This is a genomic window from Actinomadura sp. 1N219 (assembly GCF_044326405.1).
In the GTDB taxonomy this organism is placed as follows: domain Bacteria; phylum Actinomycetota; class Actinomycetes; order Streptosporangiales; family Streptosporangiaceae; genus Spirillospora.
Genome location: NZ_JBIRAY010000006.1, coordinates 1 through 57,671, shown reverse-complemented (window position 1 = coordinate 57,671; position 57,671 = coordinate 1). Strand labels below are relative to the sequence as shown.

Here is a 57,671-nt window from a genome sequence, read left to right as displayed (position 1 = left end):
CTGGACGAGGAGATCGCCGCCTACCGCCAGGACGGCATCGACCACGGCGACCTGATGTCGATGTTCACCACGTCCCTCGAAGGCGACCGGCTCACCGACAAAGAAGTGCGCGACACGGCGATGACCGTGCTGCTCGGTGGAATCACCGCAACGGCCGTCGGGCATGCCTGGGCTCTGCATCAGCTCTCCCAGGACGCCGCGCTGGACGCCGACGTCGCCCACGAGGCACAAGCCGCAGCCGAAACCGACGACGACTGTACGGCCGCCGAGATGATGGACCGGCTGCCCCTCACCCGAAACGTGGTCGCCGAGGTTCTGCGGCGCCGCGCCCCCAGCTGGATCTTCCCGCGGGTGACCGTCACCGACACCACCATCGGCTCCCTGCGCATCCCGTCCGGGGCGCAGGTGCTGCTCAGCCCCTACGTGCTGCACCACCGGCCCGACCTGTTCCCCACCCCGGAGAACTTCGATCCGCACAGGTGGGACGGACGCGACCCGCACCGGACCAGGGGCTTCCTGCCGTTCGGGGCCGGCGAGTCCCAATGCATCGCCTACGAGCTCGCCTTCATGGACCTGACGCTGTCGCTCGCCCACGTCACTCGGTCCTGGCGCCTGCAGCCCTGCCCGACTCCGGTACGCCCACGGCCCCGGCTGCATATGGAGCCGCACGGGCTCGCACTTCGCCTGACCGAACGGGACCCGCGCTGATCCGCCGGTCGGTGGGCCCCGCTGTTGGACTGAGCCGGATCGAGCCGCCGGGCCGCCTCGAACGGAGCCTTGGCGCCGCGCGGTGGCGGTTGACGTGGACGTCCGTCTCCCCGGACGGTTCCCGCTTCGTTGTCCTTACATAACCGTTCGCCACTTTTAGTTACTTTCCCGACACTAGTAGTAATGATGTCGGCTTTCTACGGTCGCAGTAGGAAGGCGGTAGTACGCACGATTCCAGGCGCGCTCCACGTTGCCCTCGCAGGTCTGGCGGAGCTCGTGCTGTGTGAAGCCTCGGACGCGCCGCACCGTGTCCCTTCAGCACACGCCTGAAGGGACACCGGCGATGCCCAGGTCCATGACGCGTTCCGCGAGGACGGGCGGCGACGGGCCGTTGTGGGCCTCGGCCGGATCTCGGATCGACGGGGCTGGCGCACGGCGGCCTCGTCGTCCCGGAGTGGGCGTTCACCGCGCAGCGAGGGAGGAGAAGATGTCGGGGAACCGGGTTCCGCTGGCGCTGCGGCGGCCCTGGCACGTGCTGGTCGCGGCGGCCGTGGTGGCGGTCGTCGCGGCGGTGTTCGGCGTCGGGGTGTTCGACCGGTTGTCGGTGGGCGGCACCGAGGCGCCGCGCAGCGAGGCGACCAGGGCGGCCGACGCGCTGCGCTCGGAGCTCGGCCGCGAGCCGGGCAATCTGGTCCTGCTGGTCACCGCGAAGGAGGGCGTGGACGACCCGGGCGCCGCGCGGGCGGGAACGGCGCTGACCCGGCGGCTGGCCGCGGAACCCGGCCTGAGCGAGGTGGCCTCGTACTGGACGCTGGGACGCCCGCAGGCGCTGCGCAGCACCGACGGCGACAAGGCACTGGTGACGGCACGGATCACCGGTGGCGAGAGCGAGGCCGATCACCGGGTGCACAGCCTGATCCCGCGCTACTCCGGAGAGCGGGACGGGCTGAGGGTCAGCGTGGGCGGTCCGGTCGCGGTCCTCAACCAGTTCAACGAGACCACCGAACACGACGCCAAGATCGCCGAGGGGATCACCCTCCCGTTCGTCCTGCTGGTCCTGGTTCTGGTGTTCGGGAGCGTCGTGGCGGCCCTGCTGCCGCTGTCGGTCAGCATCGTCGTGCTGCTGACCGGGCTGCTGACGCTCTGGTCGCTGTCACACCTCACCGACGTGTCGGCCCCCGCGGTCAACGTGGTCTCCATGCTGAGCCTCGGCCTGGCGATCGACTACAACCTGCTCATCGTCAGCCGCTACCGCGAGGAGCTGAAGCGCGGGACCGACCGCGACCAGGCTCTGCGCACCACGATCCAGACGGCGGGCCGGACGGTCGTCTTCTCGGCCCTGACGGTGGCGCTGGCGATCGGGGTCCTGACGGTGTTCCCCTTCCAGCTGCTGCGGTCGATCGCGGTGGCCAGCGTGGCGACCGCGGTTTCGGCGGCCGCCGTCTCGGTGCTGGTCACGCCCGCGCTGCTTCGGTTGCTCGGCCCCCGGATCGAGCGCTGGCGGCTGATCCGGCCGCGCCGGGAACGCGAGGTCGAGCTGGGCCGCTGGCACGGCCTGGCGCTGCTGGTCATGCGGCACCCGGTGGCCGTGGCCGCCGTCACGATCCCGGCACTGCTGGCGTTGGGGCTTCCGTTCACCGGTGCCCGGCTCGGCATGATGGACGAAGCCGCGCTCCCCGCCGACACCTCCGCGGCCCAGGTGGCGCAGACGATCCGGCACGAATTCGGCGCGCTCGAACAAGACGCACTGCAGGTGGTTTCGCAGAACACCGGCGGCCGGGCCGCCGCGCTCCCCGCCTACGCCACGACCCTGTCGCGCCTCCCCACCGTCGCCCGGGTGGACGCGGTCACCGGCACCTACTCCAAGGGGGCTCTGGCCGCACCGCCCACTCCGGCTTCGACGGGATTCGTGCGGGGTGACGCCGCCTACGTGACGGTCACTCCCGCCGCCGGAACCGACTCCGCCCAGGCCAGAGACCTGGTCCGGCAGATCAGGTCAACGCCGGCGCCGTTCCCGGTCATGGTCGGCGGCGCCCCTGCCGAGGCGGTCGACACGCTCGACGCGCTGAGCGACACCCTGCCACTGGCCGCGGCCCTGCTGGCCATCGTGCTGTTCGTCCTGCTGTTCCTGCTGACCGGCAGCGTCGTCATGCCGCTGGTCGGCCTGGTCCTGACCGCCCTCAGCCTGACCGCGACCTTCGGCGCGCTGGTCTGGATCTTCCAGGACGGGCACCTGCGCGAACTCCTGGGCGGCTTCGTCGTCACCGGCGAGATCGCCTGGACCATCCCGCTGCTGATGTTCGCCATGGCGTTCGGGCTCGCCATGGACTACCAGGTCTTCCTGCTCTCCCGGATCAAAGAGGAATACGAGCGGACCGGACGCACCACCGACGCCGCCGCGATCGGGCTTGAACGGGTCGGCCGCGTGGTCACCGCCGCCGCGCTGCTCATGGCCATCGTGTTCTTCGCCTTCATGACCGCCGGAAGCGCCTTCGCCAAGGCGATGGGATTCGGCCTGGGGCTCGCCGTCCTGATCGACGCCACCGTCGTCCGCGGGCTGCTCCTCCCGGCGATCGTGCGCCTCGGCCGCCGGTCGCTGTGGTGGGCGCCCGGCCCTCTGCGCACCCTGCACGCGGCGATCGGCATCCGCGAGGGCGGCCCGCCCCACCCCCCGCTGGAGGCCCCGACGACGGCGGCGCCCCAGCCCCGCACGGCGTCCACCGCTCCCCGGGAGAAGATCGCTGCCACCTTCGCCCTCTACGACCTCGACGACAGCGGCACCATCACCCGTCGGGACTTCAAACTGCTCTCCCAGCGCATCGAGGACGCGCTTTTCCGGCCGGACGGCCGCAAAGCCCCCCGCCTCCTCACCGAGGCGATCGCCCTGTGGTGGCACCGCCTGCGCGTGGCCGCCGACTTCGACGAGGACCAGCGCGTCACCCCCGAGGAGTACACCGACGCGATGCTCACCGGCGTGCTCGACCACCCCGCCCACTACCAGGAGACCGTCGACGCGGTCCTCGCCCAGATCCTCCAGGCGATCGCCCCCTCGGGCGCGCTCACCGGCGCGCAGTGCGACCGCGTCCTGGACGTGCTCAACCTCGCCCCCGGCCAGGGACGGCAATTCCTGGCCGGCGAACCGGACCCGATCGACCACGACCGGTTCCGCGCGCTCTTCGCCGCGAACCTCTTCGGCATGCCCACCCCACGACCACCCCAGAAAGGAACGGCGATGGAACCGACGATCCAAGAAAAGAACATCGCCACGATGTTCGGCCTCTTCGACACCGACGGCAACGGCGTCATCGAACGGCGCGACTTCGAGCTCCTGGGCGAAGGGGCCTGCGACGCCTTCGCCCTCGACCCCGAATCGCCCAAGGCGAACGACCTCAACAACGGCTTCATGGCCTGGTGGGACCAGCTCCGCGTGGCCGCCGACGCCGACGGCGACGGCCGTATCACCCGTGCCGAGTTCACCGCGGCGATCGTCGAGGGCGCGCTGGCCGACCCCCACTACCTCGACGCCGTCATCACCGCCCTCGCGCGCGCATTCGTCCGCGCCGTCGACACCGGCGACGAGGGGCGCATCGACCGCGACGCCTTCACCCGGATGTACCAGTCCTGCGGCCTGTCCGCCGAGATCGCCCACACGGCGTTCGACACGATCAACGTCAACGGCACCGTCGACGAGGACACCTTCGCCGCGTCCGTCCGGGACGTGTTCGGCAGCACCGACATCAACGCGCCCGGCACCGCCATCTTCGGGCAGCGATGAAGGAACGGGCCGGAGTCCGTGCGGCGCGGCACGGGCTCCGGCGCCTGACCGGCCGCCGACATCGAGCATCCGCAACCTCGCAGGCCTGAAACCCTCCCGCTCATACGCCGCCCCGCCTGCGCCAATCACTTCCGATAACGGTCGGAAGGAATGGTGAATAGTGAGAAAGAGCGTCGCAGTCATCGGTTCCGGGGTGTCGGGCATGACCGCGGCGTATCTGTTGCGCGACCATTTCGACGTCACCGTTTTCGAGGCGGATTCCCGCCTGGGCGGTCATGTCGACTCCAGGCGTCCCGAAGCCGGCTCGCCCGCGGAGATGGCGTTCGGGGTCTTCGACGCCGCGCACTGCCCGAACTTCACCAGGCTGCTGAGGGAACTGCGGGTCACGACCCGGCCGACGGACGTGTCGACAGAGGTGGTGTGCGTCGACTGCCGTTTCTCCCACCCCAGCGACGACCCTTTCGAGTTGTGCGGGCTTCCGGAGCGTCCGCCCGGCGTCAGCGAGCGCGTGTGGAACCGGTGCGCCGAGGACGCCGAGCGGCTCGTCCCGCAACTGCGGGACGCGAGCCGCAACAGGCCGGACACGACGATCGAGCGGTTCCTGCTGCAGGAAAGGTTCTCCAGCTACTTCGCCGGGCATTTCGTGTACGCGCGGCTCTGGGGATGGCTCTTCTGCGACATCAGGAACGTTCCGATCGGGCTCCTGTCCAGCGTGCTGGACCGGTACGGGCTGCTGGGCGGCCCCGATTCGTTCCGGTCCTGGCAGGTGGTGTCCGAGGGCAGCGCGATCTACATCGAGCGCATCGCCGCCGGCCTGACCGCCGTGAAGACCTCGACACCGGTGCGGGCCGTCAGCCGCACCGCCGGCGGGGTCGCCGTCCGGGACGCGGCCGGGGACCTCCACCACTTCGACAAGGCGGTGATCGCGGTGCACGCGCCACAGGCGCTGGCGATGCTCACCGACCCCACCGCGGAGCAGGAGTCCGTCCTTGGCGCGTTCGAGTACACGCCGACGGAGGCGGTGCTGCACGCCGATGAAGGCATGCTGCCGAACAAGCCATGCCGCACCGCGCTGACCATCCAGGTGTCGTGCGCCAACCCGCACCTGCCATCTGTCAGCGCACACCTGAACATGAACAAGCTGCGCCGCCAGACCTCGTCCAGGTCGTACTGGGTGACCTACACCCCCGTCATCGGGGTGAGCTCGGCTCGCGCGCTGGCCCGGGAGGTCTACCACCATCCGGCCATCACCACTCGGTTCGCCGCGGCCCAAGGCCGGCTACCCGCCCTGTCGGACGACGTGCTCGCCTTCGCGGGCGCCTACCACGGTGACGGTTTCCACGAGTCCGGCTGCACCTCCGGGATCTCCGCCGCGGCGGCGCTCGCGGGCAACGATGCCGCGGCACTGCTCAGGGAACGCTTCGAGGGCGTTGACGCCGTCATGGGCTGGGCGTCGCCCCCGTCCAAGCCGAAGCCGCGTGGCGTCGCCGAGTCCGTCGCCGAGTCCGCCGCGAATCTCCCGCCGTTGGACGAGCTGCGCGTCCCGGACCTGTGGTGCCCGATCGCGCCCGCCGTCCATCCGCGGGCCGCGGAGGTCGAGGAGCACGCCATCGACTGGATGACCCGCTTCGGGTTCATCACCGGTCCCGGCGAGGCAGGCGACGCTCGCGCCCGCCGATTCGGCGCGCTGAGCTCCCGTGTCTACCCGCGCGGCCCGCTCGACTTCGTCACCTTCGGCTGCGACCTGATCATCTGCTTGCGCCTGATCGACGAGGAGTACACCGGACGCGCCGCCGTGCCGCACCGGCAGATCGACTACGCCCGCGCCATCACCAGGTCCAGCCGGATCCTGCGTGATCCCCGCGAACTGCCCCCAGGCATCCCCGCGGACGAGATCAAGTACCACGCGGCGCTGCGGGACCTGGCCCTGCGGTGGGCCTGGCTGGTCCCCGCCGAACAGGTACTGCGATTGCGCGCGGGCATCGAGGAGTACTTCATGGCCCTCGGCTGCGAAGCGATCTACCGCAGCCACAACGTCATGCCATCGGTGGACGAGTTGATCTCCCTCCGCGAGTCATCGATATTGCGGCGTTCCGCTTGCTTCGTCGTCACCGAGATGACCGGCCTCAGCCCGTTGCCCGGCAATCTGTTCAGCGACCCCCAGTTGCAACGCATCGCCGGCACGGCCGGCCGCGTGATCGCGTGGACCGAAGACATCCTGTCCGGCCCACGCGAACTGTCCGGCCCACGCGAACTGCGCCGACCCGGTGCCGTCAACCTCATCTCCGTGCTGGCCGAGGAACGCGGGATCAGCGACCAGCAAGCACTCGACCTGGCCGCTGAGATGCACACCCGGGAGACCCGGACGTTCCTTGAACTGTCCCAGCGCGAACTACGCCGCGACTGCGACCCTCGCGTCGCCCAGTACATCACCGGACTCGGCCAATACATCCGCGGCAACCTGGACTGGACCAAGACGACCAGCCGTCACAGCACCGAGCCCGACAACTCGAAACCACAAACCCTCGCTGACTAACACCTCCAGCCAGCTCCCTGAACGTCCGATCAAGGCGAGACGGGGACGCGCCACCGTCATCGGGACGGTTCTGTCGCGACCGGGCTACACAATCGCTCAATTGCGCGAATTTTTGAAAGAATGGCCATGGGCATTTGATGCCCGGACGATTCGGAACGGCGGCACGAGGGGCAGGCATGGCACAGGAGCGCGGATTCGCGGTAGATGGATTCGCGATTCCGGTCGGTGCCGGGTGATCCTCGATGAGCAAGGGTGATCGAGTGAGGCGGGCCACCGGCCCACGAGTCAGGTGGCGCGACCGGCTCCAGTACTGGTTCGACACCACGATGTCGCGGGGCACGCCGGCGCTGATCGGCTGGCTGGGGCTGGCCTCCGCGGCGCTGGTCCTGGTCGTCGCCTCGCTGACGATCTTGATTGCGCCGCGCGACGCCGACGACAACGGGCACTGGCCGGGCGTGCTGTGGCGCAGCCTGCTGCGCACGCTCGACGCCGGGGGCATGGACGAGGAGGGCGGCGGTCCCTACCTCGCGCTGATGTTCACGTCCACGATCGGCGGGATCTTCATCGTCAGCACGCTGATCGGCGTGCTCACCACCGGGCTGGAGAACCGGATCACCGAGCTGCGCAAGGGCCGGTCCCGCATCGTCGAACACGACCACACCGTCCTGCTCGGCTGGTCGGAACAGGTCTTCACCGTGATCGCCGAACTCGCCGAGGCCAACCAGAGCGAGCGCCGCTCCTGCGTGGCGATCCTGGCCGACCGCGACAAGGTCGAGATGGAGGACGCCATCCGCGCCCGCGTCGGCGACACCGGCCGCACCCGCGTGGTCTGCCGCCGCGGCAACCCGCTCAAAGTCGCCGACCTGAGCCTGGTCGGTCCGGACACGGCCCGCTCCATCATGGTGATCTCGCCACCGGTCGACGACCCGGACACCCATGTGATCAAGGTCCTGCTGGCGCTCGGCGCCCGCTCCTGGGGCGACCGCCGCCCGCACGTGGTCGGCGCGGTGCACAACACCGCCAGCCTGCCCGCGGCGCGGCTGGCCGGCGGCCCGCTCGCCCGCGTCATCGACGCCGACGACGTCGCCATCCGGCTCATCGTCCAGTCGCACCGCCAGTCCGGCCTGTCCACCGTCTACACCGACCTGCTGGACTTCGAAGGCCACGAGTTCTACATCCGCCCCGAACCGTCCCTGACCGGCACCACCTACGGCCAGGCCCTGGACGCCTACGACCTGGGCATCCCGGTCGGCCTCTGGCACGCCGACGGCACCGTGTCGATGAACCCGCCCATGGACACCGTCATCACCGCCGACGACGAGATCGTCATCCTCGCCGAGGACGACCTGCTCATCCGCCTGGCCCGAGGCGCCCGGCCGTCCATCGTCGACGGGGCGATCACCACCGCCGCGCCGCGGCCGCGCCGTCCCGAACGGACGCTGCTCATCGGCTGGAACCACCGCGCCCCCAAGATCATCCACCTGCTGGACGACTACGTCGAACCCGGCTCCGTCCTCGACATAGCCGCCCTGAGCGAGGACCCGCGCGACGCCCTCCCGCCCCTGACCAACCTCACCATCGGTCACACCACCTGCGACAGCACCGACCGCACCCAGCTGGAAGCCCTAGACGTCGGCTCCTACAAGCACGTCATCGTCCTGGCAGACCAGGACCAGGACCCCGAGCACGCCGACGCTCGCACCCTCGTCGCCCTGCTGCACCTGCGCGACATGGAAGACGAGCTCGGCGACCCCTACTCGATCGTCAGTGAGATCAACGACGACGCCAACCGCGAGATCGCGCAGGTCACCAAGACCGATGACTTCGTGGTCAGCGACAAGCTGATCAGCTTGATGCTCACCCAGCTCAGCGAGAACCGGCACCTGTTCCACGTCTTCGCCGACCTGCTCGACCCCAGTGGCTCGGAGATCTACCTCAAGCCCGCGTCCGACTACCTGCGGCCCGGCGCCGCCGCCAACTTCGCCACCGTCACCGAGGCCGCCCGCCGCCGCGGCGAGACCGCGCTCGGCTACCGGCTCCGGACCTCGTTCCACACCCCGCCCGCCTACGGCGTAGTCCTCAACCCCGACAAGGCCGCACCGCTGACCCTCTCCGCCGAAGACCGCGTCATCGTCCTCGCCGAAAAATGACCCGTCTCCGCGGCGAACAGGCCGCCCTCCTGGAAACCAACGCGCACCATCACCGCCTCACCCCGCCCGCCCGGTAAGCCAGGCCGAGGCATCGCACCTGTATCAGAGCGGTCCACACCCAGTTGGGGCGTCCACGGCAGCGGGGCCTTCGCTCAGTCCGCACTCGCCCTCCAGCGTCCTCTGTGATCTGGGCGCTGAAGACGGCATGACTCGAACGCCTCGGCGGGTCGCCTGGGTGGTGCGGCGCGCGGCGCCGTGGATCGGGGAGGTATGCGCCGCCCGGACGATCGGCGTCGCTGTCCAAAGGCAGATCAGGCCGGCCCCAGCAACCGGTCGACCAGCCCGGCGATGTAGTCCGGGGTGAGCGGGCCCGCGCCGAACAGGACGCGGATGTACATCGGGGCCATGACGTGGTCGAGCACGTCCAGCACGTCGGGTGGACGCTCGCCGCGTTCGCCGGCGCGGTCGAGCATGGCCTGCACGAACCGGGTGCGTTCAGCGAGAAAGTCGTCGCGCGCCCGCAGGCCCCGTTCGCCCCTGTTCGACAGGGCGACGGTCAGGCGCAGCACGGCCAGGCCGTCGGGTCCCGTGATCTCGCGCGCCACCTGGGCCGCGTAGGCGTGCAGGTCACCGGCCAGGCTTCCGGTGTCGGGCATTGGCGACTGCGCGTTCAGGCGCGTGAGTGCCACATCGGTGAGCAGGGCCTCCAGGGTGCCCCACCGGCGGTAGACGCTGGTATCGGCCACGCCCGCGCGGGCCGCGACGTCACCGACCGTGAATTCGCCGTAGCCGCGCTCGCCGATCAGGTCCGTGACGGCCTGGTGCACCGCCGCCCGGACGCGGGCGCTGCGCCCACCGGGCCGCCGGACCGGTACTCGCTCCTCCATGACCCCACCTTAGTGCAGGCCGCAGTTGCGTTTACGGGGCTTGCTGTGTAGCTTCCTAAAGCAGTATCAAACTGCTTTTAGGGGGAACGATGAAGGCTGCACCGCCGGTGGCCGTGCCGAACCGGGCGGCGTTGCTCACGGTGACCTGCCTGGGGCAGTTCATGGTGCTGCTCGACAACACGATCGTCAGTGCGGCACTGCCCGACATGCAGGAGCGGCTGCACACCCAGTTGACCGGGCTGCAATGGATCGTCAACGCCTATGTGCTGCTGGTCGCCATGCTGTTGCTGTCCGGCGGCGTCTTCGCCGACCGCTTCGGCCGCAAGAAAATGTTCCTGGTCGGCGTCGTGGTGTTCACCGCCGCGTCCGTCCTGTGCTCCGCCGCGCCCTCGATCGGCTGGCTGATCGTCGGGCGGATGCTGCAGGGCATCGGGGCCGCGGCGCTGAGCCCCGCCTCGCTGACCCTGCTCGCCGCCGCGTATCCGGTTCCGCAGGAGCGGGTCAGGGCGATCGGGCTGTGGGCCGGATTCAGCGGAATCGGCCTGGCCGCCGGACCAGTGGCCGGCGGCGTGCTGGTGGAGGCCTTCGGCTGGCCCGCCATCTTCCTCGTCAACGTGCCCATCGGCGCGGTCCTGCTGGTCGCCGGCCTGCGCGTTCTGGACGAGTCCCGCAACCCGAGCGCGCCGGCGATCGACGTCCCGGGAACGGTCCTGTCCGTCCTGGGTGTGGGGGCGCTCACCTACGGGCTGATCGAGGGCGGCTCCCGTGGCTGGACCTCGCCTTTGATCCTGAGCAGCTTCGCCGCCGCGGCCGTGATCCTCGCCGTCTTCGTGGTCATCGAAAAGCGGGTTCCGGCACCGATGCTGCCGTTGCGGCTCTTTCGGCAACGGCTGTTCACGGTCTCCAACACGGCGATGATCGTGGTCGGTTTCGCGCTCATGGGCTCGTCGTTCTTCTTCTCCCAGTTCTTCGTCCACGTCCAGGGCAGCTCGATCCTGCGAGCCGGGATGCAGACCTTGCCCGCCACGTTCGCGATGCTCGTCATCAGCCCGTTCGCGGGCGGATTCGCCGCCCGGTACGGCTTCCGGATCATGGTCACCATCGGCCTGACGCTGGCCGGGCTGGGACTGCTGGCCCTGGGTTTCGTGCACGCCGACACCGGCTATGCGAACGTGTTGTGGCGGCTGGCCGTCGCCGGCATCGGTTTCGCCCTGGCCATCTCCCCGCTGACCGGCGCCGCCATCCAGTCGGTCAGCCCGCAGGAGGGCGGCCTGGCGTCGGGCGTCAGCAGCACCACCCGGCAGATCGGCGCGGTCCTCGGCGTGGCGGTGCTCGGAGCCGTCGTCCGCACCCGGGAGTCCGGTGGCGCCTCCTTCGAGGAGGGGCTCAACAGCGCCTTCGTCGTGGCCGGCGCCGTCACCGTGGCCACAGCCGTGTTCACGGGCCTGTGGCTGGTCAGGAGCACCGAGCCGGCGCGACCGGCGAGCCCGGCCCCGCGCGTTCATGAGAACACCACGAGCCACTGACGCGGCCAGGGTCGGAGCAGGCTGAACAGCTGATGCGCGCGTCCGGGAGTGGACGTAGGAGAGTGTCCGGTTCCCGGGGTTACCTGTTGGACGGGTTCAGGCGGTTGGGCGCGGGGGCGGAGGGGAGGCGGCGTACCTCGACGAGTTCGAGACCCAGGGACTCGATCGTCTCCAGGACGCCGTACAGGGCGCCCTGGTCGAGTTCGGGGCTCCAGACGACTGTCTCGACGGGGTTCACGCGGACGTTGAGGTCCTCGAACGCGTGCTGGAACGTGTCGCTGACGCGTCCCCTGATCCGGATCTCGTAGCCGGGGCTGGTCGGTGGATCGGTCATCGGTTCGCGCTCGCTTCTCGGTTGCCGGCGTGCCAGATCCACAGGGCCAGGGCCGTGGTCACCAGCCCCCAGGTGATGAGCCACAAGCCGGCGATCCAGGTGAGCGCGGTCAGGGTGATCCCGGGCCAGAGCAGCAGCAGGAGTCCCGCGAATATGGCCAGGCCCGCCAGGAGGGCCGTCCCGCCGCGTCCCCGCGGAGCCGGTTCCGTCAGCGCGGTGACGAGTCCGATCGTGCCGGTGACCAGCCAGAACAGGCCGAAGAGGAGGGCCAGGATCTCAACGGTCTGGAGCGGGTCGCGCATGACGAGCACGCCGACGGCCAGCGACAGCACGCCCAGCAGGGTGAACAGGACGCGGGCGGCCCCGCCCGCCTCGTCCGCGGCGATGGCCTGCACGATCTGGTACACGCCGTGGAGCACCAGGTTGAGGCCGAAGAGGAAGGCCACGACGCGGATGGTGGCGTCCGGCCAGGTCACGATGGCCAGGCCGAGCAGTGCCGCGAGAATCCCGGCGGCTGCGCCGACGCCCCAGGCGCCGGTCGCCAGCCGCATCGTGACCCCGCCGCCCGATGTCCGCGGGCTTGCCGGCCCGAACGCTCCCGATGGCGCTGAGGTCATGACGTCCCCCTTTGCTCGCCGGCTCCGCACCTGAACTTGATGGAGCCGGGTGTGGTCCTTGGTACGAGCACACCGCGCCGGCACGGGAACCCGCATCATCCCTGGCGGGTGAACGTCGGGCCGACCGGGGACGGCTGGTGATCGCCGCGCGAGGGCACCGCGGTGTGAACTCATCCGCCGGGGGTGATCTGGACGCCGCCGCCCTGCCGGACGATGAGGCGCATCTGCACCTTCGAACCGGGGGAGGGTCGACATGACCCAGAGAGCGCATCCGCAGGTCGACGCGGGCCGCGGGCCGGTGAGCGGCTGGGCGGTCGGGTTGGCCGTCTTCGCCGGCTGCATGATGATCATGGCCGGGCTGTTCGGCGCGATCACGGGGATCGCCGCGATCGTCGATGACGACCTGTACGTGATCCGCGGCGACTACGTCTTCGAATGGGACGTGACGGCCTGGGGCTGGATCCACCTGGTGCTCGGGATCATCGTGATCGCGGCCGGGATCGCCGTGTTCACCGGGCGGGCCTGGGCGCGTGTCGTCGGCATCGCGCTGGCGGTGCTGAGCGCCGTCGCCAACTTCATGTTCCTGCCGTACTACCCGGTGTGGTCCATCGTGATCATCGCTCTGGACGTCGCGGTGATCTGGGCCTTGGCGAGGTATTCAAGGCAGGCCGCAGCCGAGACTTGGGGCTGAGCCGGTTCCGGGACCGGTTCGGGTGACGAGCCGGTCCCGGCTCCGTCCCCGGTGGCCGGCTGCTCGCCACGGGGGCACGGCGGCGCGGTCACAGGATGAGCAGAATGAAGATCACGTAGGCGGCGATGTTGACCACCCAGCTGTGGGTGTTCATCCATTCCCGGACTATCGGCATGGCCCGGTTCATGCGCTTGCGGAAGAGCAGCAGCGTCAGGAGCGGCAACGCCGCGATCAGGACGGTGGCGGCGATGAACGGCAGGGCCGCGGCCAGGTCCAGATCCCGCTGCTCCAGATGAGCCCCCACCGTCAGCATGACCATGATGTCCGAGGGCATCAGCAGGATCATCAGAGCGCCGATCGTGAACGCCTTGCGCGGGCTCGCCTCCATCAGCGTCCCGAGCCACTTGGGCGGCTTGGCCGTCTCCCGCTTGGCGTAGCTCTTCACCGCGGCGGCGAGCAGAAGCGCGACGAGCACGACCTGGATGATGGTCCCCGCCGATCCCCTGCTGGACGGATCGCCCAGCGATACGTGGTTCCCCAGCAGGGCGAAGACGCCGCGGCTGACGCACACCCCGGCTGTCGCGGCGGCGGTCACGCCCACGAGGAAGGCCAGGGAAGCCCGTACGGCATGCCCGGCGGTCACCAGAATGATGGCGGACATGATCTGGGGTCCCACCATCATGGTGACGGCCAGCGGAAGTATTTGGAGGTCCAAGTTTCGCTCCGATCAACGCTGTGCTTCTCCAGCGCGGACCACGGCCATCGGCAGCGGTGCCAGAGAGCGATGCCTCCTACAGATGCTGTGCCGTGCCGTGGCCGGACGGCATCACCTGAACAAGGTGAGGCGGGCCGGCGACAATTGCCGCGCCCACCCTGCCTGATCATGAATCTACGCACGGGCGACGGGGACGCCGTCGCCGTCGCGCAATGTTCCGGCAATGCGACGACAAAGGTTCGCACACACTGCAATGGCTCCCGGACCTGCTCATCGGGGCAGTGCGGTCCTCAGCCGATGGCAGCCGTCCTGGTCACGACGCCCACCGACGCCGCCAACCCCCGGTGAACGGCACTTTCAGAGCGGGCGCAATGCGCGGCTGCCCGGTGCCCGGTGCAGTTCTGACGATGAAATGGAGGGTAAGGGAGATATGGGGGGATTTTTCCGGGACGGGTGTCGCGGAAACAGCGCGATGCTGCCCCCTGTCGGGGGATGAGCCAAATGAGTGCGACGGGGACTTCTGCGAAAGCATCACCAAAGGATTCGAAAGCGCCGCCCAAGGGGCCGGCGCCGGCGAGGCCGTCGCCGGAGGCGACGGCGAAGGGGCCCGAACCTGCCGGCTCTTTGCCGCATCTGCCCGGCTGGGCCGTTGCGCGCCCCCGGCTGTCCGAGCGGTTGAGCGAGGCGGTCGGGGAGCCGCTGACCTTGATCACCGGGCCGCCGGGGGCGGGCAAGACCATCACGGCGCTGGCGTGGGCGGCGACCGCATCGGGAGCCGCAGCCGGGACGGGAGCCGCGGCCGGGACAGGAGAGGCGCGGCCGGACGCCTGCTGGGTCGCCTGCGATGACTCGACGGCGACCGTCCGCGGGTTCTGCCTCGCCCTGGGCGACAGCCTGACCCGGGCCGGAATCGACGTCGCCTCCATCGGACGAGAGTCGGCCCGCGCCGACGTCCGCGACGAGGAGATGCTCGAGGCGATCACGGCGGCCCTGCTGAACGCCGCCGCTCCCATCGCGGTCGTGGTGGACGATTTCCCGGCGAGGCCCGGCTCGGCGCCCGCGAATGTGGTGAGCCACCTGCTGCGGCACGCGGGTCCGTGGTTCCGGGCGGTCGTCCTCTCCCGCAGCGATTCGCCGCTGCCGCTGCACCGCCACCGGCTCGCAGGCCAACTTACCGAGATCCGCGCCGACGACCTGGCCTTCGCCGACGACGAGATCGCCGAGGTCCTGGCCCAGCACGGCGTCCGGCTGACACCCGCGTCCCAGCGGGCGCTCCGCGCGCGGACGGGCGGCTGGCCGGCGGCTATCAGGCTCGCCGCGATGTCGATGGAGCGCCACCCCGATCCCGAGGAGTTCGCCGCGCGGTTCGCCGGCGACGACCAGGCCATCGTCGGCTACCTGATGGAGGAGGTCGTGGACGCCCAGCCGCCCGACACGCGGTGGCTGCTGCTGTCGACGAGCGTCGCCGAGCGCGTCAACACCGAGCTGGCGGGCGAGCTCGCCGGCGAGGCGGGCCGGGCCTTCCCGGACATGGTCCGGCAGAACGCGTTCGTCGTGCCGCTCGGCCAGGGCTGGTTCCGCTACCACTCCATGTTCGGCAAGGCGCTGCGGCTGATCCTCCGGCACGAATCACCGGACATGGTCCCGCTGCTGCATCGGCGGGCGGCGGCGTGGTTCGAGCGGTCGGGGCTGTTGCCCGACGCCGTGCGCCAGGCCGTCCAGGCGGACGACTGGCAGTACGCGTCGCGGATGGTCGTCGACCGGCTGGCGATCGGACACGTCCTCGGCCTGCGACCGCATGACCCGCTGCTCGGCCTCCTCGACGGGATACCGGACACGGCGATCTTCACCGGGGACGGGCCGGAACCGGCGATCGTGGCCGCCGCGGTGGCGGCGCGGCGCCGGGACGAGCCGTCCCGCGCGGCTGCGCTGCGGCACGCCAAGAGTGTTCTGCGCCGGTCGTCGCCGTCCGCGGCCCGGTCGGCGCGGATGTGCCTGGCGGCCGTCGAACTCTGGCGCCCTGGAACAGCTGGGTTTGCCGACCTGGCCGACGCGTCCGGCGAAGCGGCCCTGCTTCAGCAGGCTCCCGGCCGGCTGCTCGACGACCGTCCCGAGTTGCGGGCGCTTGCTCTGTCCGGACGAGGCGCCGCCCACGTCTGGCACGGAGAACTGCACCAGGCGGCACGCCATTTCGGCGCGGCACTGACCGCGGCCGAGCAGGCGGGCGGAGACTTGCCGAAGAAGCGCTGCCTCGGCGACCTGGCGCTCACCGAGGCCCTGCTCGGCAACGCCGCACGCGCCGCCGACCTGGCGGACCGCGCCCGCCGGCTCCCCGACGTACCAGGGCCGCCGGACGGCGGCGCGATAGCGGCGGCCCTTCTGGCGCATACCTGGGCCGACGTGGAACGGTGGCGCCTCCAAGAGGCCCGCAACCAGCTGGGCCAGGTGGCGCGGACGCCGTCCGGCCACGAGGGTCCGCTGTCGAACGCCGTCTACTACCTGGTGAAAGCCCGGACCAACCTGTGCCAGGGCCGACCCGAGCACGCCTTGGACGACCTGCGAGCAGCCAATGAGATCACCCCGCGACCCGGCTGGCTCGAACGCAGACTGGCCCTCACCGCCGCCGAAGCCAACGTGGCCTGCGGTGACATCGAAGCCGCACGCCTGGACGCCAAACGGGCCGGTGACCGCGCAGCCCTCGAATCGGTTCTCGCACTGGCACGCGTTGATGTGCGCTTGGGCGAGTACGACACCGCGTCCGCGACACTCAGGGACGCACTGCGCCAATCCACCGCCAAGACGCCGCTGGACGTGCGCGTGGACGCCTGGCTGCTCGATGCATGCCTGTCCTACCGGAACGGTGACCGTCGCCAAGGCCGCCGCTCCCTGGACCGGGCCCTCAGCCTGGCCCGGCGCGAGGAGATCAGACGACCCTTCGCGATGTCGCGAAGCTGGCTGCTCCCCGTCCTGCACCATGATCCCAAGATGCTGCACGCCTATCACCCGCTCCTGGAGCCGTTGGGACTAGCGGTGAAAACCGAAACGGTGGCCTCCCCGGACGAGGACGGAGCGGCACCGGTGGAGCAACTCAGCCCGCGAGAACTGGAAGTGCTGCGATCCGTGGCGCAACTGATGACCACGCAAGAGATCGCCGCGAATCTTTTCGTGTCCGTGAACACGGTCAAGACGCATCTGAAGAGCATCAACCGCAAACTCGCGGTAACCCGCAGAGCCGAGGCGGTCCGCCGAGCCCACCAGCTGTCCCTCCTCTGAGCGCCCGCACTTGAGTTCCGCCGGGGGCGGTTTCGCCACGCGGAAGGCGGCTGAAGAGGCGCTGTCACCCGTGAAGGGTGATGAGAGCGGGCGCCGCCTTGGTCGAGGATGCGGGGAGGCTCTTCGGTCTGGAGGCCGGCGATGAGCGACGTCGAGCACGCGGACGGCGGGGACGAGCATGCGACCGGCGGCGACGAGCATGCGACCGGCGGCGACGAGCATGCGACCGGCGGGGACGAGCATGCGACCGGCCCCGACGGTGCGGAGGAACTGCGCAGGCTGCGGGCGGAGGTAGCCGATCTGCGGGCCCGGCTCGCAGCGCGGCCGCCGGGCGCGGCGGCGCAGGTGCGCGCACACCCGAACCTGCTGGGAACGCGGCGGGCCGTCGCCGCCCTGCTGATGGCCCTCGCCGGCTTCGGCCTCGTGGCGTCGGTGATCGGTGTCTGGGGTGCGCGCACCACGCTGGAGACCGACCGGTGGGTCGCCACGGTGGCGCCGCTGCCCGAGAACCCCGAGATCAACGCCGCCATGGCGACCTATCTCACGGACCAGGTCTTCACCCACCTGAACGTGCGAGGACGGCTTGCCGAGGCGCTGCCGCCACGGGCCGCCTTCCTGGCCGGGCCCGTGACGAACGCCGTCCACGACCACCTGCGAGACCGGGTGCGGAACTACATGGGCACCGAGCAGTTCGCGGCGCTGTGGCGGCAGGCGAACCGGTTCGCGCACGCCCAGCTCGTGGCGATCGTGGAGGGCAGGAGCGAGACGGTCAACGTCCAGAACGGGACCGTGACGCTGAACCTGCTGCCGGTCATCAACGATGTGCTCAGCACCGTCTCGAAGGAGCTGCCGACGCTGTTCGGCAAGGAGCTTCAGCTGCCTGCCCTCTCGTCCGGTGAGGTCCCCGCCGACCTGCGGCAGAAGGTGGCGACCGCGCTCGGCGTGACACTCCCCGCCGACTTCGGGCAGATCACCGTCTACCGTGACGGCGACCTGACCGGCTTCCAGGACGCGGCGCTGCTGTTCAAGCGCGGCATCGTCCTGCTCGTGATCGGCACGCTGGCCTGCCTCGCGCTTGCGCTGGTCGTCTCGCCCGGACGCAGGCGGACGCTGCTGCAGTTCGGCGTGGCCGTCGCCGGCAGCGTGGTGGTGCTGTCGGCAGTGCTGCGGGCGGTCAGCGACCGGCTCCTGGAACGTGTGCCCGAGGGCCTCTACCGGGAGGCGGCGTCCGTGGCGGTGCACGACATCTTCAGGACGCTGCGCGACCGCGGCGACCTGCTGCTGTGGCTGGGTGTCGCGCTGGCCGCCGTCTTGTACCTGGCGGGCCCCGGCAGGGTGCCGGTGGCCCTGCGCCGGCACGCCGTCTCGGGGTCCCGCGCGGCCTGGTCGGCCGCTCGGAGCCGGCGGTTCGGAGAGCAGGTCGCCCGGTTCCGGGAGCAGGTCGCCCGCCGTCCGGACGCGCTGCGGGTCGCGGGCGTCGTCGTGGCGGCACTCGTCGCGCTGCCGTTCGCGTCCTGGACGGCCTTCCTCGTGATCCTGGTCGTCCTGGCGGCGTACGAGGTCGGAGTGACGCTGCTAGCCCGCCGTGCCGCGGAGGCGAAGGTGGGCCCAGACGCCGGGACGGCGCCTCCGGCCCCGCCGGCGCCCGGTGCCGGCGCGGCGCACTCGTGAATCGGCGCACTCGTGAATCGGCGCGCCCGTGAATCGGCATGCTCATCCGTGGCGGGTGATGTCCGCCGGCCGGCGAGGTGTCACGGTGCTGGCACGAGAGTCGGCCGAGCGCCGGCCCCGAGCGTGAGGAGCCCGTACATGGCCTTCGGACCCGTGCAACTCATCGTGCTGGGCTTCGACCACCCGAGGTTTCACGGCGAGATCATCGCCGAGCTGGAGCGGTTGCGCGCGAGCGACACCGTGCGGGTGATCGACGCCCTGGCCGTCCACAAGGACGAGGACGGCGCGCTGGAAGTGACGCACCTCAGCAATCTGACCCAGGCGGAGGCGATCGAGTTCGGCAGCAGGATCGGCGCGCTCATCGGCCTGGGCATCGAGGGCGAGGAGGGCATGGCGGCCGGGGCGATCGCCGGCGCGGAGGTCACCGCCGAGGGCGTGCACGTGTTCCTCGAAAGCGAGGACGCCTGGCACGTGCTCGACGACATCCCGAACGGCACCGCCGCCGCCCTGCTGCTGATCGAGCACCACTGGGCGGTGCCGCTGCGGGACGCGATGCTGCGCGCGGGCGGCTACCGGATCGGCGACGGGTTCGTCAGCCCGCTGGACCTGGTCGCCATCGGCCTGCACACCCCCGAGGAGGCGCAGCGGCTCCACGCCCTCGAGACCGCTCGCGGCGGGAACGGCGGGTGACGGACCGACACCGACCGGTCATCGACAGTGGGAATCACAGCGAGGAGGCAGACATGTTCGGAACGCGCAGGGTGGCACGCCGCACGGCCAGGCGGACCGCACGCCGGGTGTCCCGGCGACGGTGAGGACAGCGGCGGTGAGGTGAGCGGGGAACCCGCGACCCGCCCGCCGCGGACACCGGGCCGGTGAGGACTCCTCGCCGGCCCGACCCGGCCGGAGGCCCTGGCGTCGCTGGAGGGCACCGACCGGGTTCTGGGGACGTAGCCGAAGGGAGACCCGGCCATGACCGCGAACGACACCGGCGCTCTGAGCCCGTCTGAGCGAGCGGAGTACGGGAAGCGGGTGCGCCGCGAGGTGCCCCGTTCGAGCCACGCGCGATTCGAGCCCGGCGGGAAACGGCCCGATCCCATCGACGTCCTGGAACGACAATCCGCGGCCCGGCTGCCCGAACTGGTGCCGATCCGCTACGGCCGCATGCTGGAGTCGCCGTTCCGCTTCTACCGGGGCGCCGCCGCGATCATGGCGTCGGACCTCGGCGCCGCTCCCCACACGGGGCTGCGCGTACAGCTGTGCGGGGACGCGCACATGCTGAACTTCCGGTTGCTCGCCTCCCCGGAACGGCACCTGATCTTCGACATCAACGACTTCGACGAGACACTGCCCGGCCCCTGGGAATGGGACGTCAAGCGGCTCGCGGCGAGCCTCGCCATCGCCGGCCGCGCGAACGGGTTCTCCGGCCGCGAGCGCGCCGCCGTCGTGCGCCGGTGCGTCCGGGCCTACCGGGAGCGGATGCGGGAATTCGCCGGAATGCGCACCCTCGACATCTGGTACGCGCAGGACGACGCCGACGACCTCGGCTCGATCCGGACGGGACCGCTGCCCGCCGGCGCCCGCCGGAGGTTCTCCGCGGCCACGGCGCGGGCCCGCACCCGCACGAACCTGCAGGCGTACGCCAAGCTCACCCGCCTGGACGGGGACCAGCGGCGGATCGCCCCCGACCCGCCGCTGGTCACTCCGCTCGGCGATCTGCTCCCCGAGGCCGAAGAGGCGGAGCTGACAACCACGCTGCGCGGGCTGATCGAGGACTACGGCCGCAGCCTGTCCTCCGAGCGCCGGGCCCTGCTCGGCCGCTACCGCGTGGCCGACATGGCTCGCAAAGTGGTCGGGGTCGGCAGCGTCGGCACCCGCTGCTGGATCGTCCTGCTGCTGGGCCGGGACGACGACGACCCGCTGCTGCTCCAGGCCAAGGAGGCCGGCGCGTCCGTCCTCGCCCCCTACGCGGGAGGCAGCACGTACGCGAACCAGGGCGAGCGCGTCGTCGCCGGGCAGCGGCTGATGCAGGCCGCGAGCGACATCTTCCTCGGCTGGCAGACCGTCGCGGGGATCGACGGCCGGCGCCGCGACTTCTACGTCCGGCAGTTGCGGGACTGGAAGGGCATCGCGCGGCCCGAGACCATGACACCGGAGATCATGACGGTTTTCGGACGGCTGTGCGGCGCGTCGCTGGCCCGCGCCCACGCCCGCTCCGGGGACCCGATCGCCATCGCGTCCTACCTCGGCGGCGGCGACGTCTTCGACCGGGCGCTGGCGGAGTTCGCCGAAGCCTACGCCGACCAGAACGAACACGACCGCGACGCCCTCGCGTCCGCCGTGCGCAACGGCCGGGTCACCGCCGAAACCGCCTGAGGACCGCACGACTGGACGACCGCCGAGCAGAAGGACTCGACCGCCGGTTTCGTCGCCGTCGCCGGTTTCGTCGCGACGCGCCCACCGAGCGCCCGCCTCGACGCGGGACACGATGACCGCGGCCTCCACGGCCGGGAAGAAGCGACGGGGGCCGACCGAGCGGATCAGCCCGTAGCGCCTGGCCCTCTCATCGGTCATCGCCGGTGCATTCCTCCTGATCGAGACGGTCGTCCGGCCGACGTCGCGGCCCGGCCGCGCCGCGCTCCGCGTGCGGGGCCCCGCCGCGCGTGAACGCGAGTCGACCCAGCGCGCGCCAGTCCAGCGGCGGCTTCGCCGGAGGCGGCGCGCGGCGGTCGCGCGGCACCCGCACGCGCAGGGCACCCGGCCGGATCACGCAGGTGACGGGGGCGGCGAGGGTGACCGCCTCGCCGTCGACGCCGACCGAGATCTCCGGCGCGTCGGCCTCGACGACCACCTCGCGGGCGGTCAGCGAGATGAGGCCGCCGCGCCTGCCGCGGAGCATCACGGCGGCCTGCCCGGCACTGTCGACGGTCACGCCGAGGACTCCGAGCACGCCGGAGTCCAGCTGCTCCCGGCGCCCCATCCCGGCGGGATCGCCGCCCTGGTAGGGATTGTTGCTCACCAGGACCGCCTGCGGGCCCTCGATGACGGCCGGCCCGGCCTGGACGATCAGCCGCGGCCCGCGGTGATGCGTCAGCAGGTCGGGCAGCATTTCCACCGTCGTGCGGAGCTTCCCGTCGCGGTACTCCGGGCTCTGCACCACGGCCGCGTAGGCGCCGAAGGACGCGTTGTTGACGAACACGCGCTCGCCGACCAGCCCGAGGTCCACGCGCAGTTCGACGCCCGTGTCGGTGAGGGCGTCCAGGGACAGCGCCGGGTCGGCCCGGTCGAGACCGAGATCGAGGGCGAAATGGTTGCGGGTCCCGGCCGGAATCACCATGAACGGCACGTTGTACATGGCGGCGACGCCGGCGACCCGCGCCTGCGTCCCATCGCCGCCGGCGACCCCGAGCAGATCCGCGCCGCGGGCCACGGCACGGCGCGCCATCGCGGCGACGTCCGCGGGACGGCCCGGATCGAGGACGACGACCTCCGCGCCGAGTTCGCGGGCCCGCTCGCACAGCCCGAACCGGCCGACCTTCCCGCCGCCCGACCGTGGATTCATGATCAGGAAAGGCCGCTGGGGAGGCGGGGCCGAGTGTTCCGCAACGGCCGGGACGGCCGCCCGCAGCGCGGCTCTGCCGCACAGGACCGCCAGCGCCCAGAGGGCGAGGGTGGCCAGCACGGCCCAGAGCAGCCCGACCGCGACGTAACGGGCCAGCACGGCGCCCGGCGCGCCCACGGCCAGCACCAAGGCCGCGACCCTGGCCGCGCCCCGGCGCGTCAGCGCCCACCACAGCGCGGCCGCCGTGACCGCCAGCCCGGCGGCCCCGATCACCGGCAGCGTGAGGGCCCTGAGCCCGGCGGACAGCAGCAGCGTCGTCACGGCCGCGGCCGCGAACAGCAGGCACAGCCTCGCGGCCGTGCGCGGCCGCCCTGAGAGACGGCTTCCGAAGGTGTCTGGCACGGGCCGATCGCACCATCGCCCGCGTCCGCCCCACATCACCTGGCGCGGGTGACGCCGCCGGGGACGCGGTGCGGGAACGCGACGACGCGCGCCTGCCTTCCCGGTCGGGCCGGTCTGCTTCCGCCGGGCCTGGTCATACGGCCGGTCGTTCGCGCTCGTACCGCGCCATGACCTTCATGATCGCGTCGGCGTCGCGGCCACCGCGGAGGAGGGCCGCCATCACGCGCATCGGCTGGTCGACGTGGTCGAAGAACTCCCGGTATCCCGCGCACAGGTAGTTCAGGCCGGGCTCCCCGTGCGGTGACTCGGCGAATCGGTCGACCGGACGGCCCCCCTCGCAGGCGAACAGAACCGGGCAGCAGCGGCAGTCGAGCGGCAGCCGCTCCCACCCGGCGCGCGCCGCCCGGGGCCGCTGAGTCGCCGCGGACCAGGCCGCCAGCGTGTCCTCGAAGATCTTGACGAACTGCCGGCCGACGTCGCGGCGCACCCACTCGTCGAACACCGCCACGAGGAAGGCGCCCCACTGCTCCGGGGCGATCGTCCGCTCGGAGACGGTGGCCGGGCGCGCTCGCAGGCGCCCGCCGCGCGGGACAGGATCGGTGCGCTCCACGAAGGGGAGGAACTGGACGTGCCGTACCCCGATCTCGTCCCGGAAGCACCGGTAGAGCTCGTACGGATGATCGGCGTTGCCGGCGTGCACGAGGCAGACGACGTTGCAGTCGACCCCGTGCCTGCGCAGGAGTTGGGCGGCTTCGAACGTCTGCTGGTGCGCCACCGCGCCGCCTCCGGCGGAGGTCCGGGTGGCCATGCCGCCGTCCACCGAGAGCCCGACGAGCACGTCCCGCTCGGCGAGGAACCGGCACCACGCGTCGTTGAGCCGGCCGCCGCTCGTGCACAGCGCGTGCTCGACCTTCGCCCCTGCACCTGTGTGCCGGTCGGCGCTCTCGACGGCCTCCCGGAAGGCACCGAGGCTTACCCGGTCCCCGTCGTCGTCCACCCACGTCACCGTGGTCGTGCGCTGCTCGCCGGGCCGGGACGCCGGTCGTCGGCGCCTTTTGTGGTCCGACAGGGGCACCATAGGCCCGTCGCATGCGAGCCAGCGCTGTGCGGCATGCCGGCCCTCACCGAGGAGACCGCTCCGTTCCAACGACATGTGGTTCAGCCCCCGCATCCGATGTCCGGCCGGCCCGGGCTGAGCCAGCCTGGCGTGAGCGGTGTTCAGGCGAGGACCTTGGCCTTCGCCTGCTGGTACTCCACCTCGCTGATGTCGCCCTGATTCCTGAGTTCGGCCAGCTTGACCAGCTCGTCGGTGTGCGTGGGCTCCGGCCCTGCGGCGGTCTCACGGACGTAGGCGCGGAACTGCGCGTCCTGCTTCCGGACCGCGTGCAAATCGCGTTCCCCCATGCCCCTGCCGCGCGCGATCAGATACACGAGGGCGCCGAGGAAGGGCAGCACGATGACGAAGATCGTCCATCCCGCCTTGGCCCAGCCGCTCAGCCGGTCGTCACGGAAGATGTCGGCGATGATCCTGAACAGCAGCATGAGGAACAGGACCCACAGGAAGAACCACAGCATGGTCCAGAAGACGCTCACCAGGGGGTAGTCCGTTTCCGCGATGGGTCTTGCGAGCTCGTTCATGGCGGTCCTCCCCGTCCTTGACCCTCTTCGTCGGATACGGCCAACGTTCCTCGCACCCGGCGGTCTCGGGATCACCCGCACCAGGTGGTTCTCCATATGGGAGCGGCGCGCGCAGCGTGCGCGCCCTCGCCCGAACTCGCATGGGACGTCGAGCGACCGATATCGAACCTGCCCGCTGGAAGAGAAGTCAGGGCCATTAACGCCTTCTCGGATATCACGCCCGCGCCAGGCCAGTTTGGCGTCGATAATCACGCCGCTTCGATGCGGTAAGCGACATGTGCGTGGCTGTCAAATCGTTCGCTACGTCCCTGCTCACAGGCTCCGCCGCTCGGCGCGGCACCCTGGGAGAGGCGCTCACCGATCCGTAGTCTGAAGCTTCCCGAGCCGAAAGAAACCCCCGTCACCTGGCGCAGCTAGTTCCGGTCCAACTGGAACGGGACCACGCCGTACCTCATTACGCCCCTATCATAACTGTGACCACTCCTGTACCTTTGTTTTGAGGACGGGCTTCGGAGTAGACCCCTGCCAGGCCGGGGTTGAGGGGGATAGGTGAGGAGCGATCTCGGATCCGTGGCTATCGTCAGCGAGCTTGACGCGGATCTGGTATCGCCCGAAGGCGGCGCTCTCGTCGACGTGGGTCATGGAATCCTCATTGCCTGCGACCGGCCGGACGACATAACCGAACGAGATAACGCCTGGCTGGACGAGGTTTTCGAGCGCTATGGCGTGACCGTTCTTCCGCCACCCACCTATATCGTCGATGGCGAGCTCGCGGGCTGGCGATGCTGGATCATTGAGTTAGAGGACGGCCCCTGAAGCCTGCTCTTCAACCGACACACCGAAGAGCGGCCCAAGGCCGTACTACGACATCAAGCCCACATTTACTAGTGATCGCCGCGAACCCCGTGGGTTTACAACGCTCCACCAAAGAAGGCCGGCCGGCTGGCGCCGACCGGCCGGACTAGGTCTGGAGATCGTGGCCTCGCAGCACCTGAGCGGGCTTTCACCTTCCATGCGCAGGATCGCGGCAAGGAGGTGGAGACCTTGGGAAGTTCCGCCGCTGAAAGAGCACCCCCCGGTCCCAAGACCGGGGGGTGCTGATCCGCGGGGCGTCCGTCCCCATCCGGCGAATGCGGGATCGCCGAAGCCCCCCGGTGAACGGACGCTGACCCGCTGGTCGCGCCGGGGGCAGGACCCCTGCGCGACGACCTCGGGGCGGCCCCACCCGACCCCGATTATGGCTCCTTCGGCTGCCGAGCCGGCCTGCTCCCTCCCCCCGGATGAAGCAGGCCGGCCCCATCACCACGGCGTGACCATCTTTCATGCCGAACCGTTCCCGGCCCTGGCATGGGCGACTATAGCCCATGTAACAGCTGCCTGCAAATGGGTCGACGGGAAGAGAAATGAACCGTGCCAATTGCGACTTCTAGCCGCAGAATGCACCCAACTCGACGAGCACCAGTGCCTGAGCCGGTCACTCGGCACGCCCTAGACGGCCCGGCAAGAGCCCCAGCGTTCGGAAACGACACGGACCGAGCTACGAGATGCCCGGAGTCCGGCGATGCCGCACCCGGCACGGCGCGTCTCGACCGCTCCATATGGAAGGGAAGACCGAGCGGATGGATCCCTCTCGAGCCGCGCGAGCCGCCGAGCAGACATCGAGCGAACATGCCCGGCTAGCGAATGCGCGTCAGTGGTCCATGCGGGGTCGTGCTGGCCCGCACGCTCGGACAACGCATGGCTCAGATCCGGTTCGTGCGGATCGGCTCGGGCACCTCCGGACGGCGACCCAGCGGAACCGGAGCGGTTCGGGTGCTTCTTTCTGTCTGGGGACGTGACGGCGGCCGCCGAGCAGCTCGGTCGGATCGGTGGTCTCCACATTCGAGGGGAGACGGCTGCCTGTGAGGTCGCGGAGGCAAGGCCGGGCACGCGTGGTTCTGCGGGCGTGACCCGTGACGTTGCGGATCGCTCTCAGGTTGGTGGGGTCGTCCGCCGTGAGGCACTCCCATTCCGCCGATCGTGCCCGACATCGTCCCCCAGGAACGCGGGAAGGGGGCGGCGGTCCGGTCGTGGCGGGTGTCAGGTCCGCTGGGGAAGTGCGACCGATGGCGGTGTGACGTCGAGGAACCGCCGGTCGGGCTCGTGGACGATGAAGCGCTCGGTCGCATAAAGGCGGACGAGGTCGTGGTACCGGTAGCGCAGCGGATTCGCGGTCGTGGCCGTCAGGAGATACATGTCGGCGAGCGATTCGAGGATGTCCTCGGCCTGGTCGGCGCTCACATTCAGCACGGACATCGCCGAGCACGTGTCGAATTCCCGGCCGGGAAGGGACGCCAGCCGCCGGAACAGGCGACGGGCCTGCTCGTCCATGGCGCCGTAGGCGAGGGCGAGGGCGGTGCGGACGTCGCCGCCGTCCCGTCCTAACTGGTCGAACCGGCTGTATTCGTCGGCGAGCCGCGTGACGAGCTGCGGCACGGTCCAGTGCGGCCTGGCGGCCAATTGCGACCCCGCCGCGCGCAATGTGAGGGGGAGGCGTCCGCACAGATCGGCGAGTTCGCGGGCGGCGGCCGGGTCGGTGCGCAGCCGGTCGCGGCCGGCCATGCGCCCGAGGAATTCCACCGCCTCGGCGGGCTCCATCGAGCCGACCTCGACGCGCTGGTGGCCGGGGAGCGAGATGCGGCGGGTCCGGCTGGTCACGATGACGCCGGAATTGCCGCCTCCGGGCAGCAGCGGCGCCACCTGCTCCGCCCGCGCCGCGCCGTCGAGGATGACCAGGACGCGGCGTGGCGCGACCAGCGCGCGGTAGGTCTCGGCCCGCTCGTCGAGGCCGTCCGGAATGCGGTCGGCGGGCAGGTCGAAGAAGCGCAGGATGCGCGCCAGGATCTCGGCCGGACGCCGCGCCCGGGCGGCGCCGTCGCTCAGCGAAACGTAGAGTTGGCCGTCCGGGAAGGTCTCGGCGAGTTCGTAGCCGGCGCGCACGGCGAGGGACGTCTTTCCCGAGCCGACCATTCCGGTGATGGTCACGATCGGCGGATGGTGGCCCCTGCCGCGGCTCCCGGTGAGCGCCCCGGTGATCTCCCCGAGCTCTTTCTGGCGTCCGGTGAAGTCCGCGGGCGCGGGCGGGAGCGTGCACACCGGCGGATGGACGGCCGGAACGGCGGCCGGCTGGGCGTCCCGGTCGTCGGCGAGAATGCTCTGGTAGAGATTCTGCAATTGCGGGCCGGGCTCGACGCCGATGTCCCCGATGAGGGTGTGGCTGGCGCGGTGGTAGGCGTTGAGGGCCTCGGCGCGGCGGCCGACGCCGCACAGCGCCCGCATGGTCAGGACGTGCAGCCTCTCGCGCAGTGGATGAGCGGCGCTGAGTTCCAGCAGCTCGCTCACGATCTCCTGGGTGCGGCCAAGGCCGAGGAGAATCTCGATGCGGTCTTCGACGGCGGTCAGATGCCGTTCTTTGAGATTGGTGGCGATCGCGCGGAAGGCGTCGCACTCGATTCCGGAGAACGGCTCGCCGCGCCACAGCGAGAGCGCCTTGGAATAGTACGCGACGGCCTCGTCGGACTCTCCCTTCAGCTGCGCCGTCTGCGCGCTGACGACATGCTGGTCGAACTCGTGGAGATCAAGCTCGCCCGGTTTCGCGTCCAGCAGATAGCCGGGGCTCCGGGTGCTTATCGCGTCCGGAAGTCCGACGTCCTTGAGCAGCCTGCGCAGCGCCGAGATGCAGATGTGGATCTGATTGCGCGCGGACGTCGGCGGGGCGCCGTCCCAGACCGCGTTCACCAGCCGGCCGACCGGAACGACATGACCGGCGTTGACCAGAAGCATCGCCAGGACGATCTGATGCCTGGGCGTGCGCAATGGCGCGACGCCGCGGGGCCCGACGATCTCGATATTTCCCAGCAGCCGGTACGACGACACCCCCGAGCCCCCCTTTATGGCCTTCTCACCGCGACTTCTCGGACGTAGGACGCCGCGGATTCGGCCGATGTTCGGGCCGTTGCTCAGGTGTGCCCGAAGGTTCGGACATTCGGGCGGATCAGCTCAGCACCCCGCCCGTGATCGGCGTGAACGTCGCCCCCCGGGACGCCTTGGGCTCCTCGGACGCCAGTCCCGCGCGGACCCGCCGCGCGCCCAGTCGCCGGGCCAGCCGCAGCGGACCGTGCAGGATCAGATGCGCGTAGACGGCATGCCTGGTGGCGCCGTGGCCCGGCGTCAGGCCGATCTCGTGGACGTGCAGCCAGTCGCGCCAGGAGACGCAGACCTGGTAGCCGCGCACGTCCCCGGCCGCCGCCTCGACCACCAGGACTTGGGCCCCGGGGCAGGCCCGCCACTGGTCCATCCGGTAGGCGACCAGGTCGGGGTGGTCGAGGCGGCCCTTCCGCAGGTTGTGGTCGGCGACGAGCCGCGACGCGTCGGCGGCGACCTCGTCCCACTCCACGGTCCGCGCGCGGAGCCCGGCGCGCTCGGCGGCCGACAGGTCGCGGCGCAGGGTGGAGCGGACCTTGTAGCCGAGATCCGGCTCGGGGACGAGATGCCGGTCGAACCGCGCGTCGCGGCCGACGTCCCGCACGTCGATGTCCGCGGGCGCGGCGGCCTGGATCCCCTTGATTTCCGCGTCGGTGAAATAGGCGAAGACCAGTGACCGATGGTCGCCACCGTAGGTGTCGTGCAGATGAGCGATGAGACGGCGGGTCAGGTCGGAGTTCCTGGCCGTGGTGTCACGGTGCAGGGTGGAGTACAGGTCGGCCCGCCCGCCGACCAGGACGCTCGTCGCGGGCGTCAGGTTCTTCGGATGGCCCCACGCCGACGGGGCGTAGTCGTCGTCGGGCCACGCGTCGGAAGTCCCCAGATAGGCCGGGACGGCCGCGAGCAACCGCCCGCCGTCGCGGACGCAGTGGTATTCGACGTGCCATCGCCCGTCCTGTTCGAGCTGCCGGAGCCGGGCGTGGCAGCCCGCGACCCCGGCGGCGTCGTCCAGCGCGTCGAACTCGTCGGCGGGGATCCGCTCGATGGCGTCCACGACCGTGACGTCCATCAGGACTCCGGCGGCTTTTCGAGCGAGCGCGCGGCGTCGGCCAGGCAGTCCGACTCGAACATCACGCCCAGGCCGACGTTGACGCCGAGCTCGAAGCCGAGCCGGGCGGTGGCCCGCACCGCGAGGATGGAGTCGCCGCCCAGCTGGAAGAAGTTGTCGCGTCGGCCCACCGGCTCGATGCCGAGGACGTCGCCCCAGACCCGCGCGACCAGCTCCTCCCGCTCGCCCGCCGGGGGCTCGTAGTCCGGCCGGTGACCGGGGGACGACTCCGCGGCCTCGATGCCGTCCGTCCCGGCGGGGGACGCCGCCGCCACGACGCCTCCGGGCTCGGACACCATCTGGTCGAGCACCGCGAGATGGGCGCCGGCGAGCCGGTCGCACACCTCCTGCCCGGCGGAGTCGGGGTTGCCGTCGATCGTCAGGCGGTCGCTCTGCGCATGCACCGACAGCGGGATCGCGGTGAAGCCGAACTCCTGCAGTTCGTGGTCGCCGGGCGTGAACCCGGCGGCGGAGAAGTCGACGAAGTTGAAGCAGACCTCCAGCCTCGGGGACGCGCCCGTCCCGCCGCGCATGCGCGCGAGCGGGTACTGCTGGTGCGGCAGCATCGCCTGCTCGGCCCGCAGCACGCGTTCGACGAGTTCCAGCGCCGAGCACGGGGCGGAGTCGACCGCGAACGGCACCGTGTTGAGGAACAGGCCGAGCGCGCGGTCGGCGCCGTCGCGGACCAGCCGCCCGTTCGTGACCAGGCCGGTGTAGGCGTCGGCGCGGTCGCAGACGCGCCGCACGGCCGCCAGGTGCGCGGCCAGCATGACGCTCTTGACCGGCGCGTTCGCCCGTCGGGCGAGGTCGCGGATCCCGGCGGCGAGACGGGTCAGGTCGACGTCCGCCTGCGGCGGGGCGTCCTGGTCGCCGCCCCCGGCCGGTACGCCGGACGGCAGGCCGGGCGGGCGGGAGCGGTCGAGCAGCCCGGCCCAGTGCGCGGCGGCCGCCGGGCTCGTCTCGGCCCGCTGCTCGGCCCGCACGTAGTCGCGGAAGGGCGGCAGCCCCGGCTCCGCCGGACGGGACGCGCCGGTGAGCGCCGCCCGGATCTCCGCCATCAGGAGCGCGACGCTCCAGCCGTCCAGAATCGCGTGGCTGTGCACGAGGATCAGCCGGCAGGACGCCGCGTCGAGCCGCACCACGGTGAGCCGCCACAGCGTCTCGCCACCGGCCGGGACGGGTTCGCGGCGCTCGCGCTCCAGCTCGGCGTCGGCGGCGCGGCGCCGCTCGTCCGCGGGCAGGCCGTCGAGCGTCACGTACCGGACGGGGACCGTGACCCGGCCCCGGACGAGCTGCGCGGGACGGCCGAACAGGTCCATGCTGAACGCCGTCCGCAGCAGCTCGTGGCGCTCGACGACCGGGGCCAGCGCGCGCCGGACGGCGTCCGCCCCGTCCGCCTCGACGCCCGTCACCGTCAGCGTCGCCGTCATCTGGTACGGCGTCGTGACCGCGGCCTTCGCCTGCTCGGCGAGCATGCCCTCCTGCAACCGGGTCAGCGGATACGCGGCGGCCACGTCCGGCGGGACGAGGGCGCGCTCGGACGCGGTGAGCAGGTCGAACGGGCCGGGCGAGGGGTCGTCCGCGACGGCGTCCGGGGATCGGCAGGCGGCGGCGACCGCCGCCAGCGTCTGATGCCTGAGGATCGCGGCGACGTCGTGCGCCACCCCTTCGCGCTTCGCCTGCGCCGTCGCCCGGACGGCGGTCAGCGAGTCGCCGCCCAGCTCGAAGAAGCTGTCGAGGCGCCCGACCCGTCCGACCTGGAGCAGCCCCGCCCACACCTTGGCGAGGACGATCTCGGCGGGCGTCTCCGGCTCCTCGTAGGGCCGTTCCGCCGGCCGCCGCAGCCGGTCGGGATCGGGCAGGGCCGCGCGGTCGACCTTGCCGTTCGCGGTGCGCGGCACCACGTCCAGCGGGACGAAGACCGCCGGGATCATGTGCGGCGGCAGTGTCGCCGCCAGGTGGTCGCGCAGCGCGTTCGGCGCGGCGGCCGCGGCCGCGGGATGCACGTAGGCGATCAGCCGGAGGTCGCGGCCGCCGGCGCCGAGCGGCCGCGCCTCCACCACCGCCGTGCCGACCTCGGGCCGGGTCAGCAGCGCGGCCTCGACCTCGCCCGGCTCGATGCGGTAGCCGCGGACCTTGATCTGGCGGTCCGTCCGGCCGACGTAGTCGAGCCCGCCGCCGGGGAGCCGGCGCACCCGGTCGCCGCTCCGGTAGAGCCGGCCGCCGGAACGCTCCGGGTCGGGCACGAACCGCTCCGCGGTGACGCCGGGTCGCGCCACGTAGCCGAGCGCGACGCCGTCGCCGCCGACGAACAGCTCGCCGGTCTCGCCCTCGCCGGCGGGGCGCAGGTCGTCGCCGCGGACCGCGACCCGGTAGCCGGGCAGCGGCACGCCGATCGGGCTGGCCGGGGCGCCGTCCGCCAGGTCGGCCGCGGTCACGCGGTGCCGGGTGACGTGCACCGTCGTCTCGGTGATCCCGTACATGTTGGTCAGCGCGGGACGCTCGTCGCCGAACGTCTCGATCCACGGCGCGAGGTCGGCGACGTAGAGCGCCTCCCCGCCGAACACGACGTGCCGGAGGGCGAGGTCGCCGGGCCCCGCGCCCGACTCGATCAGGCAGCCGGACAGCTCCCGCCACGCGCTGGGCGTCTGGCTGAGGACGGTGACGCCGTGCGCCCGCAGCAGCTGCGCGTGCAGCGGCGCCGACCGGGCGATCCCGGTGGGCACGATGACGGCCCGTCCGCCGGTGGTGAGGCAGCCCCACAGCTCCCAGACGGAGAAGTCGAAGGCGAACGAGTGGGTCACCGACCACACGTCGTCCGGGGTGAAGTCGCCGACGGCGGAGCAACCCGCCAGCATCGCGACGGCGTTGCGGTGGGTCACCGCCACGCCCTTCGGCCGCCCGGTGGACCCGGACGTGTAGATCACGTAGGCCGGGGAGGAGGGCCCGACCGGCGTTCCGGGCGGCGCGGCCTGGTGGCCGACCGGGACGATCCGCACGTCGTCCCGCCCCGGGAGCAGCGTCAGGCGCGCGCCCGTCTCCCGGACGGCGGCGGCGGTCCGCTCCTCCGGATGGTCCGGGTCGACGGGAAGGTAGGCGGCGCCCGCCTTCAGCACTCCCAGCATCGCGATCACGGTGCCCTCGGACCGCTCGCCGGCCACGGCCACGGTCTCCCCGGGGCGCAGCCCGCGTCCTCGCAGGCTCCGCGCGACCTCGTCCGCGCGACCGTCCAGGTCCGCGTAGGACAGCCGGCGGTCGTCGCAGACGACGGCGGCCGCGTCCGGGCACTCGCGTGCCCGCCGCTCCACCAGCCGGTGCAGGAGGAGACCGTCCCCCCGTCCGCTCGATGGGTCTCCCGGCAACGGGTTCATTCGCTCCTCCACGGCCGTCGTGCTCATGCGGTCACCCCGGCAAACGGTAGGCAGACGCGCTTAATGATCGGTTTGGGAGGGCTTTGGGCCTGCTTTTCCGGCAGGTCGGCAGGGGGTGCGCGGCGGCCTTCGGGCGCCTTTCAGCTCCTTCGACAAGGATCACCTTGACGAATCCACAGCGCTGCCTTAGTCGCGATTAATTCGGCGCTAATCAGTTGGAAAGCAGCGGGTGCCAAAGTGAGTGACAGCTGCCGGAAGAAGGGCTGGAACAGGTGGGCGCCATGGACGACGATGACCGCAGGTACGTCGTGGTGATGAACCACGAGGAGCAGTACTCCATCTGGGTCGAGGACAGGCCGGTCCCCGACGGGTGGCGGGCCGTCGGAAAGGCCGGCCCCAAGGACGAGTGCCTGGAGTACATCGACGAGGTGTGGACCGACATGCGCCCGCTCAGCCTCCGCCGGCGCATGGACGCCGACGCGCGCTGACGACACCGACGCGCTGACGACACCGACGCGCGCTGAGGACGAAGGGGCGACCTTGGAGACGACGAGCGATCCGGCGGGCCGCTGGCTGCGCTGGTACGGCAGCCGGGGGGACCGCGCGGCCGTGCGGCTCTACGTGTTCGGATTCGCGGGCGGCGGCGCGTCCGCGTACCGGTCCTGGGGCTCGCTGTTCGAGCCGGCGATCGAGGTGTGCGCCGTCCAGCTGCCGGGCCGCGAGGACCGCATCGGCGAGCCCCTGGCGACCGACTTCGAGGAGCTGGCCGGGCGTGTCTTCGACGCGCTCGTCCCGACGGCCGACCTCCCGTTCGCGTTCTTCGGACACAGCCTCGGCGCGCTGTTCGCCTATGACATGTCCCGCCGCCTCCACGAGACCTACGGCATCTCGCCCCGGCACCTGTTCGTCTCCGCGCACCGTCCGCCGCACCTGCCCGACACGTGGCCGCCGCTGGACACCGTCGACGACGCCGGGCTCCTCGAACTCCTCCGGGACGCGGACGGCACGCCCGACGCCGTCCTCCAGGAGGCCGACCTGGTCGACCTCTTCCTCCCGATCCTCAAGGCCGACCTGGCGCTGAGCGAGTCGTACGAGCACGTCCCCGGACGGCCGCCGCTGCCGACTCCGATCACCGCGGTCGGCGGCGACGCCGACCCCGGCGTCGGCCGCGCCGACCTGGAGGCGTGGGCGGGATACACCGAGGGCCCCTTCGCCGCGCGCACGATGCCCGGCGGGCACTTCTTCCCGCGGACGGCCGCCGCCGAGCTGGTCGCGCTGATCAGCGCGCGGCTGACCGCCGGGATCGGGGTCTGATGCCCGGGTTCAGCGTGGCGCGCGCCCGCCGGGACACGCCGGGCGTCGCCAACGTCGTCCACCTCAACAACGCGGGCGCGTCGTTGATGCCGGCGCCCGTCATCGCCGCGATGCGGGCGCACCTCGACCTGGAGGCGTCGATCGGCGCCTACGAGGCCGCCGAACGGGCCGCCGGCGCCGTCGCGCGCGGGTACGAGGGGCTCGCGGAGCTGGTGGGGTGCGCGCCGTCCGACATCGCGCTCACCGACTCGGCGTCCCGGGCCTGGGGCATGGCGTTCTCGGCCGTCCCGCTCGCGCCCGGCGACCGCGTCGTGACCTCGTCCGTCGAGTACGGCAGCAACCACCTGTCGATGCTGCACGCCGCCCGGCGGCACGGCGCCGTGGTCGAGACGGTGCGCAACGACGCGGCGGGCCGGTTCGACCTGGACGCGCTGCGGTCCGCGCTGGACGAGCGCGTCAAGCTGATCGCCGTCGCGCACGTGCCGTGCAACGGCGGCCAGGTGCTGCCCGTCGAGGAGATCGGAGCGGTGGCGCGGGACGCCGGCGTCCCGTACCTGGTCGACGCCTGTCAATCGGCCGGCCAGATCCCGCTCGACGTCGAGCGCATCCAGTGCGACTTCCTCGCCGGGACGGGACGCAAATACCTGCGCGGCCCGCGCGGGACCGGCTTCCTCTACGCCCGCCCGGAGTCCCTCGGACGGCTCAGCCCCAGCAGCGTCGGGCTGGACGGCGCCCGCTGGCTCGGCGGCGGCGAGTACGAGCTCGCCGCGGGCGCCCGCCGCTTCGAGACCTGGGAGGCGGACATGATCGCCCGGCTCGGTCTCGCCGCCGCCGTCGGCTACGCCCTGCGGACCGGGATCGACGAGATCTGGGACCGCGTCCGGGAGCTGGCCTCCCACGCGCGCGCCGGGCTGCGCGAGATCCCGGGCGTCCGGCTGCTCGACCAGGGTCCCGACCTGTGCGGGCTGGTCAGCTTCGACGTGCCGGGCCGGGAGCCGATGGAGATCCGCGAGCGGCTCGCCGGGCGCTCCGTCAACATCTGGACGTGCCTCGCCAACAGCGCCTGCGTCGACATGGAGGACCGGGGCCTGACGAGCCTGCTCCGCGCCTCCGTGCACTGCTACAACACGACCGCCGAGATCGACGAGCTGTGCTCGCACCTCGCCGACCTGGTCGCGCCGCGCCGCGCGCCGGTGAGCCGCGGAGGCGACGCACCCGTGAAGGCCGTAACGGAAGGACACATCGTGCACGCCGACCCTGCCCCGACGAGGAAGCTGCTCCACGGGCTGTTCGAGGAGCAGGTGTCGCGGACGCCGGACGGGGTGGCCGTGGTGTGCGGTGATGTGTCGGTGGGTTTCGGTGAGCTGGATGCGCGTGCGGGGCGTTTGGCGCGGGTGCTGGCGGGTCGTGGTGTGGGCGCGGAGGTGTTGGTGGGGGTGTGCGGGGCTCGGTCGGTGGAGCTGGTGGTGGCTTTGCTGGGGGTGTTGAAGGCGGGTGGTGCGTATGTGCCGTTGGATCCTTCGTATCCGGTGGATCGGCTTCGGCACATGGTGGCTGATTCGGGTGTGGGTTTGGTGTTGACGTGCGGGGGTGTGGCTCCTGCGGGGTTGGGTGAGGGTGTAGAGGTTCTGGATCTGGACGGTCTGGATCTTGATGAGGGTGAGCCCGCGCGAAAGGCCGTGGTGCGGCCGGGGAACCTGGCGTATGTGATCTACACGTCGGGGTCGACGGGCAAGCCGAAGGGCGTCGCCGTCCAGCACGACGGCATCGTCAACAACATCGCCGACCTCAACCGGCGGTACGGGGTCGGGCCGGGCGACCGGCTGCTCAACCTGTCCGCGCTGAGCTTCGACATGTCCGTGTACGAGCTGCTCGGCGCGATCGCGGCGGGCGCCGCGGTGGTGCTGCCAGGGACGGCCGCGGAGAGCGAGCCCGCAGGCTGGTGGTCGCTGATCCGCCGGCACCGCGTCACGATCTGGCACTCCGTCCCGGCACGGCTGGAGATGCTGCTGGACGCCGAGCCGGACGCCACCCGGGAGTCGCTGCGGGTCGTGCTGTCCGGCGGCGACCGGCTGCCGCCGGAACTGGCCGTCCGCGTCTGGGACCGGCTCGGCGAGGACGTGGAGCTGCACAACCTCGGCGGCGTCACCGAGGCGTCGATCTACTCCAACTGCCACCGGGTCGAGCCCGCGGACGCGGCGCGGCCGAGCATCCCGTACGGGCGGGCCATGGACGGGCAGGTCCTGTCCGTGCTCGACGACGAGGACGAGGCCGCGCCCCCCGGCGAGCCCGGCGAGCTGTGCGTCGCGGGCGCCGGCCTGGCCCGCGGCTACCTGAACGACCCGCGGCGCACCGCGGACCGGTTCGTCCCGAACCCGCTCGGTCCCCCCGGCTCGCGCCTCTACCGCGCGGGCGACCGGGCACGATGGCACGACGCGGGCTGGATCGAGCTGATCGGCCGGGTCGACGACCAGATCAAGATCGCCGGGTTGCGGATCGAGCCGGGCGAGATCGAGGCACGGCTGCGGCGGATCGCGGGCGTCGGCGACGCCGTGGTCGTCGCCGTCGGGGACGCGCGGCTCGTCGCCTACCTGCGCGCCGCGGACGCCCGGCCCGCGCCCGGCGCCGCGCTCATCCGGCAGATCCTCGGCCGTGACCTGCCGTCCCATCTGATCCCCGCCCGCTATCACTGGGTCGACCGCCTGCCGGTGACCGCGAACGGCAAGGTCGACCGCAGGGCGCTGGCCGCCGCGCCCGAGCCCGCCCGCGCGGCGGACGCCACCGCGACCGGCGAGGCCGCCCGCTCCCCGGCCGAGCGCGCCCTGGTCGGGATCTGGCGCGAGGTCCTCGGCCTCCCGGACGCGGACGCCGCGAGCGACCTGTTCGAGAACGGCGGCACGTCGCTGACGGCCGGGCGCATCGCGGCCCGGGTGCGCGCGTCGCACGGCGTCACGCCGTCGATGGCCGCGATCTTCCAGCACCCGACGCCGCGCGCGCTGGCCGCGCACCTGGACGCCGCCGCGTCCCCGGACGGCGGCGGCGTGCGGCGCGCGACCGCGCGGACGCTCACCGTCCCCCTGTCGCCGTACCAGGAGCGCATCTGGTACGCCGAGCAGCTCGACGTGGACGTGCCGATCTACAACGTCCCGCTCGTCCTCGCCCTGCCGGACGGCATGGGGACCGCCGGCGTCGAGGACGCCCTGAACCGTCTCGTCGACCGGCATCCGTCGCTGCGCGCCCGCGTCCGGGTGCACGACGGGCGGCCGCTCCAGACGATCGAGGCGCGCCCCGAACGGCTCCGCCTGCGCGAGACCACGATCGAGGCGGCACGGCTCCGGGACGCGGCGGCCGGGACGGCGCACGGCGCGTTCGACCTGGTCGGCGGGCCGCTGATCCGCGCCGAGGTGCTGCGCGTGCGGGAGACCGGGGCGCGCGTGCTGGTGGTCGTCGTGCACCATCTCGTCTGCGACGCGTGGTCGATGGACCTGCTCGTCCGCGACCTGGCCGCGTTGTGCGCGAGGCCGGGCTCCGTCCCGGACCGTCCCGGCGCCGTGGACGACTACCTGGCGTTCGTGACGGGCGCGGCCACGGACCGCGACCTGCACGAGGCGCAGCTCGACCACTGGGACCGGCGGCTGTCCGGCGCGCCCGAGCTGACCGAGCTGCCCGCCGACCACCCGCATCCCGCCATCCCGGACCACCTCGGCGACCGCGTCCACCGCGCCCTCGACCCGGCGCTCGCGGACGCGCTGGACCGCGCCGCCCGCCGCGGCCGGACCACCCTGTTCGCCGCCATGCTCGCCGCGTTCAAGATCATGGTGTGCCGCTACACCGGACAGGGCGACCTGGTCGTCGGCACCCTGACGACGCTGCGCGACCGGCCCGAGCTCGAAGACGTCACCGGGTACTTCGTCAACACGGTCGCGGTCCGCACCGACCTTTCCGGGGACCCGGCCGCGGCGGACGCGCTCGCCCGGGTGCGGGACGAGGTCCTCGCCGCCGTCGCCCACCGCGACGTGCCGTTCGAACGCGTCGTCCGCCGCCTCTCCCCGCGCCGGGACCCGAGCCGCTCGCCCGTGTTCCAGCTGATGTTCAACCTGCACGAGCAGGACGCCGCCGCCCCGCTCCCGGACGCCGTGCCGCGCCGGGAACTGGAGGGCGCGCTCGGCGGCGCCCGCTACGACCTGACCGTCGACGTCACCCGGCGCGGCGACCGGGTGGACGTCAGCTTCGAGTACGCGACCGCGATCTTCGAGCCGGCGACCGCCGAGCGGCTCGCCGACCACTACCTGGAGGTCCTGCGGCTGCTCGCCGACGAGCCCGGGGTGCGGCTGTCCGAGATCGCGCTCAGCGACGCGGGACCGCGAAGCTCCGTCCTCGTCCCCGACCGGCCGCGTCCCGCCGGCACCGGCTCGCTCCACGGGCTGTTCGAGGAGCAGGTGTCGCGGACGCCGGACGGGGTGGCCGTGGTGTGCGGTGATGTGTCGGTGGGTTTCGGTGAGCTGGATGGGCGTGCGGGCCGGTTGGCGCGGGTGCTGGCGGGTCGTGGCGTGGGCGCTGAGGTGTTGGTGGGGGTGTGCGGCGCTCGGTCGGTGGAGCTTGTGGTGGCTCTGCTCGGGGTGTTGAAGGCTGGTGGCGCGTATGTGCCGTTGGATCCTTCGTATCCGGTGGATCGGCTTCGGCACATGGTGGCTGATTCGGGTGTGGGTTTGGTGTTGACGTGCGGGGGTGCGGCTGCTGCGGGGTTGGGTGAGGGTGTAGAGGTTCTGGATCTGGACGGTCTGGATCTTGATGAGGGTGAGCCCGCGCGAAAGGCCGTGGTGCGGCCGGGGAACCTGGCGTATGTGATCTACACGTCGGGGTCGACGGGCAAGCCGAAGGGCGTCGCCGTCCAGCACGACCAGATCACGTCCTTCCTCGGCTGGAACCAGGCGGTGAGCAGGCTCGGGCCCGGCGACCGGGTGCTGCAGAACCATTCGGCGGCGTTCGACAACTCGGTCTGGGAAATCTTCCAGTGCCTCGTCTCCGGCGCCGAGCTGCACCTGCCGCCGCCCGGGATCGAGTACGACGCCGAGGCGCTCGTGACGGCGCTGGACGAGGCCCGCATCACCTCGTTCAACGCGACGCCGTCGCAGATGCGCGTGCTGATGCGGGCAGCCGCCCAGGTCCGGCCGGACGCGTTCCGGTCGCTGCGGCTGCTGTTCACCGGCGCCGAGGCCGTTCCGCGCGACATCGCGGCCGAGCTGCCCGCGTGGCTCGACCCCGGCTGCGCGGTCTACAACGAGTACGGGCCGACGGAGGCGACGGTGACCAGCGCCGTCTGCCGGATCACCCCGGAGCTGCTGGAACGGCACGCCGACCGGCCGACCGTGCCGTTCGGGCGGGCCACCGACAACGCCCGGCTGTACGTGCTGGACGCGGCGCTGCGTCCCGTCCCGCCGGGCTGCCGCGGCGAGCTGTACGTGGGCGGCGCAGCCGTGACCCGCGGCTACCTCGGGCAGGGCGCGCGTACCGCGGAGCGGTTCAGGCCCGACCCGTTCGCGGACGGTCCCGGCGCGCGGATGTACCAGACCGGCGACGTCGTCCGCGTCATGCCGGACGGCAACCTGCTGTTCCTCGGCCGCGGCGACGGCCAGGTCAAGCTGCGCGGCTACCGGATCGAGACCGGCGAGATCGAGGCCGCCGTCCGGGACCACCCCGCGATGCGGGACTGCGCCGTGACCGTCCGCGACGTCGCCGGTTCGCCCGCGCTCGCCTGCTACGTCGTGACCGGCGACCCGGCCGCGCGGCTCGACCCGGCCGCGCTGCTGCGCCCGTACCTCGCCGACCGGCTGCCCGTCTTCATGGTGCCCGCGGTGTTCGCGGCGGTGCCCGAGCTGCCGCTCACCCCGAACGGGAAGCTGGACGTGCGCGCCCTGCCCGACCCCGAGCGGCCCCGGCGGGGCGCGTCCGGCCCCGGCACCGGTCCCGGCACCGGTCCAGCGCCGCGCGGCGAGCTTGAGCAGGCCATCGCGGACGTGTGGGCCCGGGCCCTGAAGGTCGACGCCGTGGCCGTGGACGCGAACTTCTTCGACCTCGGCGGCCACTCCCTGATGCTCGCCGAGACCTGCCTGCGGCTCGGGGACCGGATCGGGCGCCGGGTCTCGCCGCTCACCGTGCTGCGGTACCCGACCGTCTCCGCCCTCGCCGCGCACCTCGGCCACCGGGACGGCAGGGACGACCCGTCCCGCCGGGGCCCGCGGCCCGCCGACCGGCTGCGCCGCGCCGCCGGCCTGCGCCTGCACCGAAATCACACCGCGGCCGCCGACGGCCCGACCCACTCCGACGGGAGCCACCGATGAGGATCACCAAGCCCGACGAGGCGGGGGCCGGCGAAACGGCGGCTGAGCCGTCGCACCCGTCGCTCTGGCGCAACCGCGACTACATGCTGCTGGCCGGCGGGCAGATCGTGTCGATGGCCGGGTCCCAGCTGTCCATGGTCGCGGTGCCGCTGATGACGCTGGCGCTGACCGGGTCCGCCGCGAAGGCCGGCCTGGTGAGCACCGTCGAGGCGCTGCCGTACTTCCTGTTCGGCCTGGTCGCGGGCGTGCTGGTGGACCGGTGGAACCGGAAGACCATCATGATCGTCTGCGACGGGGCGCGGGCGCTGGCGATGCTGTCGATCCCGGTCGCCTACTGGACGGGCCACCTGTCGTTCTGGATGTTCGTCGCCGCCGCGTTCGTGATCGGCACCTCGTTCGTCTTCTTCAACATCGCGGAGATCTCCTCGCTGTCGCAGGTGGTGGGGAAGTCGCAGCTGACCCAGGCGGCGTCGGTGAACGAGGTCGCCGAGTCGTCGGCGGCCCTCGCCGGGCCCGGGATCGGCGGCGCGCTCGTCGCCCTCGGCCGCACGCCGCTGGTCGGCGGCGCGATCGCGCTGCTCGTCGACGGCATCACCTTCCTGGTCTCGATGGTCTCGCTGCTGCTGCTGCGCCGCCCGCTCAACGACGAGCGGGACAAGGGCGCCCAGGAGTCGATGTGGACGCAGTTCAAGGAGGGCCAGCGGTACGTGTGGTCGCACCCGACCATCCGGACGATGATGCTGCTCGCCGCCGCGCTGAACAGCCTGTTCAGCCCCAGCTACCTCGCGATCATCGTGCTGGCCAGCAAGGACATGGACGCGTCCGCGACGGTGGTCGGCCTGGTGTTCTCCGTCGGCGCGGCCGGCGGGCTGATCGGCGGGCTGCTGTCGCCGCGGGTCGCCAAGCGGGTGCGGTCCGGGCCGCTGATGACCGGCGCGCTGATCGCGTGGGCGCTGGCGATGCCGCTGATCCCGCTGTCGACCTCGCCGTGGATGCTGGTCGGCGCCTGGGGGCTGGTGACGTTCGTCAGCCCGATGTTCGACGTCCCGCAGGTGTCGCAGCGGCTCAAGCTCGTCCCCGAGCACCTGCAGGGCAGGGTGAACAGCTCCTTCCGGTTCGTCGCCTGGGGGATCCGGCCCGCCGCGATCGGCATCGGGGGCGTGCTGGTCGCCGCGGTCGGGGCGCGCGAGGTGCTGTGGGGCATCGCCGCCGGGATGGCGCTGGTCGCCGCCTCCGGCGTGCTGCTCGGTCTCTACAAGGCTCGCTGAGGACGGGGATTCGGGCATGGGAACCTGGGACGGTACCGGCGTGCGGGCCATCGAGCCTGTGGCGAGGGACGGGGATCTGCCCCCGTCCTACAGCCAGGAGCGCATGTGGTTCCTCGACCAGCTGCTGCCGGACTCCGGGATCTACAACACGCCGTACGCGTTCCGGGTGCACGGCCCGGTCGACGCGGACGCGCTCGGCTGGGCGCTCACCGAGATCGTCCGGCGGCACGAGATCCTCCGCACCACCTACCACGTGGCGGACGGGCGGCTCCGGCAGCGGGTGCGGCCGCCCGCGCCCGTCCCGCTCCGCCGGGTCGACCTCGCCGCCCGTCCCGCCGACCTGGACCGCCTGGTCGAGGACGAGGCGCGCCGTCCGTTCGACCTCGGCGCGGACCTGGCGCTGCGCGCGGCGCTGTTCGACCTCGGCGCGGACGGCGCGGCCGTGCTGCTCAACCAGCCGCACATCGCCTCGGACGGCTGGTCGCTCGGCCTGCTGACCGCCGAGCTGGACGAGCTGTACGCGGCGCGGCTGCGCGGCGAGCCGTCGCCGCTGCCGGAGCTGGCCGTCCAGTACGGCGACTACGCGGCCTGGCTGCGCCGCCGCGACACCGGGCACGACCTGGAGGCCCAGCTGGCGTACTGGCGGCGGCAGCTCGCCGACCTGCCGGACACCTGCATCCCCGCCGACCGGCCCCGCCCGCCGGTGCAGAGCTACCGCGGAGACCGGTACTTCGCGGCGGTGCCGCCGGAGGTGGCGGAGGCCGTCCGGCGGACGACCCGGCAGGCGGGCACCACCCCGTTCGTCACGCTGCTGACGGCGTTCGGCATGCTCGTCGCCAAGCTGGGCGGACGCACCGACGTCGTGCTCGGCACGCCGGTCGCGGGCCGCGGCATGCTCGACCTGGAGCCGATGCTCGGCTGCTTCCTGAACACGCTGGTGCTGCGGCTCGACCTCGCCGCCGACCCGTCCGTCCGGCGGGCGACGGCGCAGGTCCGCCGGACGGTGCTGGACGCGTTCGCCCACCAGGACGTGGTGTTCGAGAAGCTCGTCCAGGAGCTGCGGCCTGGCCGCGACCTCGCCCGGGCGCCGCTGTTCCAGGTGATGTTCATCCTGCAGAACGCGACCGCGCCGCAGTCGGGCTTCGCCGGGCTGCCGGTGACCCCGCTCGACATCCGCGGCGAGACCGCGAAGTGCGACCTGGTGTTCTCCGTGGAGGAGTCGGCGGAGGGGCTCGGCGTCACCGTCGAGTACGCCGTGGACCTCTTCGACCGTGAGACGGTCGCGCGCCTGTGCGACGGCTACGTCCTGCTGCTGGCCGCGATGACGGCCGACCCCGACGCGCGCATGTCGGAGCTGCCGGGGGCGCGGACGGCGGCGCCGCGACCGGACGAGCCGGGACTGCGGCGGACGGAGGCGGCCGGGCTGCTCGCGACCCTGCCCGGCGCGAAGGACGCCGCGGTCGACGCCCGGGGGCGCGCGTACATCGTCCCGGACGGCGCCGCCGGCGCGGCGACCGGGGCCGCGACCGCCGCCCACGGCGCCGACTGGCGCGTCCTGTTCGACGGCGCCTACGGGCAGTCGGCCGGCGGCCGGGACGCGGAGGCCGCCGGATGGGTCGACAGCTTCACCCGCAAGCCGTTCACCGAGCCGGAGATGGCGGAGTGGATCGACGGGACGCTGGCCTGGGTCCGGCGGTTCCGGCCGCGCCGGATCCTCGAACTGGGCTGCGGCTCCGGGCTCATCGGACGCCGCCTCGCCGCCGAGGCCGGCCGCTACGTCGGCACCGATTTCTCCGCGCCCGCGCTGCGCGAGTTCGCGTCCCGGCTGGCCGGCGCCGGGGTCCCGGACGACGCCGTCGAGCTGCGCTGCCAGGGCGCCGACGACCTGACCGGGGTGGAGGGCGACTTCGACGTCGTGCTCATCAACTCCGTGGCCCAGTACTTCCCCGGCCCCGAATACCTGACCGATGTGCTCGGCGGCGCCGTGGAGAAGCTGGCGGACGGGGGCGTCCTCCTGGTCGGCGACGTCCGCAACGGCGCGCTGGACGAGGCGTTCCACGCGGCCGTGGAGCTGCACCGGGCCGGCCCTGGCGTGTCGCGTGACGGGCCTGGCGTGTCGCGCGCCGGGCTCCGCGCGGCGGTCGCCGCGCGGCGGGAGGCCGAGCGCGAGCTGGTCGTCGCACCCGCGTACTTCCGCGAGTTCGCCGCCCGCCACGACCTCGTCACCGGGGTCGACATCGAGGTGCGGCGGGGAGTCCATCCCACGGAAATGAACCGTTATCGGTACAACGCTGCGCTCTGGGTCGGGGACGTCCCCGCCTGCGAGCCCGCGCGGGAGGTCGGCTGGGACGCCGTCGGCGACGTCGCCGGGCTCGCCCGCGTCCTCGGCGACGCGGACGTCCTGCACGTCGCGGGCGTGCCGAACCCGCGCGTCGCCGCCGACCTGCGCGGTCTCGAAGAGCACCCGTACCCGGACGGCCCCGACCCCGAGATCCTCCGCGAGACCGGGGCCCGGCACGGTTTCGAGGTCGTCGCCGGATGGCTCGCCGCCGACGGCGCCGACGGCACCTACGAGGCGCTGTTCCGGCGCGCCGGCGGCGGCCCGGCCGTCCGCACGGACGGGCCGCCGCCGCCGTCCGACCCGCGCTGGGCGGCCCGGCACACCAACGCGCCCGCCCGCGCACGGGCCCACCAGGACTTCGCCCGCCGCGCCTACCACGACCTGGAGCGGCTGCTCCCGGACGCCGAGCCGCCCGCGGAGATCCGGATCGTCCGGCGCCTTCCCGCCCGGGACGCCACCGACGACGCGATCGCGGCCGACACGCTCGCGTCCTACACGCCGCCCGCCCGGCACGCCGACGTCGCCGACCTGGACGCGCTCATCGCCGAACTGTGGCGACGGGTGCTCGGGCACGCCGACTTCGGCAGGGACGACAACTTCTTCGAGGTCGGCGGGCACTCCCTGCTGCTCGTCCAGCTGCGCGAACTGCTCGCCGACCAGGGCCGGGGGCGGCCGCCCAGCCTGATGGACCTGTTCCGTTATCCGACCGTCGCCGGGCTGGCGCGCTACCTGGCGGGCGCCGCCGGCCCGGCGGCGGACCCCGCGTCCGGTCCCGGCGCCGCCGACGCGATGGCACAGCGCCGCGCCGCGCGGGGCCGCCAGCGGACGCTCCGCGAGACCCGAGCCCGGCAGGCCCGAAGGGGGACGTCATGACCGATGCCGAGGAGTACCCCGCGTCCACGGACGCCGACGCCGACGAGTTCTCCGGCGCGATCGCGGTCGTCGGGATGGCCGCCCGCGTCCCCGGCGCACGCGACCTGGACGAGCTGTGGCGCAACCTGTCCGGAGGCGTGGAGTCGATCACCACGTTCTCCGCCGCCGAGCTGGCGGCCGCGGGCGTGCCGCGAGCCCTGCTCGACGACCCGTCCTATGTGCGGGCGCGCGGCGTGCTCGACGGGCATGACCTGTTCGACAGCGGCTTCTTCGGCATCCCGCCCCGCGAGGCCGACATCATGGATCCGCAGCACCGCATCCTGCTCGAGCTCTCGCACCACGCGCTTGAGGACGCCGGCCACGGGACGGGCACGGCCGGTTTCCGCACCGACGTCTACGCGGGTACGGGCTTCAACGGCTACTACGACGCGGTCGTTCGCGCCCACGACGGCGAGCTGGACGGCTACCAGGTCTCGCTCGGCAACGAGGCCAGCTACCTGAGCACCCGCGTCGCCTACCGGCTCGACCTGCGCGGCGCGGCCGTCAATGTCGACACCGCCTGCTCCACCGGCCTCGTCGCCGTCCATCTGGCGTGCCAGAGCCTGCTGACCGGGCAGTGCGACATGGCCGTCGCGGGCGCCGTGTCGGTGATCGTGCCGCACACGGCCGGGTACCTGCACCGGCCGGGCGGCATCCTGTCCGCGGACGGGCGCTGCCGCCCGTTCGACGCGGACGCGTCCGGGTTCGTCGAGGGCAGCGGCGGAGCCGTGGTGGTGCTGCGGCGGCTGCCCGACGCGCTGCGCGACCGGGACCGGATCCGCGCGGTGATCCGCGCGTCCGCGATCAACAACGACGGCGCCGCGAAGATCGGGTTCTCCGCGCCGAGCGTCGACGCGCAGGGCGACGTGGTCGGCGAGGCGATCGCGCTGGCCGGGGTGGACGTGAACGACGTCGACTACGTCGAGGCGCACGGGACCGGCACCGGGCTCGGCGACCCGATGGAGGTGGCCGCGCTGTCGCGCGCCTTCGCGGGCCGGGCGCCCGGCACGCCGCGCTGCCGGATCGGCTCGGTGAAGAGCAACATCGGGCACCTGGGCGCGTCCGCCGGCGTGGTCGGGCTGGTCAAGGTGATCCTGTCGCTGGAGCACGAGCTGATCCCGCCGAGCCTGCACTACCGCACCCCGAACCCCGAGATCGACTTCGCGACCGCGCCCTTCGAGATCGCCGACCGGCCGGTCGACTGGCCGCGCGGCGGGCGGCCGCGCCTCGCGGGCGTCACCTCGCTCGGCATGGGCGGGACGAACGTCCACGTCGTGGTCTCCGAGCCGGTGGCGCCCCCCGCCGCCGGCCCGCGGGCGGACGGCCCCGAGCTGCTGCTGGTGTCCGCGCACGACGACCGGGCGCTGGCGGAGTCCCGCGCCGCGGTCGCCGAACGGGTCGCGTCCGCCGACGCCGGCGAGCTGCCCGACATCGCCCACACACTCGCCGTCGGACGCAGGCAGCTGCGCGAGCGCGCGTTCCAGGTCGTCGAGCCCGGGCGGCACGACGAGCCCGCCGCGTTCGTCTCGGGCACGACGCCCGACCGGGCCCCGTCCGTCTGCTTCCTGTTCCCGGGCCAGGGCGCGCAGCGGCAGGCCATGGCGGCGGGCCTCTACCAGGCCCAGCCGTTGTTCCGCGCCCACGTCGACGAGTGCGCGCGGGGTCTCGCGGGCCCGCTCGGCACCGACATCCGGGAGCCGCTCCTCGGCGACGGCGCCGCCCTGGTGGACGAGACGTGGCTCGCCCAGCCCGCCCTGTTCACCGTCTCCTACGCGCTGGCGATGACGCTGCTCGACTGGGGCGTCGAGCCGGACGCGATGCTCGGCAACAGCATCGGCGAATACGTCGCCGCGACCGTGGCGGGCGTGTTCGACCTCGACGACGTCCTCGGGCTGGTGGCGCGGCGCGGGCGGCTCGTCCAGGACCTGCCGCGCGGCGCGATGCTGAGCGTCGACCTGCCGGAGGCCGAGGCCCTGGACGGCCTGCCCGCCGGGCTGGACGTCGCCGTCGCGTCCGCCCCCGGGCGCTGCGTCGTCAGCGGCCCGGCCGAGCTGGTCGGCGAGGCCGAGCGGTCGCTGCGAGCGGCTGGCGTGCGGACCCGGCGGCTGCCGACGTCCCACGCGTTCCACTCGGCGATGATGGAGCCCGCCGCGGACGCTCTGGCGCAGGCGGCGGCCGGAGTGGCGCGGCGCGCGCCGTCCCGCCGCTACGTGTCGAACGTGACCGGGACCTGGATCACCGGCGAGGAGGCCGTCGACCCCGGCTACTGGGCCCGCCACCTGCGCGGGACGGTGCGTCTCGGCGAGGGCGCCCGCGCGCTCGCCGACTCCGGCGGCACCGTGTTCGTCGAGGTCGGCCCGGGTCGGAGCATGGTCGGCGCGGTGGCCGCCGCCGGCGCCGCCGCGCCGGTGCTCGTGCCGCTGCTCCCGCTCGGCGACGGTGACGGCGACGGCGGCCCGGCCGGTCTCCTGCGCGGGCTCGGGCGGCTCTGGCTGTCCGGGGCGCCGCTCGACTGGCGCGCCTACTACGAGGACTCGGGACGCGGCCGCGCCGCGCTGCCGCTCTACCCGTTCCAGCGGCGGCGGCACTGGCTGTCCACGGCGGAGCCCGTCCCGCAGGAGGCCCCGAGCACGCCGGACGTCCCGCCCGTCACGGAGACGGAGACGGAGACGCCCGCCGGGACGGCGACGCCCGCCGGGACGGAAACGCCGGACGGTACGGCGGCGCGGGTGCGGGCCGTCCTCGCGGAGCTGTCCGGGCACGGGCCCGGCGAGATCGAGTGGGACAGGTCGCTGCTCGTCCAGGGGTTCGACTCGATCCTGCTGCTCAACCTCAGCCATGTCGTCAGCCGCGCCTTCGGCGTCCAGGTCGGGCTGGGCCAGCTCTTCGAGGAGCTGAGCACCCCCGCGGACCTCTGCCGGCATCTCGCCGAGCATGGCGGCGGCGCGGCGGCCCCCGCCCCGCAACCGGTTCCGGAACCCGTGCGGACGCCGGAGCCGGTCGGGGAGCGCTACACCGGGCGTCCGTTCGGCGGCGGCGCGGCGGCGGCCGACCTGTCCCGGCGGCAGCGCGAGCGGCTCGACGACTTCGTCGCCCGCTACACCGCGCGCACGGCGGGCTCGCGCGACCACATCGCCGCGCACCGCCGCCGGCACGCCGACTCCCGCGACTCGGCCGGGTTCACCGCGGCGTGGAAGCGGCTCGCCTACCCGATCGTCGCCGCCGAGTCGGCGGGCGCGCGCTTCCGCGACGTCGACGGCAACGACTACGTCGACCTGGCGATGGGGTTCGGCGTCCACCTGTTCGGGCACCGGCCGCCCTTCATCGAGGACGCCCTGCGCGAGCAGCTGGCGCGCGGACTCCACCTCGGCCCGCAGTCGGACCTCGCGGGCGAGGCCGCCCGGCTGGTCTGCGAGCTGACCGGCGCCGAGCGCGCCGCCTTCTGCAACTCCGGCACCGAGGCCGTGATGACGGCGCTCCGGCTGGCGCGGGCGGTGACGGGGCGCGACCTGGTCGTCCTGTTCGCGGGCTCGTTCCACGGCACGTTCGACGGGACGCTCGCGCAGGCGGTCCGGGGGAGCGGCGGCGAGCGCGTGATCGGCCCGCCGGGCACCCCGGCCGGGATGATCGGGAACCTGATCGTGCTGGAGCACGGCTCGCCGGACGCCCTGGACGTGATCCGCCGCCGCGCGCCGGAGATCGCGGCCGTCCTGGTCGAGCCGGTGCAGAGCCGCCATCCCGACCGGCAGGCCCCGGAGTTCCTGCGGGCGCTGCGCGAGGCCACCGAGGCGGGCGGCACGGCGCTGATCTTCGACGAGATCATCACCGGGTTCCGGACGGCGCAGGGCGGGGCGCAGGAGTGCTTCGGCGTCCGCGCCGACCTCGTCACCTACGGCAAGGCGCTCGGCGGCGGGCTGCCCATCGGCGTCGTCGCGGGCCGGGCCGAGTACCTGGACGCCGTGGACGGCGGCCAGTGGTCGTTCGACGACGACTCCTCGCCGCACGTGCCGCAGACCATGTTCGCCGGGACGTTCTCCAAGAACCCGCTGGCCATGACGGCGACCCTGGCCGTGCTCAGGCACCTGCGGGACGCGGGCGGCGCCGTCCAGAAGGACCTCAACGAGCGGACGGCCGCGCTCGCCGCCCGCCTCAACGGCTTCTTCGCGAGCGAGCGGCTGCCGGTCGCGGTCGTCTCGTTCGGCTCGCTGTTCTCCTTCAGGTTCGAGGACGGGGGCGGCACCGACGACCTGTTCTTCTACCGGCTGATCCACAAGGGCGTCTACGTCTGGGAGGGACGCACCTGCTTCCTCAGCACGCAGCACACGGACGAGGACGTCGCCGCCGTCGTGTCCGCCGTCGAGGACGCGGCGTCCGAGCTGGTCGCGGAGGGTTTCCTCGCGCGCCGTCCGGCCGGGCTGCCGCTCACCGCCGGGCAGCGCGCGCTGTGGATCGCGGACGAGACGGCGCCCGAACCGGGCACATACAACGAGGTCCTGCTCGTCGGGCTGTCGGGCGAGGTCGACGCCGGACGGCTCGGCGCCGCGCTGGACGGGCTGCTCGACCGGCATGCCGCGCTCCGCGCCACGTTCGACCGGCTCGGCGAGCGGCAGACCGTGCGGCCCGCCGCCGGTCGCGGCGCCGTCCTGGAGGTCGGCCGGGCGGGCTCGGCCGAGGACGCCGCCGCCGACGTGGAGCAATTCTGCCTGCGGCCCTTCGACCTGACCCGCGGGCCGCTGCTGCGGGCGCGGCTGGTGTCGGTGACCGGCGCCGAGCACGTCCTCGGCATCGCGGCGCACCATCTCGTCACGGACGCGTGGTCGTTCGGCGTCCTGCTCTCGGAGCTGGCGCGGCTGTACGCGTCGCCCGCCGCGTCCCTGCCCCCGGCCGCGTCGTACGGCGCGCATGTGGAGCTGATGCGGTCGCCGGCACCGCTCGCGGCGGACGAGGAGTACTGGCGCCGCCACCTGCCCGCCGAGGTCAGTCCGCCGTCGCTGCCGCGGACCGTCGAAGGGGGCGCGCGCGGCGTCGCCGGACGCGAGCTGACGGCGGAGCTGCCGGCAGCCGAGTGGGAACGGGTCCGTGCCGCGGCGGCGCGCCACGGGTGCACGCCGTTCGTGGTCGCGCTGGCCGCGTTCCACGTCCTGCTGGCCGGCGCGAGCGGGCGGGACGAGTTCGCCGTCGCCGTCCACGCGGCGGGCCAGTCGATCGCCGGGGCGCAGGACGCGCCGCTCGTCGGGTACTTCGTCAACGTCCTGCCGGCGCTGTGCCGGCTCGACCGGGACGAGCCCGTCGCCGGCCTCCTGCGCCGGGTGCGCGCGGACGTCTCCGGCGCCGTCGACCACCAGCGCGCCGCGTTCGGCGGCCTGGACGCGCGCGGCCGCCCGCTGACCGTCGCGTTCAACGTCGAGCGCGCCGCCGCGTTGAGCCTGGACGGGCTGACGGTGACGCCGCTCCCGCGCCGGACGGTGCGACCGCACTGGGAGCTGAGCGTGAACTGCGTCCAGCACGACGACGGCTGTGCCGTCCAGTTCACCTACGACGCGGGCCTCTTCGACGCGCCGACGGTCGAGGCGTGGGCCGACACGTACGCGTGGATCCTCACCCGGGTGGCCGAGGCCCCCGCCGAACGGGTCGGCGACCTGCTGGACGGATCGGCGCGGCGCGACCGGCTCCGCCGCGCCGACGGGCTGCGCCGCGGCGAGGAGACCGCCCGGCGCCGGCTCGCCGCCCGGATCGCCCGCGCCCCTGACCAGTCCGCGCACGTCCCGGAAGGAAATCGATCATGAACGCCGACCGACCCGTGCCGGGGGGCGCCCGTCCCCCCACCGGCGTGCCGCGGCGCAGGGCACTGCCCGGCCTGGAGGCGGCCGTCGCCGAGCGGCCCGCGCTCCCCGGGCGGACGCTCCCGCTGCTGTTCACTCCCGCCGACCCGGCGGTGGACCTCGTCACCTGGGCCGCCGCCAGGCGGGACGCGATCGGGGCCCGGCTGCACGAGCACGGCGCGCTGCTGTTCCGCGGGTTCGGCGGGATGTCCCAGGACGTGTTCGAGGCGTTCGTGCGGGCGGTCTCCGGCGACCCGCTGGAGTACACGCAGCGGTCGTCCCCGCGCAGCGCGGTCGGCGGCAACATCTACACCTCGACCGAGCAGCCCGCCGACCAGACGATCTTCCTGCACAACGAGCACTCCTACACGCTCAACTGGCCGATGCGGCTGTTCTTCTACTGCGCGACGGAGCCGGGCGGGGGCGGCGCGACCCCGTTGGCCGACGTCCGCCGCGTCCTCGGCCGCATCCCCGCCGAAGTCCGGGACCGGTTCACCGAACGGGACTACGCCTACGTCCGGCACTACCGGCGCGGCCTCGGCGTGGAGTGGACCGAGGCGTTCCAGACCACCGACCCCGCCGACGTCGAGCGGGAGTGCGCGGCCGACGACATCGGCCTGCGCTGGCTGCCGGACGGCGGGCTCACCACGACGCAGGTCCGCCCGCTGGTCCGCACGCACCCGGTCACCGGAGAGGGCGTGTGGTTCAACCACATGGCGTTCTTCCACGACTCGACGCTGCGCGCCGACATCCGGGCGTCGCTGCTGGCCGGGATGGACGCCGCCGAGCTGCCCCACAACACCTACTACGGCGACGGCGAGCCGATCGAGCCGGAGGTCGTCGCCGCGATCCGGGACGCCTACGAGGCCGAGTCCGTCGCCGTCCCCTGGCGGCGGGGCGACATCCTGATGATCGACAACATGCTGGCCGCGCACGGCCGGGAGACCTTCACCCCGCCGCGCCGGATCCTCCTCGCGATCACCGAGCCGTACGCGGGGTTCGCGGGGGCCGGGCGATGAGCGGCGGCGAGGTGTTCGCGCTCGCGCCGCAGCAGCGGCGCGCCCTGCGGCTGCTCGCGGACGGCGCCGGGCTCGGCCTCACCGTCCGGATCGGGACGGGCGGGTCCGCGGACGCCGACCGGCTCGCGGCGGCGGTGCGCGACGTGGTCGCCCGGCACGAGATCCTGCGGACGCGGCTCGTCGACCGTCCCGGATTCGGCGCGCCGGGGCAGCTGATCGAGCCGCCCGGCTCGGGCTTCCCGCCCGTGAACGGGGAGCACGACCCGGCCGCCGTCCACGTCCGGGTCGACGACGGCGTCGTCGCCGTCCGGCTCCCGGCGACGCACGGCGACCGGGCGACGGCCGCGCTGCTCCCGCGCGAGATCGCCGCCGCCTACGCGGCCCGCGCGGGCGACGCGCCGCCTCCCGAGCAGGAGCTTCAGTACGCCGACGTCGCGGCCTGGCTGGAGGAGCTCGCGGACGCGCCGGACGGCGAGGCCGCCCGGCGGGCGTGGCGGGCGGCGGCCACCGGCTCCGCGCCGCGCCTGCCGTTCGGCGCGCCGCCGGCGGCGGGGGCCCCGGCCGGGTTCGAGGTCGTGCGGACGGCCCTGCCGCAGCCGCCGGACGCGGCGCCCGAGGCGGCGCTCCTGCTCGCCTGCTGGCGGCTCCTCCTGCACCGGCTGACCGGCGAGGACGTCACGGTCGCCGCGCATTCCAGCGGACGCGGCCTCCCCGAGCTGGCCGGCGTGCTCGGCCCGCTCTCGTGTTCCGTCCCGGTCGGCGGGCCGCTGGACGGCGGCGCGGCGAGCATCGCCGATCTCGCCGCCGAGCACGCGCGGCTGCTGGGAGAGGCGCGGCTCGGCGAGCCGTACGCCGCCTCGGCCGCCGCCGAGCCCGGCGCGTCCGGGGGAGTCGCCTGGCTGCCGTACGGGTTCGAGTACTTCGCCCCGCCGGAGCCGGTCGACGCCGCGGGGGTCCGCTTCGAGCTGCTGTCGTGCTCCGGCGTCACCGACCGGTTCGCGGTGGGCCTGCGCTGCGAGCGGCGGGGCGGGCGGTTGGAGGCGGAGCTGTGGTACGACGCCGAGGCCCTGCCCGGCGAGTACGCGCCGCACCTGCTCGCCCAGTTCAGGACGCTCCTCGCCGACGCGGCGAAGGACGCCGCCCGGCCCGCGCTCGCCCTGAGCCTGAGCACGGCGGGCGACCGCGCGGCCGCCGTCGCCGCCGGGACCGGGCCCGTCCACGAGGACGACGCCCGGCACCCGTACGAACGCGTGTTCCAGCAGGTCGAGGCGCATCCGGAGCGCGTCGCCGTGATCACCGGCACGTCGACGCTCGACTACCGCGAGCTCGGCGCCCGCGCGGGCGGGCTGGCCGCCGCGCTCCGCGCGGCGGGGGCGGGCCCGGAGCGGGCGGTCGCGTGCGTTCTCGACCGCGGCGCGGACGCCGTCGTGGCCGCGCTCGCCACCGCCGCCGCCGGAGCCTGCTACGCGCCGATCGACCCGTCCGGGCCGCCGGCGCGGACGGTGGAGATGCTGCGGCGGATCCGTCCCGCCGTGATCGTCGCACCGGCCGGACGCCACCCCGGCCTGGCCGGTGTCGGCGTGCCCTGCGTCGACCCGGCGTCGGCCGCCCCCGGCACCGCCCCCGGCACCGCCCCCGGCACCGCCTCCGACACCGCGCCCGCGGACGTGCCGCACGCGCCGCCGCAGTCGGCGGCCTGCGTCATCCACACCTCGGGCTCGACCGGGACGCCGAAGGCGGTCGTCCTCACCCACGCGGGCCTGGGCAACAGGATCGGCTGGGGCCTGCGCCGGTTCCCGCTGACCGCCGCCGACCGGGTCCTCTGGTCGGCCGGTCCGGGCTTCGACTTCACGCTGTTCGAGATCTTCGCGCCGCTCGCCGCCGGGGCCGCCGTGGTCGTCCCCGACCCGGCCCGGGACGCCGAACCCGCTCACCTGGTGGAACGGATCCGCGCGCACGGCGTCAGCGTCGCGCATTTCACCCCGTCCATGGTGAACGCGGTCATGGCGGACGACGGCTTCGCCGGCTGCGGCTCGCTCCGGCTGATCTATCTGGGCGCCGAGCCGGTCCCGGCGGACGTCCTGGCGCGCCTCCACGGCACGACGAGGGCGCTGGTCGTCAACCAGTACGGACCCACCGAGGCGGCGGTCGACGTGACCGCCTGGCCCACGACCCCGGGCGAGGATCGGGCGGCGGTGCCGATCGGCAGGCCGATCGACAACGTGTCCGTGCACGTGCTGGACGAGCGGCTCGAACCGGTGCCGGTCGGCGTGCGCGGCGAGCTGTGGATCGGCGGGGTGGCGCTCGCCCGCGGCTACGCGGGGATGCCCGCGCAGACCGCGCGGTCCTTCGTCCCCGACCCGTTCGGCGTGCCGGGCGGCCGCCTCTACCGCACCGGTGACCTGGGACGCCGCCGCTGGGACGGGGCCATCGAGTTCCTCGGCCGGGCCGACGACCAGATCGCCGTCCGCGGGTACCGGATCGAGCCCGGCGAGGTCGAGTCGGCGCTGCGCCGGTGCGGCGGGGTGCGGGACGCGGCGGTCGTCGCCGTGCCCGCGGGCTCCCCGGACGCCGTCCTCGTCGCGTTCGTCGTCCCGGACTGCGGCGACCTCGACGCGGACGCCGTCGCCGCCGACGCGGCCCGGCTGCTGCCCGGCTACATGACGCCGAGCCGGATCGTGAGCCTGGACGCGCTGCCGTCCACCCCGTCCGGGAAGGTCGACCGGGCGGCGCTCGCCGCGTCCGGCGTCCCGGCGAGCCGCACCCCGTACGCGCCGCCCGAGGACGACCTGGAGCGGGCCCTCGCCGTCCTGTGGCGCGACCTGCTCCGCACCGAGGGCCGGGAGACCGGGCCGGTCGGCCGCGACGACGACTTCTACCGCCTCGGCGGCCATTCGCTCATCAGCCTGCGCGTGCTCGCCTTCGTCCACCGGGTGCTCGGCGTGGACCTCGGGCTGAAGGACCTGCTCGTCGCCGCGACCGTGCGCGACCTCGCCGCGGTGCTCGCGGCGGCCGAGCCCGCGCCCGGCCAGGCCCGGCGGGCGGCGGGCATCTGGCTGACCGCCATGCACGGCCCGGACGGCGACGACGGCGGCGACGACGACAGCTACAGCGACGGTGCCGCCCGCACCGCGAGCTCGATCTAGCAGATCTGGGAGAGGGAAATGCCGGGGATCGACAGGGAGACGCGCCTCGCCGAGATGCTCCGCGAGGCCGGGATCGGGGCCGTCGGCGGACGGGTGACGCCCCGTCCGCCCACGCAGCGCCCCCCGCTGTCGGCCGTCCAGGAGCAGCTGTGGTTCCTCGAACAGCTCTCCGCGGGCAACTCGTTCTACAACCTCGGCCCGGCCGTCCGGCTGACCGGCCCGCTGGACGTCCCGCTGCTGGCACGCGCGCTGACGGAGGTCGAGCGCCGGCACGACGTGCTGCGCGGCAACTACGTCGAGGTCGACGGGCTGCCCGAGCAGCGGATCAGGCCGCCGGAGCCCGTCCGGCTGGACGTGCTCGACGTGCGCGGCCACGACGACCCGGAGGCGGCGGCGCGCAAGCTGGCGCGCGAGGCGATGAACGCGCCGTTCTCCCTCGCCGCCGACCGGTTGCTCCGGGTCACCCTGATCAGGCCGTCCGACGACGCGCACGTCGCGGTGCTCTGCTTCCACCATCTGATCGCCGACGGGCAGTCGGTCCGCACCGTGCTGCACGAGATCGACGTCCTGTACCGGGCGTTCGGGGCGGGCGAGGAGTCGCCGCTGCCCGAGCCGGGCCTGCGGTACGGCGACTTCGCGGCCTGGCAGCGCGACTGGCTCGGGTCCGCCGACCACCGGGCGAAGCTCGGGTACTGGCGGGAGCGCCTCGCGGACGCGCCGCCGATGATCGACCTGCCCGCCGACCACCGCCGTCCGGCCACGCAGAGCTTCGCGGGCAGGCGGCTCCGGTACGTGGCGGAGGGCGACCTTCCGGCGCGGCTGGAGCGCAGGTGCCGGGACGAGGGCGTCACGGTCTTCATGGCGCTGCTCGCCGGGCTCCAGGCGTGCCTCGCCCGGCTGTCCGGCCAGGACGACGTCGTGGTCAGCACCCCCACCGCCGGACGGTCCCTGCCGGAGGTCGCCGACGTCGTCGGCTGCTTCTTCAACACGGTCGCGCTGCGCACCGACCTGTCCGGCGACCCGACGCTGGGTGAGCTGCTGGCGCGCGTGCGCGCGACGACGCTGGACGCGTGGGCGCACCAGGACGTCCCGTTCGACCGGGTCGTCGGGGCGCTCGGGCTGGACCGCGACCTCAGCTACAACCAGCTCACCCAGGTGCTGCTGGCCGTGCCGTGGCAGGCGGCGCCGGAGACCGGCACGCTGTGCGGGCTCCCGGCCGAGCCGGTCGAGGTGCCGGTCGAGGCGACCGTGTCCGACCTCATGGTCTACGCGTACGCCGCGGAGGAGGGGCTCGTCCTCGACCTCATATACGCGTCCGACCTGTTCTCCGAGGAGACGGCGACGCGGCTGGGCGCGTGTCTGGAGTCCGTCCTGGAGGCGCTCGCCGGCGGGACGGACGCGCGGCTGTCGGAGCTGCCGCTGCTCGGACGGCACGGGTCGCGGCCGCTGCTGGAGTTCGGCGACGGCGGCGAACCCGCCGCCGGCGTCGTGCCCGACCTGGTCGAGGGCTGGGCGCGCACCGACCCGGACCTGCCCGCCGTGGTGCGCGGCGGCGCGGCGGTGTCGTTCGGCGAGCTGGGGGAGCGGGTGTCCCGCGCGGCGCGGGTGCTGCGGGCGCGCGGCGTCGGCCCCGAGACGGTCGTCGGGGTGTGCGCGTCCCGGTCGGCGGACCTGGTGGTGGCGCTGCTCGGGGTGCTGGCGGCGGGCGGCGCGTTCGTCCCGCTGGACGCCGCGTACCCGGCGGAGCGGCTCCGGCTGATGGTGCGGGACGCCGGCGCCGCGCTGGTGCTGGGCGAGCGCGGCGTCTGGGACGAGTCGTGGGCGCCCGGCGGCGACGTGCTGTGGCTGGACGAACTGTCCGCCGCGGGCGGGCGCGCCGGCGGGGCGCGGGTCGACCCCGACTCCCTCGCCTACGTGATCTTCACCTCGGGGTCGACGGGACGACCGAAGGGCGTCGCCGTCCGGCACGCGGGGATCGCCAACAACGTCCTCGACCTGAACCGGCGGTTCGGGGTCGGGCCGGGGGACCGCATCGCCGGGCTGTCCGCGCTCGCCTTCGACATGTCCGTCTACGAGCTGGTCGGCGTGCTGGGCGCGGGCGCCGGGGTCGTCCTCCCCGATCCGGGGCGCGAGACCGACCCGGAGCACTGGCGCGACCTCGTCGCCGACCGCGGCGTGACGATCTGGCACTCCGTCCCGGCCAGGCTGGAGATGCTGCTCGACGCCTGCGAGGCCGCGCCGGGCGCCGACTGTTCCGGGCTGCGCCTGATCATCAGCGGCGGCGACCGGCTGCGCCCGGAGCTGGTGGAGCGCGCCTGGCGCGTCTTCGGCCCGGACACCGTGATCGCCAATCTCGGCGGCGCGACGGAACTGTCCGTCCATTCCACGCTCGTCGAATTGGAACCGTCGCACCTGGACGGGACGAGCCTGCCCTACGGGCGTCCGATGAATGGTCAGTCGGCGTTTGTGGTGGATGGTTTCGGTGGGTTGGTTCCGGTGGGTGTGGTGGGGGAGTTGTTGTTGGGTGGTGTGGGTTTGGCGCGGGGTTATGTGGGGCGTGGGGGTTTGACGGCGGAGCGTT

30 protein-coding genes (1 of these 30 running past the window's edge) are annotated in these 57,671 nt (G+C 73.0%); 20 read left to right on the top strand and 10 right to left on the bottom strand.

Going from position 1 to position 57,671, the window contains the following annotated elements:
• The 4 genes from ACH35V_RS19930 to ACH35V_RS19915 all read left to right on the top strand — a co-directional run.
• On the top strand, window positions 1-708 hold the 3' portion of the coding sequence (locus tag ACH35V_RS19930) for a cytochrome P450 (protein ID WP_395974218.1). The gene continues 651 nt to the left of window position 1, outside the view; the window shows 708 of its 1,359 coding nt (coding positions 652-1,359); its start codon lies beyond the left edge, outside the window; the stop codon is at window positions 706-708.
• Between the two features lie 487 nt (window positions 709-1,195).
• A complete protein-coding gene (locus ACH35V_RS19925; RefSeq protein WP_395974216.1) occupies window positions 1,196-4,483 on the top strand; it encodes an MMPL family transporter in 3,288 nt (1,095 codons plus the stop codon).
• A gap of 160 nt (window positions 4,484-4,643) precedes the next feature.
• Window positions 4,644-7,019 carry an FAD-dependent oxidoreductase gene (locus ACH35V_RS19920; protein WP_395974214.1) on the top strand — a complete coding sequence of 792 codons (2,376 nt, stop codon included), beginning with the start codon at window positions 4,644-4,646 and terminating at the stop codon, window positions 7,017-7,019.
• A 260-nt stretch (window positions 7,020-7,279) separates the two neighbouring features.
• Entirely contained in the window at window positions 7,280-9,169 is a 1,890-nt protein-coding gene (locus tag ACH35V_RS19915; protein WP_395974212.1) for a potassium transporter TrkA, read from the top strand.
• A gap of 311 nt (window positions 9,170-9,480) precedes the next feature.
• Here the strand turns inward: ACH35V_RS19915 and ACH35V_RS19910 are convergent, their stop codons facing one another.
• On the bottom strand, window positions 9,481-10,056 hold the full coding sequence (locus tag ACH35V_RS19910; protein WP_395974210.1) for a TetR/AcrR family transcriptional regulator: 576 nt from the start codon (window positions 10,054-10,056) through the stop codon (window positions 9,481-9,483).
• 89 nt (window positions 10,057-10,145) lie between these two features.
• On the opposite strand from ACH35V_RS19910, the gene ACH35V_RS19905 reads away from it, so the two are divergent.
• On the top strand, window positions 10,146-11,582 hold the full coding sequence (locus ACH35V_RS19905) for a DHA2 family efflux MFS transporter permease subunit (RefSeq protein WP_395974208.1): 1,437 nt from the start codon (window positions 10,146-10,148) through the stop codon (window positions 11,580-11,582).
• A 79-nt stretch (window positions 11,583-11,661) separates the two neighbouring features.
• Here ACH35V_RS19905 and ACH35V_RS19900 read toward each other — a convergent pair whose 3' ends face one another.
• Window positions 11,662-11,916 (bottom strand): hypothetical protein, encoded by a 255-nt coding sequence (locus tag ACH35V_RS19900; RefSeq protein ID WP_395974206.1) that lies wholly within the window; start codon window positions 11,914-11,916, stop codon window positions 11,662-11,664.
• On the bottom strand, window positions 11,913-12,533 hold the full coding sequence (locus tag ACH35V_RS19895) for an HdeD family acid-resistance protein (protein ID WP_395974204.1): 621 nt from the start codon (window positions 12,531-12,533) through the stop codon (window positions 11,913-11,915). Before ACH35V_RS19895 ends, ACH35V_RS19900 begins: the two co-directional genes overlap by 4 nt.
• A gap of 253 nt (window positions 12,534-12,786) precedes the next feature.
• Here ACH35V_RS19895 and ACH35V_RS19890 point away from each other — a divergent pair, with 253 nt between their 5' ends.
• The gene (locus ACH35V_RS19890; RefSeq protein WP_395974202.1) at window positions 12,787-13,224 is read left to right on the top strand and encodes a hypothetical protein; all 438 of its coding nucleotides are present in this window, start codon (window positions 12,787-12,789) and stop codon (window positions 13,222-13,224) included.
• A gap of 88 nt (window positions 13,225-13,312) precedes the next feature.
• Here the strand turns inward: ACH35V_RS19890 and ACH35V_RS19885 are convergent, their stop codons facing one another.
• On the bottom strand, window positions 13,313-13,939 hold the full coding sequence (locus ACH35V_RS19885; protein WP_395974200.1) for a GAP family protein: 627 nt from the start codon (window positions 13,937-13,939) through the stop codon (window positions 13,313-13,315).
• Between the two features lie 624 nt (window positions 13,940-14,563).
• Here ACH35V_RS19885 and ACH35V_RS19880 point away from each other — a divergent pair.
• From ACH35V_RS19880 to ACH35V_RS19865, 4 genes are all read left to right on the top strand, one after another.
• Window positions 14,564-17,212: a LuxR C-terminal-related transcriptional regulator gene (locus tag ACH35V_RS19880; RefSeq protein ID WP_395974198.1), complete on the top strand. Its 2,649-nt coding sequence runs from the start codon at window positions 14,564-14,566 to the stop codon at window positions 17,210-17,212.
• A gap of 141 nt (window positions 17,213-17,353) precedes the next feature.
• On the top strand, window positions 17,354-18,883 hold the full coding sequence (locus tag ACH35V_RS19875) for a hypothetical protein (protein WP_395974196.1): 1,530 nt from the start codon (window positions 17,354-17,356) through the stop codon (window positions 18,881-18,883).
• A gap of 138 nt (window positions 18,884-19,021) precedes the next feature.
• Window positions 19,022-19,573 carry a hypothetical protein gene (locus tag ACH35V_RS19870; protein ID WP_395974194.1) on the top strand — a complete coding sequence of 184 codons (552 nt, stop codon included), beginning with the start codon at window positions 19,022-19,024 and terminating at the stop codon, window positions 19,571-19,573.
• 282 nt (window positions 19,574-19,855) lie between these two features.
• Window positions 19,856-21,259 (top strand): DUF2252 domain-containing protein, encoded by a 1,404-nt coding sequence (locus ACH35V_RS19865; protein WP_395974192.1) that lies wholly within the window; start codon window positions 19,856-19,858, stop codon window positions 21,257-21,259.
• A 187-nt stretch (window positions 21,260-21,446) separates the two neighbouring features.
• Here ACH35V_RS19865 and ACH35V_RS19860 read toward each other — a convergent pair whose 3' ends face one another.
• The 3 genes from ACH35V_RS19860 to ACH35V_RS19850 all read right to left on the bottom strand — a co-directional run bounded on the left by ACH35V_RS19860 (window position 21,447) and on the right by ACH35V_RS19850 (window position 24,485).
• Window positions 21,447-22,847, bottom strand: a complete 1,401-nt coding sequence (locus ACH35V_RS19860) for a diacylglycerol/lipid kinase family protein (protein ID WP_395974190.1) — start codon at window positions 22,845-22,847, stop codon at window positions 21,447-21,449.
• A gap of 133 nt (window positions 22,848-22,980) precedes the next feature.
• Window positions 22,981-23,844: a hypothetical protein gene (locus ACH35V_RS19855; RefSeq protein WP_395974189.1), complete on the bottom strand. Its 864-nt coding sequence runs from the start codon at window positions 23,842-23,844 to the stop codon at window positions 22,981-22,983.
• A gap of 221 nt (window positions 23,845-24,065) precedes the next feature.
• Window positions 24,066-24,485: an SHOCT domain-containing protein gene (locus ACH35V_RS19850; protein ID WP_395974188.1), complete on the bottom strand. Its 420-nt coding sequence runs from the start codon at window positions 24,483-24,485 to the stop codon at window positions 24,066-24,068.
• A 570-nt stretch (window positions 24,486-25,055) separates the two neighbouring features.
• Between ACH35V_RS19850 and ACH35V_RS19845 the strand changes: the two genes are divergently transcribed.
• A complete protein-coding gene (locus ACH35V_RS19845; protein ID WP_395974187.1) occupies window positions 25,056-25,301 on the top strand; it encodes a hypothetical protein in 246 nt (81 codons plus the stop codon).
• A 1,263-nt stretch (window positions 25,302-26,564) separates the two neighbouring features.
• Here the strand turns inward: ACH35V_RS19845 and ACH35V_RS19840 are convergent.
• From ACH35V_RS19840 to ACH35V_RS19830, 3 genes are all read right to left on the bottom strand, one after another.
• Complete coding sequence (locus ACH35V_RS19840) at window positions 26,565-28,400, bottom strand: AfsR/SARP family transcriptional regulator (RefSeq protein WP_395974186.1); 1,836 nt, start codon at window positions 28,398-28,400, stop codon at window positions 26,565-26,567.
• Window positions 28,401-28,518: 118 nt separating this feature from the next.
• On the bottom strand, window positions 28,519-29,517 hold the full coding sequence (locus tag ACH35V_RS19835; RefSeq protein WP_395974184.1) for a hypothetical protein: 999 nt from the start codon (window positions 29,515-29,517) through the stop codon (window positions 28,519-28,521).
• Window positions 29,517-32,954 (bottom strand): amino acid adenylation domain-containing protein, encoded by a 3,438-nt coding sequence (locus ACH35V_RS19830; RefSeq protein ID WP_395974182.1) that lies wholly within the window; start codon window positions 32,952-32,954, stop codon window positions 29,517-29,519. The genes ACH35V_RS19835 and ACH35V_RS19830 overlap by 1 nt, the downstream gene beginning before the upstream one ends.
• A 254-nt stretch (window positions 32,955-33,208) precedes the next feature.
• On the opposite strand from ACH35V_RS19830, the gene ACH35V_RS19825 reads away from it, so the two are divergent.
• The 9 genes from ACH35V_RS19825 to ACH35V_RS19785 all read left to right on the top strand — a co-directional run.
• Window positions 33,209-33,415 (top strand): MbtH family protein, encoded by a 207-nt coding sequence (locus ACH35V_RS19825; protein WP_395974181.1) that lies wholly within the window; start codon window positions 33,209-33,211, stop codon window positions 33,413-33,415.
• 52 nt (window positions 33,416-33,467) lie between these two features.
• On the top strand, window positions 33,468-34,241 hold the full coding sequence (locus tag ACH35V_RS19820) for a thioesterase II family protein (protein ID WP_395974180.1): 774 nt from the start codon (window positions 33,468-33,470) through the stop codon (window positions 34,239-34,241).
• Entirely contained in the window at window positions 34,241-40,582 is a 6,342-nt protein-coding gene (locus ACH35V_RS19815; RefSeq protein WP_395974179.1) for an amino acid adenylation domain-containing protein, read from the top strand. Before ACH35V_RS19820 ends, ACH35V_RS19815 begins: the two co-directional genes overlap by 1 nt.
• Window positions 40,579-41,850, top strand: coding sequence for an MFS transporter (locus ACH35V_RS19810; protein ID WP_395974177.1), 1,272 nt, complete (start codon window positions 40,579-40,581; stop codon window positions 41,848-41,850). Before ACH35V_RS19815 ends, ACH35V_RS19810 begins: the two co-directional genes overlap by 4 nt.
• Before the next feature lie 16 nt (window positions 41,851-41,866).
• The gene (locus ACH35V_RS19805; protein ID WP_395974176.1) at window positions 41,867-45,064 is read left to right on the top strand and encodes a condensation domain-containing protein; all 3,198 of its coding nucleotides are present in this window, start codon (window positions 41,867-41,869) and stop codon (window positions 45,062-45,064) included.
• Entirely contained in the window at window positions 45,061-50,889 is a 5,829-nt protein-coding gene (locus ACH35V_RS19800; RefSeq protein ID WP_395974174.1) for an aminotransferase class III-fold pyridoxal phosphate-dependent enzyme, read from the top strand. The genes ACH35V_RS19805 and ACH35V_RS19800 overlap by 4 nt, the downstream gene beginning before the upstream one ends.
• Entirely contained in the window at window positions 50,886-51,944 is a 1,059-nt protein-coding gene (locus ACH35V_RS19795; protein ID WP_395974172.1) for a TauD/TfdA family dioxygenase, read from the top strand. Before ACH35V_RS19800 ends, ACH35V_RS19795 begins: the two co-directional genes overlap by 4 nt.
• Complete coding sequence (locus ACH35V_RS19790) at window positions 51,941-55,090, top strand: amino acid adenylation domain-containing protein (protein WP_395974170.1); 3,150 nt, start codon at window positions 51,941-51,943, stop codon at window positions 55,088-55,090. Before ACH35V_RS19795 ends, ACH35V_RS19790 begins: the two co-directional genes overlap by 4 nt.
• A gap of 18 nt (window positions 55,091-55,108) precedes the next feature.
• A partial coding sequence (locus tag ACH35V_RS19785) for a condensation domain-containing protein (RefSeq protein WP_395974169.1) occupies window positions 55,109-57,671 on the top strand: 2,563 nt, incomplete at its 3' end.

What these genes read in the sequence shown, in the direction of transcription:
- ACH35V_RS19925 (WP_395974216.1), top strand. Translation starts at nt 1,196, where the DNA reads ATGTCGGGGAACCGGGTTCCGCTGGCGCTGCGGCGGCCCTGGCACGTG.
- ACH35V_RS19910 (WP_395974210.1), bottom strand. Translation starts at nt 10,056, where the DNA reads ATGGAGGAGCGAGTACCGGTCCGGCGGCCCGGTGGGCGCAGCGCCCGC.
- ACH35V_RS19905 (WP_395974208.1), top strand. Translation starts at nt 10,146, where the DNA reads ATGAAGGCTGCACCGCCGGTGGCCGTGCCGAACCGGGCGGCGTTGCTC.
- ACH35V_RS19900 (WP_395974206.1), bottom strand. Translation starts at nt 11,916, where the DNA reads ATGACCGATCCACCGACCAGCCCCGGCTACGAGATCCGGATCAGGGGA.
- ACH35V_RS19895 (WP_395974204.1), bottom strand. Translation starts at nt 12,533, where the DNA reads ATGACCTCAGCGCCATCGGGAGCGTTCGGGCCGGCAAGCCCGCGGACA.
- ACH35V_RS19890 (WP_395974202.1), top strand. Translation starts at nt 12,787, where the DNA reads ATGACCCAGAGAGCGCATCCGCAGGTCGACGCGGGCCGCGGGCCGGTG.
- ACH35V_RS19875 (WP_395974196.1), top strand. Translation starts at nt 17,354, where the DNA reads ATGAGCGACGTCGAGCACGCGGACGGCGGGGACGAGCATGCGACCGGC.
- ACH35V_RS19870 (WP_395974194.1), top strand. Translation starts at nt 19,022, where the DNA reads ATGGCCTTCGGACCCGTGCAACTCATCGTGCTGGGCTTCGACCACCCG.
- ACH35V_RS19865 (WP_395974192.1), top strand. Translation starts at nt 19,856, where the DNA reads ATGACCGCGAACGACACCGGCGCTCTGAGCCCGTCTGAGCGAGCGGAG.
- ACH35V_RS19850 (WP_395974188.1), bottom strand. Translation starts at nt 24,485, where the DNA reads ATGAACGAGCTCGCAAGACCCATCGCGGAAACGGACTACCCCCTGGTG.
- ACH35V_RS19835 (WP_395974184.1), bottom strand. Translation starts at nt 29,517, where the DNA reads ATGGACGTCACGGTCGTGGACGCCATCGAGCGGATCCCCGCCGACGAG.
- ACH35V_RS19830 (WP_395974182.1), bottom strand. Translation starts at nt 32,954, where the DNA reads ATGAGCACGACGGCCGTGGAGGAGCGAATGAACCCGTTGCCGGGAGAC.
- ACH35V_RS19825 (WP_395974181.1), top strand. Translation starts at nt 33,209, where the DNA reads ATGGACGACGATGACCGCAGGTACGTCGTGGTGATGAACCACGAGGAG.
- ACH35V_RS19815 (WP_395974179.1), top strand. Translation starts at nt 34,241, where the DNA reads ATGCCCGGGTTCAGCGTGGCGCGCGCCCGCCGGGACACGCCGGGCGTC.
- ACH35V_RS19810 (WP_395974177.1), top strand. Translation starts at nt 40,579, where the DNA reads ATGAGGATCACCAAGCCCGACGAGGCGGGGGCCGGCGAAACGGCGGCT.
- ACH35V_RS19805 (WP_395974176.1), top strand. Translation starts at nt 41,867, where the DNA reads ATGGGAACCTGGGACGGTACCGGCGTGCGGGCCATCGAGCCTGTGGCG.
- ACH35V_RS19800 (WP_395974174.1), top strand. Translation starts at nt 45,061, where the DNA reads ATGACCGATGCCGAGGAGTACCCCGCGTCCACGGACGCCGACGCCGAC.
- ACH35V_RS19795 (WP_395974172.1), top strand. Translation starts at nt 50,886, where the DNA reads ATGAACGCCGACCGACCCGTGCCGGGGGGCGCCCGTCCCCCCACCGGC.
- ACH35V_RS19790 (WP_395974170.1), top strand. Translation starts at nt 51,941, where the DNA reads ATGAGCGGCGGCGAGGTGTTCGCGCTCGCGCCGCAGCAGCGGCGCGCC.